44 protein-coding genes and 1 pseudogene are annotated in these 46216 nt (G+C 70.6%); 15 read left to right on the top strand and 30 right to left on the bottom strand.

Annotated elements, in window-relative coordinates:
• Positions 1–63: 63 nt before the first annotated feature.
• Positions 64–588 carry a DUF4245 domain-containing protein gene (locus tag ACFWBB_RS33915; protein ID WP_385280293.1) on the bottom strand — a complete coding sequence of 175 codons (525 nt, stop codon included), beginning with the start codon at positions 586–588 and terminating at the stop codon, positions 64–66.
• 130 nt (positions 589–718) lie between these two features.
• Between ACFWBB_RS33915 and glpX the strand changes: the two genes are divergently transcribed.
• Complete coding sequence (gene glpX / locus ACFWBB_RS33910; RefSeq protein ID WP_385280290.1) at positions 719–1753, top strand: class II fructose-bisphosphatase; 1035 nt, start codon at positions 719–721, stop codon at positions 1751–1753.
• Between the two features lie 167 nt (positions 1754–1920).
• Here the strand turns inward: glpX and ACFWBB_RS33905 are convergent, their stop codons facing one another.
• Positions 1921–2298: a WhiB family transcriptional regulator gene (locus ACFWBB_RS33905; RefSeq protein WP_359162628.1), complete on the bottom strand. Its 378-nt coding sequence runs from the start codon at positions 2296–2298 to the stop codon at positions 1921–1923.
• 160 nt (positions 2299–2458) lie between these two features.
• Positions 2459–3145, bottom strand: coding sequence for a DUF1707 domain-containing protein (locus ACFWBB_RS33900; RefSeq protein WP_385280286.1), 687 nt, complete (start codon positions 3143–3145; stop codon positions 2459–2461).
• 166 nt (positions 3146–3311) lie between these two features.
• On the opposite strand from ACFWBB_RS33900, the gene ACFWBB_RS33895 reads away from it, so the two are divergent.
• Positions 3312–4979: a fumarate hydratase gene (locus ACFWBB_RS33895; protein ID WP_385280283.1), complete on the top strand. Its 1668-nt coding sequence runs from the start codon at positions 3312–3314 to the stop codon at positions 4977–4979.
• Between the two features lie 74 nt (positions 4980–5053).
• Here ACFWBB_RS33895 and ACFWBB_RS33890 read toward each other — a convergent pair whose 3' ends face one another.
• A complete protein-coding gene (locus ACFWBB_RS33890; RefSeq protein ID WP_385280280.1) occupies positions 5054–5494 on the bottom strand; it encodes a hypothetical protein in 441 nt (146 codons plus the stop codon).
• A 53-nt stretch (positions 5495–5547) separates the two neighbouring features.
• Entirely contained in the window at positions 5548–6069 is a 522-nt protein-coding gene (locus ACFWBB_RS33885; RefSeq protein ID WP_385280277.1) for a SigE family RNA polymerase sigma factor, read from the bottom strand.
• A 147-nt stretch (positions 6070–6216) separates the two neighbouring features.
• Between ACFWBB_RS33885 and ACFWBB_RS33880 the strand changes: the two genes are divergently transcribed.
• From ACFWBB_RS33880 to ACFWBB_RS33870, 3 genes are all read left to right on the top strand, one after another.
• Entirely contained in the window at positions 6217–7602 is a 1386-nt protein-coding gene (locus ACFWBB_RS33880; RefSeq protein ID WP_385280274.1) for a class II fumarate hydratase, read from the top strand.
• Between the two features lie 84 nt (positions 7603–7686).
• Positions 7687–8379, top strand: coding sequence for a DUF402 domain-containing protein (locus ACFWBB_RS33875; RefSeq protein ID WP_385280271.1), 693 nt, complete (start codon positions 7687–7689; stop codon positions 8377–8379).
• 316 nt (positions 8380–8695) lie between these two features.
• Positions 8696–10846, top strand: coding sequence for a SpoIIE family protein phosphatase (locus ACFWBB_RS33870; RefSeq protein ID WP_385280268.1), 2151 nt, complete (start codon positions 8696–8698; stop codon positions 10844–10846).
• Between the two features lie 78 nt (positions 10847–10924).
• Here the strand turns inward: ACFWBB_RS33870 and ACFWBB_RS33865 are convergent, their stop codons facing one another.
• Positions 10925–13372 (bottom strand): transglycosylase domain-containing protein, encoded by a 2448-nt coding sequence (locus ACFWBB_RS33865; RefSeq protein WP_385280265.1) that lies wholly within the window; start codon positions 13370–13372, stop codon positions 10925–10927.
• Between the two features lie 277 nt (positions 13373–13649).
• Here ACFWBB_RS33865 and ACFWBB_RS33860 point away from each other — a divergent pair, with 277 nt between their 5' ends.
• The 5 genes from ACFWBB_RS33860 (at position 13650) to ACFWBB_RS33840 (ending at position 18616) form a co-directional block, all read left to right on the top strand.
• Entirely contained in the window at positions 13650–14621 is a 972-nt protein-coding gene (locus ACFWBB_RS33860) for an SPFH domain-containing protein (RefSeq protein ID WP_385280262.1), read from the top strand.
• Positions 14618–14875 (top strand): hypothetical protein, encoded by a 258-nt coding sequence (locus ACFWBB_RS33855; protein ID WP_385280259.1) that lies wholly within the window; start codon positions 14618–14620, stop codon positions 14873–14875. The genes ACFWBB_RS33860 and ACFWBB_RS33855 overlap by 4 nt, the downstream gene beginning before the upstream one ends.
• A 194-nt stretch (positions 14876–15069) precedes the next feature.
• A complete protein-coding gene (locus tag ACFWBB_RS33850) occupies positions 15070–15594 on the top strand; it encodes a PadR family transcriptional regulator (RefSeq protein ID WP_385280256.1) in 525 nt (174 codons plus the stop codon).
• Positions 15591–16280 carry an ABC transporter ATP-binding protein gene (locus ACFWBB_RS33845; protein ID WP_385280253.1) on the top strand — a complete coding sequence of 230 codons (690 nt, stop codon included), beginning with the start codon at positions 15591–15593 and terminating at the stop codon, positions 16278–16280. Before ACFWBB_RS33850 ends, ACFWBB_RS33845 begins: the two co-directional genes overlap by 4 nt.
• Positions 16277–18616: an FtsX-like permease family protein gene (locus ACFWBB_RS33840; protein WP_385280250.1), complete on the top strand. Its 2340-nt coding sequence runs from the start codon at positions 16277–16279 to the stop codon at positions 18614–18616. Before ACFWBB_RS33845 ends, ACFWBB_RS33840 begins: the two co-directional genes overlap by 4 nt.
• 87 nt (positions 18617–18703) lie before the next feature.
• Here the strand turns inward: ACFWBB_RS33840 and ACFWBB_RS33835 are convergent, their stop codons facing one another.
• The 10 genes and pseudogenes from ACFWBB_RS33835 to ACFWBB_RS33790 form a co-directional block, all read right to left on the bottom strand.
• A complete protein-coding gene (locus ACFWBB_RS33835; RefSeq protein ID WP_054242616.1) occupies positions 18704–19132 on the bottom strand; it encodes a hypothetical protein in 429 nt (142 codons plus the stop codon).
• 4 nt (positions 19133–19136) lie between these two features.
• Positions 19137–19577, bottom strand: coding sequence for a roadblock/LC7 domain-containing protein (locus tag ACFWBB_RS33830; protein WP_385280247.1), 441 nt, complete (start codon positions 19575–19577; stop codon positions 19137–19139).
• Positions 19578–19752: 175 nt separating this feature from the next.
• Positions 19753–20649: a MarR family transcriptional regulator gene (locus ACFWBB_RS33825; RefSeq protein ID WP_385280244.1), complete on the bottom strand. Its 897-nt coding sequence runs from the start codon at positions 20647–20649 to the stop codon at positions 19753–19755.
• Positions 20650–20851: 202 nt separating this feature from the next.
• A complete protein-coding gene (locus tag ACFWBB_RS33820) occupies positions 20852–22249 on the bottom strand; it encodes an AI-2E family transporter (RefSeq protein ID WP_385280241.1) in 1398 nt (465 codons plus the stop codon).
• A 141-nt stretch (positions 22250–22390) separates the two neighbouring features.
• Entirely contained in the window at positions 22391–23113 is a 723-nt protein-coding gene (locus ACFWBB_RS33815; protein ID WP_385280238.1) for a transglycosylase SLT domain-containing protein, read from the bottom strand.
• 58 nt (positions 23114–23171) lie between these two features.
• Positions 23172–23846 carry a transglycosylase SLT domain-containing protein gene (locus ACFWBB_RS33810; protein WP_385280235.1) on the bottom strand — a complete coding sequence of 225 codons (675 nt, stop codon included), beginning with the start codon at positions 23844–23846 and terminating at the stop codon, positions 23172–23174.
• A gap of 421 nt (positions 23847–24267) precedes the next feature.
• Complete coding sequence (locus ACFWBB_RS33805) at positions 24268–25593, bottom strand: PhoH family protein (protein WP_385280232.1); 1326 nt, start codon at positions 25591–25593, stop codon at positions 24268–24270.
• A gap of 333 nt (positions 25594–25926) precedes the next feature.
• Positions 25927–26700: an isoprenyl transferase gene (locus ACFWBB_RS33800; RefSeq protein ID WP_385280229.1), complete on the bottom strand. Its 774-nt coding sequence runs from the start codon at positions 26698–26700 to the stop codon at positions 25927–25929.
• Between the two features lie 602 nt (positions 26701–27302).
• Positions 27303–27441, bottom strand: a pseudogene (locus ACFWBB_RS33795) (SAM-dependent methyltransferase); the annotation flags it as partial.
• Between the two features lie 106 nt (positions 27442–27547).
• Positions 27548–27925 carry a DUF192 domain-containing protein gene (locus ACFWBB_RS33790; protein ID WP_385280226.1) on the bottom strand — a complete coding sequence of 126 codons (378 nt, stop codon included), beginning with the start codon at positions 27923–27925 and terminating at the stop codon, positions 27548–27550.
• A gap of 81 nt (positions 27926–28006) precedes the next feature.
• Here ACFWBB_RS33790 and ACFWBB_RS33785 point away from each other — a divergent pair, with 81 nt between their 5' ends.
• Complete coding sequence (locus tag ACFWBB_RS33785) at positions 28007–28579, top strand: dihydrofolate reductase family protein (RefSeq protein ID WP_385280224.1); 573 nt, start codon at positions 28007–28009, stop codon at positions 28577–28579.
• Positions 28580–28586: 7 nt separating this feature from the next.
• Here the strand turns inward: ACFWBB_RS33785 and ACFWBB_RS33780 are convergent, their stop codons facing one another.
• From ACFWBB_RS33780 to ACFWBB_RS33755, 6 genes are all read right to left on the bottom strand, one after another.
• On the bottom strand, positions 28587–29201 hold the full coding sequence (locus tag ACFWBB_RS33780; RefSeq protein WP_385280221.1) for an OmpA family protein: 615 nt from the start codon (positions 29199–29201) through the stop codon (positions 28587–28589).
• Positions 29202–29209: 8 nt separating this feature from the next.
• Positions 29210–29794 (bottom strand): hypothetical protein, encoded by a 585-nt coding sequence (locus ACFWBB_RS33775; RefSeq protein ID WP_385280217.1) that lies wholly within the window; start codon positions 29792–29794, stop codon positions 29210–29212.
• 34 nt (positions 29795–29828) lie between these two features.
• A complete protein-coding gene (locus tag ACFWBB_RS33770; protein ID WP_385280298.1) occupies positions 29829–30428 on the bottom strand; it encodes a pilus assembly protein TadG-related protein in 600 nt (199 codons plus the stop codon).
• A complete protein-coding gene (locus tag ACFWBB_RS33765) occupies positions 30425–30661 on the bottom strand; it encodes a Flp family type IVb pilin (RefSeq protein ID WP_385280214.1) in 237 nt (78 codons plus the stop codon). The genes ACFWBB_RS33770 and ACFWBB_RS33765 overlap by 4 nt, the downstream gene beginning before the upstream one ends.
• A 120-nt stretch (positions 30662–30781) precedes the next feature.
• Entirely contained in the window at positions 30782–31573 is a 792-nt protein-coding gene (locus tag ACFWBB_RS33760; RefSeq protein ID WP_385280210.1) for a response regulator, read from the bottom strand.
• Positions 31573–32772, bottom strand: a complete 1200-nt coding sequence (locus ACFWBB_RS33755) for a sensor histidine kinase (protein ID WP_385280296.1) — start codon at positions 32770–32772, stop codon at positions 31573–31575. The genes ACFWBB_RS33760 and ACFWBB_RS33755 overlap by 1 nt, the downstream gene beginning before the upstream one ends.
• An 88-nt stretch (positions 32773–32860) precedes the next feature.
• On the opposite strand from ACFWBB_RS33755, the gene ACFWBB_RS33750 reads away from it, so the two are divergent.
• On the top strand, positions 32861–33259 hold the full coding sequence (locus ACFWBB_RS33750) for a hypothetical protein (RefSeq protein ID WP_385280207.1): 399 nt from the start codon (positions 32861–32863) through the stop codon (positions 33257–33259).
• Here the strand turns inward: ACFWBB_RS33750 and ACFWBB_RS33745 are convergent.
• The 8 genes from ACFWBB_RS33745 to ACFWBB_RS33710 all read right to left on the bottom strand — a co-directional run bounded on the left by ACFWBB_RS33745 (position 33256) and on the right by ACFWBB_RS33710 (position 40285).
• Positions 33256–34143 carry a DUF5936 domain-containing protein gene (locus ACFWBB_RS33745; protein ID WP_385280204.1) on the bottom strand — a complete coding sequence of 296 codons (888 nt, stop codon included), beginning with the start codon at positions 34141–34143 and terminating at the stop codon, positions 33256–33258. The two genes, ACFWBB_RS33750 and ACFWBB_RS33745, sit on opposite strands and share 4 nt — an antisense overlap.
• Positions 34144–34160: 17 nt before the next feature.
• A complete protein-coding gene (locus tag ACFWBB_RS33740) occupies positions 34161–35105 on the bottom strand; it encodes a type II secretion system F family protein (protein ID WP_385280201.1) in 945 nt (314 codons plus the stop codon).
• A 5-nt stretch (positions 35106–35110) separates the two neighbouring features.
• A complete protein-coding gene (locus tag ACFWBB_RS33735; RefSeq protein ID WP_385280198.1) occupies positions 35111–36448 on the bottom strand; it encodes a CpaF family protein in 1338 nt (445 codons plus the stop codon).
• 16 nt (positions 36449–36464) lie between these two features.
• Positions 36465–36779 carry a TadE/TadG family type IV pilus assembly protein gene (locus tag ACFWBB_RS33730; RefSeq protein WP_385280195.1) on the bottom strand — a complete coding sequence of 105 codons (315 nt, stop codon included), beginning with the start codon at positions 36777–36779 and terminating at the stop codon, positions 36465–36467.
• Positions 36780–36918: 139 nt separating this feature from the next.
• The gene (locus ACFWBB_RS33725; protein ID WP_385280193.1) at positions 36919–37299 is read right to left on the bottom strand and encodes a TadE/TadG family type IV pilus assembly protein; all 381 of its coding nucleotides are present in this window, start codon (positions 37297–37299) and stop codon (positions 36919–36921) included.
• A gap of 5 nt (positions 37300–37304) precedes the next feature.
• Positions 37305–38564, bottom strand: a complete 1260-nt coding sequence (locus ACFWBB_RS33720; RefSeq protein WP_385280190.1) for a CpaE family protein — start codon at positions 38562–38564, stop codon at positions 37305–37307.
• A gap of 13 nt (positions 38565–38577) precedes the next feature.
• Complete coding sequence (gene cpaB / locus ACFWBB_RS33715) at positions 38578–39285, bottom strand: Flp pilus assembly protein CpaB (protein WP_385280187.1); 708 nt, start codon at positions 39283–39285, stop codon at positions 38578–38580.
• 64 nt (positions 39286–39349) lie between these two features.
• Positions 39350–40285: a hypothetical protein gene (locus tag ACFWBB_RS33710; RefSeq protein ID WP_385280184.1), complete on the bottom strand. Its 936-nt coding sequence runs from the start codon at positions 40283–40285 to the stop codon at positions 39350–39352.
• 184 nt (positions 40286–40469) lie between these two features.
• On the opposite strand from ACFWBB_RS33710, the gene ACFWBB_RS33705 reads away from it, so the two are divergent.
• From ACFWBB_RS33705 to ACFWBB_RS33695, 3 genes are all read left to right on the top strand, one after another.
• Positions 40470–42167 carry a chitinase gene (locus ACFWBB_RS33705; RefSeq protein WP_385280181.1) on the top strand — a complete coding sequence of 566 codons (1698 nt, stop codon included), beginning with the start codon at positions 40470–40472 and terminating at the stop codon, positions 42165–42167.
• 360 nt (positions 42168–42527) lie between these two features.
• The gene (locus ACFWBB_RS33700) at positions 42528–42944 is read left to right on the top strand and encodes a hypothetical protein (RefSeq protein WP_385280178.1); all 417 of its coding nucleotides are present in this window, start codon (positions 42528–42530) and stop codon (positions 42942–42944) included.
• Positions 42945–43219: 275 nt separating this feature from the next.
• On the top strand, positions 43220–46216 hold a 2997-nt coding region (locus ACFWBB_RS33695; protein WP_385280175.1), incomplete at its 3' end, for a tetratricopeptide repeat protein.

Below are 46216 nucleotides of genomic sequence, written 5' to 3'. Positions count from 1 at the left end.
CCCCGGCACACACGCCGGGGCCTCCTCGCGCGTCAGGGGGTTCGAGTCGTCCCCAGGGGGCGCTCACGCCAGCTTCAGCGCCCCGGCCATCGTCGAGAGCTGTGCGAAAGTGCCCGTGCCCGCCACCACGGTGGTGGAGCCCGCCGCGCCCTGGAGAACGAGCGCGTCGTAGCGGCCGCCGGTGTAGCGGGTCCAGGTGCGGCCTGCGATCTGCTCGGTGACCTTGGTCGCGGTCGAGCCCTGGCTGGCTTCCTCGACGAACTTCGAGCGCTGCTGAGTGGACTGCTCGATGGTCACGTACTCCCCGTCGGGAGCGTGGAAACCGAGGTGCCAGGCGTCGAAGTCGTCACCCTGGAAGCGCACCGAGGTCGCCTTCCAGGTGCCCGGCAGACCCTCGGGCGCGGCCACCGGGTACGACGCCGCGCGACGCGCCGTGAGGAGCTCCACGCGGTAGTCGACCTGCTGGACGTCGCGGGGGCGATCGTCGTGCGGGACGAAGAGGTATATGACCCAGGCGGCGAGCATGATCACCCCGAGCGAGAGGATCATGTCGCGGGCCGTCTTCTGCTTGCCGTTCGAACCTGCCACGCCCCCTATCGTCGCAGGTGCCCGGTGCGCTCATCCGTGGGGTCCCCTGCTCATTTTGTCGGACTGACGATAGAGTCGGGTTCGAACCCTCATCCGGCCGTCGTCGTATCAGTCAGAAAGGTGCGCTCCGATGACCGAGCATCATCACTTGCCGTCCGAACTCGATGTGCCCTCCGAGGCCCCCGACCGCAACCTCGCCCTGGAACTCGTCCGGGTGACCGAAGCCGCCGCCATGGCCGCGGGCCGCTGGGTGGGCCGCGGCGACAAGAACGGCGCCGACGGTGCCGCGGTGCGCGCCATGCGGACCCTCGTCTCCACCGTGTCGATGAACGGCGTGGTCGTCATCGGCGAGGGCGAGAAGGACGAGGCCCCGATGCTCTTCAACGGGGAGCGCGTGGGTGACGGGACCGGGCCCGAGGTCGACATCGCGGTCGACCCGATCGACGGCACCACGCTGACGGCCAAGGGCATGCCGAACGCGATCGCCGTCCTCGCGGCCACCGAGCGGGGCGCGATGTTCGACCCGTCCGCCGTGTTCTACATGGACAAGCTGGTCACCGGACCCGAGGCCGCCGACTTCGTCGACATCGACGCGCCCGTGGCCGTGAACATCCGGCGGGTCGCCAAGGCCAAGCGGGCCAAGCCCGAGGACGTCACCGTCGTCATCCTGGACCGCCCGCGGCACGAGGGCATCATCGAGGAGATCCGGGAGACCGGGGCGCGCATCAAGCTGATCTCCGACGGCGACGTGGCCGGCTCGATCCTGGCCCTGCGCGAGGGCACCGGCGTCGACCTGCTGCTCGGTATCGGCGGCACCCCCGAGGGCATCATCTCGGCCTGCGCCGTGAAGTGCCTGGGCGGTGTCATCCAGGGCAAGTTGTGGCCCAAGGACGCCGAGGAGCGACAGCGTGCACTCGACGCCGGGCACGACCTCGACCGCGTCCTGACCACCGAGGACCTGGTGACCGGCGAGAACGTGTTCTTCGTCGCCACCGGCATCACCGACGGTGAACTGCTGCGGGGGGTCAGGTACCGGTCGGAGACCGCGACCACGGACTCGATCGTGATGCGGTCGAAGTCGGGGACGGTCCGGCGGATCGACTCCGAGCACCGCCTGAGCAAGCTGCGGGCCTACAGCGCCGTGGACTTCGACCGGGCCAAGTAACCGCCCGCGGGGCGGGGTGGTCGGGACCGCGGGCGACCGCGGGCGACCGCGGACAGCCGCGGGTCCGTTGCGGACGGTCACGCGGTTCCCCACGCCCCTACCCCCTACGGACAAAGAGCAGGGCGCCCCCGGTGCGGAGGGGGCGCCCCTCGCTTCTCCCGGGGCCGCTAGCCCGCCTGCGCTATGCGGCCCGCCGTCTGGGCCGCCTTCTTCAGTTCCACGTCGCGGCGGCGGCGGCGGGCGAGGGCCACCCGGCGTTCGGCGGCGGTGAGGCCGCCCCAGACGCCGTAGGGCTCGGGTTGCAGGAGCGCGTGTTCGCGGCACTCCACCATGACGGGACAGCGGGCGCAGACCCGCTTCGCGGCTTCCTCCCGGGACAGCCGGGCGGCCGTGGGCTCCTTGGAGGGGGCGAAGAACAGGCCTGCCTCGTCGCGCCGGCACACCGCCTCGGTATGCCAGGGGGCGTCTTGGTCCCTGTCGCGCGCTGGCACCCGCTGGGCCGGAACAGCGGCGACCTGCAGGGACGAATGCGGCGGTTGCAGCACGGGTCTACTCCTGACGACGGCTTCGCGAGCGAGAGACGATGCAGCAGGCCTACCCGCTGTGCGCGTGCCTATGCACTGAGTTCCCGACCGCCGCGACCACGGTGAACTCCGGCTCCCTCGCGACGACTTCGCCACGGCTGCGCGGCGGACTTCACGACCGTCAACGATCCAGGTGTTTGCGCAAGCTCCTGTCGACCTTGTCCTGAACCCGATCGAGAATGTCCGCGACGAGCTTGCCCCGCTTCGGCCGGCCCTCGATGTTGCCCAGCACCGCCCAGCCGTCGACGTAGACGACCGGGGCGTCGGACTGGGGGGAATCGAGCGCGTCCACCTCGAAGTTGCCGAGCACCGCGCCACCGGTGCCGCGCAGCGAGACGTTCTCCGGGACGCGGACCTCGACGTTGCCGAAGACCGAGATCGCCTTGATCACGACCTGCTGGTACTCGAACAGCGCCTCGGTGAGGTCGATCTCGACGGTGCCGAACACCGCGTACGCGTGGATACGGCGGCCCGCGCGCCAACGGCCTCTGCGGACGGCGCTGCTGAAGACCGCGACCACGTTGTCGTCGGGGTCGGCGGGGATCGCGCCGGCGGTGGGCCGGCTGGGGGCGGAGGCCGGGGCGGCGCGGCGCTCGTGCGCGGCGGGCAGGTCCCGGACGAACACCTCCAGCTCGCCGACCGTCTTGGCGGCCAGTACGCCCTCGACGCGCTCGGCATGCTCGTCGGCGGTCAGCCGGCCCTCTGCGAGGGCCTCGCGGAGCATGTCGGCGATACGGTCACGGTCGGCGTCCGAGGCGCGCAGCCCGGAGGGCGGTGTGGGTGCGGCAGTCTGCTTCTGAAGGTCCACGGGAACAGCGTACCCAAACACGATAGATCGCGATAGTCCCCACTGCGGAACGGGTGCACGCCAAGTGAGCCTTACCTCACAGGCTCGCCGTCAGCGGCAGGTTCTACGCTGGTGAGCGCCCGCCGATGGAGGCGGGCCGATGTCCGTCGAGTGAGGAATGGGCGAGATGCCTGAGTTCGCATACACCGATCTGCTTCCCATGGGAGAGGACACCACCCCCTACCGGCTGGTGACCGCCGAGGGTGTCTCCACCTTCGAGGCCGACGGGCGGACGTTCCTCAAGGTGGAACCGGAGGCGCTGCGCAAGCTCGCCGCGGAGGCCATCCACGACATCCAGCACTACCTGCGCCCGGCCCACCTCGCCCAGCTGCGCCGCATCATCGACGATCCTGAGGCCTCCGGCAACGACAAGTTCGTCGCGCTGGACCTGCTGAAGAACGCGAACATCGCGGCCGCCGGCGTGCTCCCCATGTGCCAGGACACCGGCACGGCGATCGTCATGGGCAAGCGCGGGCAGAACGTGCTCACCGAGGGCGGCGACGAGGCGGCCCTGAGCCGCGGCATCTACGACGCGTACCTGAACCTCAACCTGCGCTACTCCCAGATGGCCCCGCTGACCATGTGGGACGAGAAGAACACCGGCTCCAACCTCCCGGCCCAGATCGAGCTGTACGCGGCCGACGGCGGCGCGTACAAGTTCCTGTTCATGGCCAAGGGCGGCGGCTCCGCCAACAAGAGCTTCCTCTACCAGGAGACGAAGGCCGTCCTGAACGAGGCCTCCATGATGAAGTTCCTGGAGGAGAAGATCCGCTCGCTCGGCACGGCCGCCTGCCCGCCGTACCACCTGGCGATCGTCGTCGGCGGCACGTCGGCCGAGTACGCGCTGAAGACCGCCAAGTACGCCTCCGCGCACTACCTGGACGAGATCCCGGCCGAGGGCTCCGAGCTGGGCCACGGCTTCCGGGACAAGGAGCTCGAGGAGAAGGTCTTCGAGCTGACGCAGAGGATCGGGATCGGGGCGCAGTTCGGCGGCAAGTACTTCTGCCACGACGTACGGGTCGTCCGCCTCCCCCGGCACGGCGCCTCGTGCCCCGTCGCCATCGCCGTCTCCTGCTCCGCCGACCGCCAGGCCGTCGCGAAGATCACCGCCGAGGGCGTCTTCCTGGAGCAGCTCGAGACCGACCCGGCGCGCTTCCTGCCGGAGACCACGGACGAGCACCTCGACGAGGCCTCCGACGTCGTCCGGATCGACCTGAACCAGCCGATGGACGAGATCCTCGCCGAGCTGACGAAGTACCCGGTCAAGACCCGCCTCTCACTGACCGGCCCGCTGGTCGTGGCCCGCGACATCGCGCACGCCAAGATCAAGGAACGTCTCGACGCGGGCGAGGACATGCCGCAGTACCTGAAGGACCACCCGGTGTACTACGCGGGTCCGGCCAAGACGCCCGAGGGCTACGCGTCCGGCTCCTTCGGCCCGACGACGGCCGGCCGCATGGACTCCTACGTCGAGCAGTTCCAGGCGGCCGGCGGCTCCAGGGTCATGCTCGCCAAGGGCAACCGCAGCAAGCAGGTCACGGACGCGTGCGGCACGCACGGCGGCTTCTACCTCGGCTCCATCGGCGGCCCGGCCGCGCGGCTGGCCCAGGACTGCATCAAGAAGGTCGAGGTCGTCGAGTACGAGGAGCTCGGCATGGAGGCCGTCTGGAAGATCGAGGTCGAGGACTTCCCGGCGTTCGTCGTCGTCGACGACAAGGGCAACGACTTCTTCCAGGACCCGGCCCCGGCCCCGACATTCACGTCGATTCCGGTGCGGGGGCCGGGTCTGGTGTGACGCGTGTGATCCTGTGACGGACGCCCGCCCCTGATTGACGCAGGGGCGGGCGTCGTTGTCAGGTCAGGGGCGGGTCAGCCGGCGCAGATGGTGAAGTTGACGGTGTCGCCCGGCTTGATGGTCTTCGGGGCGTGCGGGGTCACCTCGAGCACCGAGGTCGGCTTGCAGCCCTTGACGGCCTTCTTGGTGACGGTGCCGAGCTTCGTCTGCGTCTTTTCGAGCAGCGGCTTGGCCATGTCCAGGCTGAGGCCCGCGAGGGGGAGCCGCGTGGTCGTACCGTCCTCGAAGAGGTAGAGCAGGGTGGTGGCGTCGTCGCTCGTGGTGGCGGTGCTGGTCGCCGACTTCCCCCCGCCCGCCACCGAGGTGGCCAGGGCCGTGCCCCCGCCGCCCAGGATGAGCGCGGCGGCGACGGCGGCGATGCCGACGGAGCGCCTGCGCCGGGTGCGGCGCACGATCTGCGGGGCGTCGAAGGCGGGGGTCTCGGCGGAGTCCGCGAAACGGTTCATGGCGTTCATCAGTTCCTCTTCGAAAGGTGTGCGGCCGAAAGGCCGTGCATCGCCGTACGAGGTCATCGGATTCCTTCCGGGTGCCGCAGCGGTGAAGGGCCGGAGAGTGCGGGGAACTGACTCCTGAGCTTCTCGATGCCCCGGGCCAGCTGAGAGCGGACCGTGCTCGGCGTGATGCCGAGGTCGGCCGCGATCTCGGCGTCCGAGAGATCGTCGAAGTATCGCAGGACCACCACCGTCCGCATCCGCATGGGCAGTTGCTGCAACGCGCGCACCAACTGGTCCCTGCTGTCCACCTGTCCGTACTCGTCGCCCGGGGCGGCCGTGTCGCCGCCTTCCGGGTGGGCAGTGGTGGTCAGGCGGCGGAATCGACGCAGGCGGTCGTTGGCCAGGTTCACCATGATCCGCCGGACGTAGGCGTCCGGAGCGTCCTTGGCCGCGATGACGCGCCACTTGCGGCAGGCCTTCTCCAGGGTCTCCTGGACCAGGTCCTCCGCCGCCTCACGGTTTCCCGTGAGGACGAGGGCGCCCCGGAACAACGCGGTCGACCGGGCGGCCACGAATTCCTGGAAGTCCGTCTCCACACGCTCCTCCCTTCCTGTCACCCCTCCACGACGTGAGCGCGCCCCCGTCTGCTGCACGACCCCGAGGAGACCTGGGTCACATGCCGGACGCCATCCGGACGGCTCAGCGCCCGGAACATCCCGGCCTCCCCGATCGCTGTACCGGACATGAGCGAATACCGGATCGAGCACGACTCCATGGGCGAGGTACGCGTACCGGCGGATGCCAAGTGGCGGGCCCAGACACAGCGGGCCGTCGAGAACTTCCCCGTCTCGGGGCAGCGCATCGAGCGGGCGCACATCGAGGCGCTGGCGCGGATCAAGGGGGCCGCGGCGAAGGTGAACGCGCGGCTCGGGGTCGTCGACAAGGACATCGCCGACGCCATCCAGGAAGCGGCCGCCGAGGTCGCCGAGGGCCGGTGGGACGAGCACTTCCCGGTCGACGTGTTCCAGACGGGTTCCGGGACCTCGTCCAACATGAACACCAACGAGGTCGTCGCCACCCTCGCGTCCGAGCGCCTGGGCCGGGCCGTGCATCCCAACGACCACGTGAACGCGTCGCAGTCCTCCAACGACGTCTTCCCCTCCTCCCTCCACATCGCGGCCACCGCCGCCGTCACGCGCGACCTGATCCCCGCCCTGGAGCACCTGGCGGCGTCCCTGGAGCGCAAGTCCGCGGAGTTCGCCGACGTGGTGAAGGCCGGGCGAACGCATCTGATGGACGCCACGCCCGTGACGCTCGGCCAGGAGTTCGGCGGGTACGCCGCTCAGGTGCGGTACGGCGTGGAGCGGCTGAACGCCTCGCTCCCCCGGCTCGCCGAGCTGCCGCTGGGCGGTACGGCGGTCGGTACCGGCATCAACACGCCCCCCGGCTTCTCCGCCGCCGTCATCGACGAGGTCGCCCGCGCCACCGGGCTGCCGCTGACGGAGGCGCGCGACCACTTCGAGGCGCAGGGCGCGCGGGACGGCGTCGTCGAGACCAGCGGGCAGCTGCGGACCATCGCCGTGGGTCTCACGAAGATCGCCAACGATCTGCGGTGGATGGCCTCGGGGCCCCGCACGGGCCTCGCCGAGATCAGCCTCCCCGACCTCCAGCCCGGCTCCTCGATCATGCCGGGCAAGGTCAACCCGGTGATCCCGGAGGCCGTGCTGATGGTCGCCGCGCAGGTCGTCGGGAACGACGCGACCGTGGCCACGGCGGGCGCGGCGGGCAACTTCGAGCTGAACGTCATGCTGCCGGTGATCGCCAAGAACGTGCTGGAGTCGATCCGGCTGCTGGCCAACGTGTCGCGGCTGCTCGCCGACCGGACCGTCGACGGGATCGTCGCGCACCGCGAGCGCGCCCGTGAGTACGCCGAGTCCTCGCCGTCCGTCGTCACCCCGCTGAACAAGTACATCGGGTACGAGGAGGCCGCGAAGGTCGCCAAGAAGGCTCTGGCGGAGCGGAGCACCATCCGCCGGGTGGTGCTGGAGGGCGGGTACGTGGAGCGGGGGGATCTGACGGTCGAACAGCTCGACGAGGCGCTGGATGTCCTGCGGATGACGCACCCGTAAACCCTCGTGTGCTTTTGCGCCCCCGGCGCGAGAACCGTGACGCGCGCCGCAGCGTCGTATGCCCATGGCACCTAATATCTGTGCATGGCAGACGGTGGAGTGGTGAGACGCGTGGGAACGGGTGGTGCGGCGGCCTTCTGGGAGCCCGGAAGCAGGATCCTGTGGCGCTACCGGGAGAACGGCGGAGCGCGCTTTCACATCGCCCGGCCGGTCACCGTCGTGCGGGACGACGAGGAACTGCTCGCCGTGTGGCTGGCCCCGGGCACGGAGTGCGTCAAACCGGTGCTCGCGGACGGCACACCGCTGCACCAGGAGCCGCTGCACACCCGGTACACCAAGCCGCGTACCGTTCAGCGCGGCCACTGGCTCGGCACCGGTGTGCTGAAGGTGGTCCGGCCCGGCGAGCCGTGGTCGGTGTGGCTGTTCTGGGACCCGGGCTGGCAGTTCAAGAACTGGTACGTCAACCTGGAGGAGCCGCTGGTCCGTTGGGACGGCGGAGTGGACTCCGAGGATCATTTCCTGGACATCTGCGTCTACCCGGACCGTAGTTGGGAGCTGCGCGACGAGGACGAGTTCGCGCAGGCCCAGCAGGACGGGCTGATGGACGCGGCGGTCGCCGACCAGGTGCGGGAGGCGGGCCGAAGAGCTGTGGAGGTGATCCGCGCATGGGGGCCGCCGTTCGACGAGGGCTGGCAGCACTGGCGCCCGGATCCGTCCTGGGCCGTACCGTTGCTGCCGGAGGACTGGGACCGTACGCCCGCGCACATGTCCACATGAGACCCTTGATGCGCCCCCGGGCAACAAACGTAGGATCGTCCTCCGCAAGGCACGCTGGCAGTAACTCCCGGAGCAGACGCCGGGTCTGACCGAACGTCACCGAGGGGCGGCAGGACGTGAGCGAGGGGTACGAGGGCACGACCGGCGGGACGTTCGACATCGGCCCCCAGGGCCGCGTGCGGCCCACCGGTGACACAGGAACAACGCCTGACCACGCGGGAATTCCGTTCCGGGGGCACGTATTCCGGGTATCGGGTTTCCTGCGGGACCAACTGCGCGCGCGGCGCGCAGCCCCGGACGGACGGATTCGACACGCGTGACGGAGCAGCCCACCTCCTACGAACGCCCCCAGGGCGTCGACCCCACGGACCCTCGTGGGGCACTGCTGCATACCCAGGCGCCGGCGCCGGGCCCCTCGGCCTTACCGCCCGATGCCTCGGGTACGACGACGCCGCGCGGCAAGGGCGGAAAGGGTGGCATGGGCGGCCAGGGAGTCACGGGAATGGACGCTGCCGGTTCGGAGGCCGGTCCCGGCACCGAGCACTCCCAGCCGTCGGCGTCCGACGAGGCGATGGGGACACCCCCCGCGCGGGCGAAGCCGAACGTCGGGGATCACCGGCCGCGTCCCGCGGCCGAGTCCATCCCGGCCCAGCCGGGCACCGACGCGCGCCCGGAACGGGGTCCCGATGGGCTGGACCGGCGCGCCGGAGGGGCGGTGACGCCCGGCCGGCCCACGCCGATGCGACGGGACGGCGACCGGCTGCGCTTCGTGGGCGCGGCGACCCGGCGGATCGCGCGCGGCCTGGACCTCGACGAGATCGTGATGGGGCTGTGCCGGGCCACCGTGCCGACCTTCTCCGACGCGATCCTCGTCTATCTGCGCGATCCCCTGCCGGTGGGCGATGAGCGGCCCGCGGCGGACCGCATCATGCTGCGGCTGCGGCGCACCGACCGCATCCCGGAGGAGCGGGACACCGAGACCGGCTTCGCGGCTCTGGCCCTGCCGCCCCCGGAACCGGCGGAACTGACCGCCGAGCTGTCGGCCTCGGTCGGGGACATGTGCGAGGTGCGGCCCGGCGGGGCGCTCGCGGAGGTGCTGCGCGGGGTGCGTCCGGTGTTCGCCGACCATCCGGCCGCACGCGCCGCGCTGCCCGAACTGCTGGGCGGGGACAGCACGTTGGCCGTCCCTGGCGGTCAGCGGGCCATCCTGGCCCCGTTGCGCGGCCGACGCCGGGTGATCGGCGCCGCGGTGTTCCTGCGCCGCCCGGAGCGCATCCCGTTCGAGAACGACGACCTGCTGGTGGCGGCCCAGCTCGCCACCCACAGCGCCCTGGGCATCGACAAGGCGGTGCTGTACGACCGTGAGGCGTACATCGCCGACGAGCTGCAGCGCACGATGCTTCCTGAGACCCTGCCGCGGCCCACGGGCGTGCGGCTCGCTTCCCGGTACCTGCCCGCGGCCGAGACCGCGCGGGTCGGCGGCGACTGGTACGACGCCATCCCGCTGCCGGGCAGCCGGGTGGCGCTGGTGGTGGGTGACGTCATGGGGCACTCCATGACCTCGGCGGCCATCATGGGGCAGCTGCGGACGACGGCCCAGACCCTCGCCGGTCTCGACCTGCCCCCGCAGGAGGTCCTGCACCATCTCGACGAGCAGGCCCAGCGGCTGGGCACCGACCGCATGGCGACCTGCCTCTACGCCGTCTACGACCCGGTGGCGCACCGCATCACCATCGCCAACGCGGGGCATCCCCCGCCCATCCTGCTGCATCTGGGCGGCCGGGCCGAGGTGCTGCGGGTGCCGCCGGGCGCGCCGATCGGCGTCGGCGGGGTCGACTTCGAGGCGGTGGAGCTCGACGCCCCGGCCGGAGCGACGCTGCTGCTGTACACCGACGGTCTTGTCGAGTCCCGGCTGCGGGACGTGGCGACCGGGATAGAGCAGTTGCGGGAGAAGCTCGCCGCGACGGCCCAGCTGACCGGTCCCGATCATCCGCCGCCGCTCGAAGCGCTCTGCGACGAGGTGCTCGACATGCTCGGTCCCGGCGACCGGGACGACGACATCGCGCTGCTCGCCGCCCGGTTCGACGGGATCGCGCCGAGCGACGTGGCCTACTGGCTCCTGGAGCCGGAGGACGCGGCGCCCGGCCGGGCCCGTCGGCTGGCCAGGCGGGCGCTGTCCCGCTGGGGGATGGAGGACATGACCGACTCCGTCGAGCTGCTGGTCAGCGAGGTCGTCACGAACGCGGTGCGGTACGCCTCACGGCCGGTGAGTCTGCGGTTGCTGCGGACCGACGTGCTGCGCTGCGAGGTCGGCGACGACGTGCCGCAGCTGCCTCGGCTGCGGCAGGCCAGGGCGACCGACGAGGGCGGCCGTGGACTGTATCTCGTCAACCGGCTGGCCCGGCGCTGGGGGGCCACCCGGCTGAGCACCGGCAAGGTGGTCTGGTTCGAGTTGAACCGGAGCTGAGACAAGCGCGGGAAGCGCGAAGAGGGGGCGCCCGAAGATCTCCGGGCGCCCCCTCTTCTGTTCCCCTGCCGGGATTCGCTACTGGCCGCCGAAGAGCGGATCCCCGGGATCCTCTGTTCCGGTCGACGGGTCGTCCGTGCTCGGTTCCGACGACGTCTCACCCGTCGGCGTGCTGGACGGGGACGAGCTCGGCTTCGACGACGTGGACGGAGACGAACTCGCCGACGGAGAGGAGGACGGGGACGAACTCGCCGACGGGGACGAGGACGGGGACGAACTCCTCGACGGGGACGAGGACGGGGACGGTGACGCGGTCTGGACCGCCGCGCCCTGGTCGGTCTCCAGGTCGAACTTGGTGACCTTGGTGGAGACGCCGAAGGTGTACGTCGCCCAGATCTGCGCCGGGAAGCCACCACCGTTGATCCGGCCCGCGTCCGAGGTCAGGCCCGTCGTCGCGCCGGTCAGCGGGACCTGGGGGTGGGGGGCCTTCGCGGACTCGCCGAAGAGGCCGACCGAGGTGACCAGGTCGGGGGTGTAGCCGGTGAACCAGGCCGACTTGTTGTTGTCGGAGGTGCCCGTCTTGCCCGCGACCTTCTGGCCCTTGCGCAGCGGGTTGTCCCGCACGGACTTCTGCGCCGTACCGTCGTCGACCACACCGGTGAGCACCGAGGTGACCGAGTCGGCGGCCTCCCGGCTGATGACCTGCTTGCCGATGGGCGCGGTGGGCTTGAACGACGGGTGGGCGCTGTTCTCCGCCGACTTGATGAGCGCCGGGGTGACCTGCTTGCCGTGGTTGTCGAGGGTGGCGTAGACGCCGGCCATCTGCAGGGGGCTCGCGCCCATCGTGCCGAGGGTCTGCGCGGGCACGGCCTTCAGGTCCGCGGTGTCCATGCCGAGGTTGGCCGCGACCTTCAGCACCTCGGGCATGCCGACGTCGACGCCCATCTGGGCGAAGACGGAGTTGATGGACTTGTTGAGCGCCGTCTGGACGGTGACGGGGCCGTAGTCCTGGTCGTCCTCGTTCTCCGGGGCGAAGCCGATGTCGCTGCCGACGACCGGGCGTTTGCTGGTGCCGTCGTAGATCGTGTTGGCGGTGATCTTGTCGCCGCCCTGCGTCTTGGCGGCCTCGTCGAAGGCCGCGGCGAGGATGACCGGCTTGAAGGTCGAGGCGGGCTGGTAGTCGGTGCGGGTGGCGTTGTTGAGGTAGTGGTCGGTGTAACTCGTACCGCCGTACATCGCCTCGACGGCGCCCGTCTTGGGGTTCACCGACACCGCGCCGGCCTGGACGTCACCGTCGACCGGGCGCTTCTTCTTGTTCAGCTTGCTGGTCAGCTGGTCCTTGACGGCTGCTTCCAGCGCCTTCTGCTTCTTCTTGTCGATGTTGAGCTGGATGTTCCAGCCGCCGCGCCTGACCAGGGCCATGCCCGACTCGTAGTCGTCGGCGACGCCCTGGGCCACCAGTTGCCTGGCCAGTTCGGTGTTGGCCGCGTCGACGAGGTAGCCGACCTGGCCCTCCTTGCCGGGTGCGGCCTTGGGCTCCTTGGGCACCGGGAACGTCATGGCGTCGCGCTTGCTCTTGTCCAGCCAGTCCTGCCCGACCATGTTGTCGAGGACGTAGTTCCAGCGGGCGGTGACCAGCTTCTTGCCGGTGTCGGAGGCTGCGGCCCAGTCGTACTGGCTGGGGGCCTGGAGCAACGCGGCGAGGTAGGCGCCCTGGGGGACGGTGAGCTTGTCGGCGTCGACGCGGTAGTAGGCCTGGGCGGCCGCCTGGATGCCGTAGGCGCCGCGGCCGTAGTAGCTGGTGTTGATGTAACCGGCCAGGATGTAGTCCTTGTCCTTCTCCCGGTCCAGCTTCAGGGAGATGACCAGTTCCTTCAGCTTGCGCGTGACGGTCTGTTCCTGGGTCAGGTAGTAGTTCTTGACGTACTGCTGGGTGATCGTCGAACCGCCCTGCGCGCCCTTGCCCATGAGGGTGTTGAGGATGCCGCGGGTGGTTCCCTTGAAGTCGACGCCGGAGTCGGTGTAGAAGCTCTTGTTCTCGGCGGCGACGAAGGTGTGCTGGACCTCTTTGGGGACCTTCGAGAGTTCGACGTTCTCCCGGTTGACCTCACCGTCGCGGGCGAGGATCGCGCCGTTGCCGTACTCGTAGACGTTGCTCTGGAGGGCGGCGTCGGGGTTGCCCTTGGGGATCGGCGTGCTCATGTACAGCCAGAGGAAGGCGCCGATGACGGCCACGACCAGGCCGAGGAAGGTGCCGAGGATCTTCTTCCAGGTGAAGAGCCGGCGTATGAAGCTCTTGTCCTTCTTGCCGGCCTTGCCCTTGGCGCCCTTGCCGGTGTTCTTCGCGCCCTTGCGGGCGGCCGCGCGCCCCCCGGTGGCGGGCGCGGGCGCAGTCGCGGTCGCGGTCGCGCCGGGTGCCGCGGACTCCGCCCTCGATGTGGCCGACTCCGTCTCCGTCGAACGGCCCCGGGGCGCGGCGCGGCGCCCACCGCGCTGTCGAGCTCGTCTCTCGTCCGCTCGTCCCATGAGTCCGCTCGCTCCGCTTCCTACTCGGCAGTCACACCAGTGCCCGGGGGCAGGGGCAGGTCAGCTCAGAAAGCTAACACCGCTGTCTATGACGAAGGGGTCTCGGTCCGGCCTTCGCGGGGGGTGAGAATCAGCACCCCACACGACGGAACCGCCTGAACGCCTCATCGAATCCGACGTACGAGGGTGGCACAGGGTTGCCATGCCGCGCTAAAGTGATATCACTTAGCTAGAAGGCTGATACTGGAACAGCCGGAACGAGAAACGGGGATCCACCATGTCCGCACCCGACCCCTCGGCCACCGCCGAAGCCACCACCGGCACCACCGCCGCCGACACCGCCGACACACCCGACATGCCCGCCCCGCGGGTGAATGAGTTCCCCGCGCGGAGCGTGGCCGGCGGGCTCGCGCTGCTGCTCGGCCTGGCCGGGCTGCTGGCCGGCGCCGGGATGATCGCCGTCGCCACCGCGGTGTCCGCGGCCGGCCTCAAGGCCGCGCTGATCACCGTCGGCATCCTGGTCGCCCTCGCCGCGTTCCTCGCGATGTGCGGGCTGAACACGGTGTCGCCGGGCGAGGCCCGCGTGGTGCAGCTCTTCGGCCGCTACCGGGGCACCATCCGTGAGGACGGCCTGCGCTGGGTGAACCCCTTCACCTCCCGCGAGAAGATCTCCACCCGGGTGCGCAACCACGAGACGGCCGTACTGAAGGTCAACGACGCCTACGGCAACCCGATCGAACTCGCCGCGGTCGTGGTGTGGAACGTGCGGGACACCGCGCAGGCCAGCTTCGAGGTGGACGACTTCCTGGAGTTCGTCGCCACCCAGACCGAGGCGGCCGTCCGGCACATCGCCATCGAGTACCCCTACGACTCGCACGACGAGGACGGTCTCTCGCTGCGCGGCAACGCCGAGGAGATCACCGAGAAGCTCGCCGTGGAACTGCACGCGCGCGTGGAGGCGGCCGGCGTCCGGATCATCGAGTCCCGCTTCACGCACCTCGCGTACGCTCCCGAGATCGCCTCGGCGATGCTTCAGCGGCAGCAGGCGGGCGCCGTGGTCGCGGCCCGCAGGGAGATCGTGGACGGGGCCGTGGGGATGGTCGAGGCGGCGCTCCAGCGCATCGCCGAGCAGGGCATCGTGGAACTGGACGAGGAGCGGAAGGCGGCGATGGTGTCCAACCTGATGGTGGTGCTGTGCGGGGACCGGGCGCCCCAGCCGGTACTGAACACCGGAACCCTCTACCAGTGAGTGATCCCGCCGGGGGTCCGTCCCCCCAGCGCCGGCCGCAGCAGCGCAAGCAGGTGCTGCTGCGGCTGGATCCGCTGGTGCACGACGCGTTGGCCCGCTGGGCCTCGGACGAACTGCGTTCGGCGAACGCGCAGATCGAGTTCCTGCTGCGCAAGGCACTGAAGGAGGCGGGGCGGCTGCCGGGCGAGGCGGGACCCCTGCCCCGCCGCGGGCGGCCCCCGGGGGATCCCACCCCCGGACCCCCCTCGGCCTGAGCGGCCTCCGCCTCGATTCCCCGGCGGCGGCACCCCCGGACGGGCGGCTTCTCGCGGTCAGGTCCCGAGGTGGACGTCAGGGCCTGTAGCAGAACGGTGACAACCCACTCCCACCTGCGCACTCGCACCCCCTGCCGTCACCCGCGCACGGCGCGTATACACACCGGGTATACACCGCATGTACAGTCCTTTCCATGTCCATCGGTCACACCCTCCTGGGACTCCTGGAGTCCGGGCCCCGCCACGGCTACGACCTCAAGCGGGCCTTCGACGAGAAGTTCGGTCACGACCGGCCGCTGCACTACGGCCAGGTCTACTCGACGATGTCGCGTCTGCTGAAGCACGGGCTCGTCGAGGTCGACGGCGTCGAGGCCGGCGGCGGTCCCGAGCGCAAGCGTTACGCGATCACCGACGCCGGGATCACCGACGTCGAGCAGTGGCTCGCGACGCCCGAGAAGCCCGAGCCGTACCTTCAGTCGACGCTGTACACCAAAGTCGTCCTCGCGCTGCTGACCCAACGCGACGCGGCCGACATCCTCGACACCCAGCGGTCCGAGCACCTGCGCAGCATGCGCATCCTCACCGACCGCAAGCGGGGCGGCGACTTCGCCGACCAGCTGATCTGTGACCACGCCCTGTTCCACCTCGAGGCCGACCTGCGCTGGCTGGAGCTCGCCGCCGCGCGCCTCGACAAACTGAAGGACGCGGTGATCGCGTGAACGCTCCCGGGGGATCCCTGCTCGTCGCCGAGAACCTGCACAAGGCGTACGGGCCGACCATGGCGCTGGCCGGCGCCGACTTCTCCATCCACCCCGGTGAGGTCGTCGCCGTGATGGGCCCGTCCGGGTCCGGCAAGTCGACGCTGCTGCACTGCCTCGCGGGGATCGTGACGCCCGACTCGGGTTCGATCATGTACGACGGTCGTGAGCTCGCGACGATGAGCGACGCCCAGCGCAGTCAGCTGCGGCGCTCCGAGTTCGGGTTCGTGTTCCAGTTCGGGCAGCTCGTGCCGGAACTGACCTGCGTGGAGAACGTGGCCCTGCCGCTGCGGCTGAACGGCACCCCGCGCAAGCAGGCCGAGCGCACCGCCCTGGGGTGGATGGAGCGGCTGGAGGTCGACGACCTCGGCGGCAAGCGGCCCGGCGAGGTGTCCGGCGGGCAGGGACAGCGGGTGGCCGTGGCGCGCTCGCTCGTCACCAGCCCGCGCGTGGTGTTCGCCGACGAGCCGACCGGCGCGCTGGACTCGCTCAACGGCGAACGCGTGATGGAGCTGCTCACCGAGGCGGCCCGGTCGGCCAACACGGCCGTCGTCCTCGTCACGCACGAGGCACGGGTGGCCGCCTACTCCGACCGCGAGATCGTCGTACGGGACGGGAAGTCGCGGGACATGGAGCGGGTCATATGAGCCTGCGTCAGTGGGGGAGAGACCTGGGTCTCGGGGTCCGGTTCGCCTTCAGCGGCGGACGGGAGGGGTGGATCCGGGCCGTCCTGACGGCCATGGGCGTCGGGCTCGGCGTGGCCGTGCTGCTGCTGACGGCGGCGGCTCCGAACGCGCTCGAGGTACGCCACGACCGTGAACAGGCCCGGCTGGACTGGCCGTTCGGCGAGCCGCCGACGAAGGGCGACGACACCCTGCTGATCGCCCAGTCCGACACCACGTTCCGCGACAAGGACATCCGCGGCCGGATGCTGGAGCCGGAAGGGGCGGGCGCCCCGCTGCCGCCCGGGGTGAGCCGGTTCCCGGCCAGGGGCGACATGGTGGTCTCGCCCGCGTTGAAGAAGCTGCTCGGCGCCGACGGTTCGGCGCTGCTGCGGGAACGGCTGCCGTACCGCGTCGTCGGGACCATCGGGGAGAGCGGGCTGGTCGGCTCCCAGGAACTCGCCTACTACTCGGGCGCCACCGGTCTGGACCCGCACGTCAACGGCGCGGGCCCGGTGACCCGGCTGAAGGAGTTCGGGGACCCGAACCCGACCAAGGAGAACACCGATCCGGTACTGATCCTGCTGATCCTCGTGGTCATCGTGGTGCTGCTGATGCCCGTGGCGGTGTTCATCGCCGCGGCCGTGCGGTTCGGCGGCGAGCGGCGCGACCGCAGGCTCGCCGCCCTCCGGCTGATCGGTTCCGACGGCCGGATGACCCGGCGCATCGCGGCGGGCGAGGCGATGGCCGGCTCACTGCTGGGCCTGGTCCTCGGCACGGTGTTCTTCCTGGTCGGCCGCCAGGTGGCGGGCACGGTCGAGGTGGTGGGCGTGAGCGTGTGGCCCAGCTACCTCGACCCGTCCCCCATGCTGGCCGCGCTGGTCGCCCTCGCGGTGCCGACGGCCGCCGTGCTGGTCACCCTCTTCGCGCTGCGCGGCGTGGTGATCGAACCGCTCGGCGTGGTGCGCTCGGCCAAGCCCGCACGACGACGCCTGTGGTGGCGGCTGCTGCTGCCCCTGGGCGGCGTCGGGATGCTCTACCCGATGATCGGGCAGGGTCACACCAACGGCGACTTCAACCAGTACCTGGTGAGCGGCGGCGTCGTCCTGATCCTCATCGGCATCACCGCGCTGCTCCCGTGGCTCGTGGAGAGTGTCGTCAGCCGGCTCGGCTCCGGTGGCGTGGCCTGGCAACTTGCCGTACGGCGGCTGCAGTTGAGCAGCGGTACCGCGGCCCGGATGGTCAACGGCATCGCGGTTGCGGTGGCCGGGGCGATCGCGCTCCAGATGCTGTTCGCGGGCGTGGACAGCCAGTACACCAAGGCCACCGGCCAGGACGTCAGCCGGGCGCAGATGCAGGTCGGGGTGCCGGACGGCGCCCCACTGGCCCAGACCGCCCAGAGGTTCGCCGGCACCAAGGCCGTCCGCCAGGTCACCGCCCTGTGGGAGGGCTATCTCGGCGACACCTCCTGGAAGACCGAGGACGGCCCGACCCTGCTCAGCGAGCTGGCTGTGGGCGACTGCCCGGCCCTGCGCGAGCTGGCGAAGCTGCCCTCCTGCAAGGACGGCGACATGTTCGTTCTCGACGGCACCGAATACTCCACCGACGCCCCGAAGCTGAACAAGCCCGGAAAGAAGCTGTACTTCGAGCAGTCCACCGAAGACAGCAGCGCGGAGGCCGTCTGGACCGTCCCCGCGGACGTCAAGAAGGCCCGTTCGGTGAAGGGCCTGACCGACTGGGAACGCAGCGGCTTCCTGATGACGCCGAGCGCGCTGCCCAAGGCGGCCGAGAAGAGGGTCAGCGGTGAGATCTACCTCTCGATCGACGAGTCCGTGCCCGACGCCTACGAGTACGCCCGCAACACGGCGTACCAGGTGGACCCGCTGTCCCAGCCGATGAACTGGACGTCCACCCGGCAGGACACGAAGTTCACGTCCATCCGCACCGGGCTGCTGGCCGGCGCGGCCGCCGTGCTGGCGCTGATCGGGGCGAGCCTGCTGGTCTCCCAGCTGGAGCAGCTGCGCGAGCGCCGCAAGCTGCTGTCGTCCCTGGTCGCCTTCGGCACCCGGCGCCGCACGCTCGGGCTGTCGGTGCTGTGGCAGACGGCGATCCCGATCGTGCTGGGGCTGCTGCTGGCCTCGGCGGTGGGCATCACGCTGGGCGCGGTGCTGCTGCGGATGACGGACACGCCGGTGGGCGTGGACTGGGCGAGCGTGCTGGCGATGACCGGGGTCGGCGCGGTGGTCGTCCTGGTGGTGACGCTGCTGAGCCTGCCGCCGCTGCTCCGGCTGCTGCGGCCGGACGGGCTGCGCACGGAGTGATCGCGCCATGAGCCCGCAGACGAGCACCTGCCTCAGCACGGAATGAGCGAAACGGTCCCTCCCCGCTCGAGAGGGACCGTTTCGCGTTCACAGCTGGTACTCCCGCACCACCCTTCGCACCTGCGCGAACAGCATTCCGACGTTGACGGACTTGCGGCAGACGACCACCGCGACCACGTCCTGCTGCTCGGTCATCCGCACGAACAGGTGAGTGAGGTTCTCACTGTTGACGAGGATCTCCTGGAAGAAGTGGTTGTCGCTCTGGACCCCGCGCCGCTCCTTGAAGACGTCCTCGATCATCACGACCGTACGGCCCTGGAACAGGTCGAGCGTCGCGCCCGCCAGCAGGTCCAGGACCTCGGGCGGATGGTTGTCGACGGTCTCGTAGGAGAGCAGCATGCCGGTGGACATGTCGACGACGCCGGAGGCGACGCAGTCGGGGGCATCCGTACGCAGTGACTTGACCAGGCCCATCACCTGATCGGAGAAACCGGGGGTCATACGCTTCGTCGCCATCCCTTCAGACTCCTTCGGCGGTCTTCACAGTCGTCTCGGTCCAGTCGGCCCTGTCGGCCCGCTGGGGCCGGTCGGTCCTGCCGGTGAGGATCAGGTCGATGCGGCGCAGGGCGGGCTGGGTCGCCCGGTGCAGGTGCTCCACGTCCATGCCCTCGTCGCCGAGCACGACCATCAGCGCGGTGTCGCCGACCGCGTAGAACGCGGCGCAGCCATGACTGCCGTAGGCCACCGTGCGGTGCAGGGCGCCGCGGGCGGTCGCCTCGGCGGTACGGCGGGCGAGCCCGAGGCCGGCCGCGGCGAGGGCTGCGAGGCCCTCCGGGTCGATGGAGTCGGCTGTGTCGGCGGCTATGAGCAGTCCGTCCGCCGCCGCCAGCGCCGTGTCGGTGATACCGGTCACCTGCTCCCGCAGGCCGCGCATCTCCCGCGCGAGGGCTGAGTGATCCATAAATGCAACTCCCCTAATTCTGATCGCATGTGACCGTCTTTTTTCTGTGGGGGTTCACGTGGGGTTTCCCGCTGAGCTTGATTGCTGCCGGGTCTGATTCCTGCCGGGTTGAGTCCTGCCGGGTCTGATTCCAGCCGGGCTTGGTTTCTGTCGAGCGTGACTCCTGCGTGGGCTGTCATTTCGCCGTCGGATTCCGCAGGCGGAAGAACTCCTTCCAGCCGGTGCCGGTGCCGGTGCCGTCCTGTTCCGGGGTGAGGGCTTCGTTGATGCCGCTGGCGCCGGGACGGCGGCGGGGCAGGGCCGTCGCCTCCGGCACCGGCGGCTGCCGGGGCGGGGCCGGCTCGCGGGGGCGTACGCCGTGTCCGTCGGGCGGCAGCCGGACCGGGATCGGCTGGGGCGCGTCCCCGCACTCCAGGAGCCCCTCACCCAGCATCCGGGCCACCTCGACGGTGACGGTGTAGACCCCGCGCCCGGTACGGAAGGCGAGGTCACGGGCGGTGCGCCGGCCGTCGGCGTGGGCGAGCAGCTCACGTTGCAGCACGCCGAGCCGGGCCGCCGCACAGGACAGGGGGGCGGGCACGGGCCGTTCCCGGTCGGGGCGCACCGGGTACGGCAGCTCCAGAAGCGCGCGGAGCTTGCGCGACGCCGCCTGGAGCAGCCGGGTGGGCGGTTCGCCCACGGCGACCGCGGCGGGCGGCGGCCCGGCCGCCGGACCGCGTTCGCAGCCGTCGACGCTGCCCGCGACGACCGCGAACGCGGCGTCCTGGAGAGCCATCGCGCAGACCACCCGGAGCTGGGCGGCCCCCGCGTAGCCGTGGGCGATCAGCCCGGCGGCCGGCCAGTGCGCGCCGCCCGACTCACGCACCAGCCCGGCCCACTCCTCGCCGCCGATCCGGCCGGAGCGCAGCAGCAGCGCCTCGGGCGCGGGCGCGCCCGGCGACTCGACCGCGACGACCAGCCCGCCGTGCAGATGGAAGACGCCGCCGGGCGAACCGAGGACGCGCACTTCCCCGGTGAAGCCGTCCCGGCCGCACGCGGCAAGGTCGCGTGCCAGCAGCTCGTAGCCCGACATCACTCCCCTTGGGCCTCTCGCACATACGCCTGACGCGTAGCGCTGAGGAGGGAATGTGTATCAGTCCGGGCACATATTCCCGGGAGGGATTTCCGACCTGCCCTCAGCTGACGGAAGTTGCTCCGCCGCTGGGCCCAATTCGCTTTGTTCGGAGCTCATTTGACCGATTGAAAGACGCACGACGGAAAGACGCCGGTCGTTCTCAGGGAGTCCTGTCCCCGGGCGCCGCGGCGGCCGGCGGAGTGGGCGCGGAGGAGTCCTTCGGGGAGGGCGCGGGAGCGGGAGCGGGGGCCGCCACCGGCGCCAGGTCCGCCGCTGTCGCGCCCCGCGGCCGTGGTGCGTGCCGCAGTGCCTGTTCGCGGGAGTAGGTGTGCAGATAGCCCACCACCGTGTTCGTCACGGCCACCAGGGGCACCGCCACGATCGCGCCGCCGATGCCCGCCACCATGCCGCCCGCGGCGACCGTCAGGACCACCGCGAGCGGGTGGACCCGCACCGCGCGGCCGAGGATGAACGGCTGGAGGATGTGGCCCTCGATCTGCTGGACGGCGAGCACCACCGCCAGGGTCATCACCGCGGTGAACGGGCCCTGCGTGACCAGCGCGACCACGACCGCCAGCGCGCCGGAGGCGACCGCGCCGACGAGCGGGATGAAGGAGAACAGGAAGATGAAGACGGCGAGCGGGACGGCCATCGGCACGTCGAGGAAGTAGATGCCGAGGCCGATGAAGATCGCGTCGATCAACGCGACGAGCACCGTGCCGCGCACATACGCGGTGAGCGTCGCCCAGGCCCGCGGGCCCGCTCCCGCCACACCGGGCCGCGCCGCGGCCGGGACCAGCTTGAGCGTCCACTGCCAGATCCGCTTGCCGTCGTAGAGCAGGAAGATGGTCGAGAAGAACGCCAGGAGGATGCCGGTCAGCCCCTCGACCACGACGGTGACACCCTCCAGGCCGGCCGAGGTGATCGAGTCCGTGTTGTTGCTGATGGCGTCGCGCAGGTTCTCGGCGATGCCGTTGATCTGCTTGTCGGTGACGTGGAAGGGGCTGTTGAGCAGCCAGCGGCGCAGGTCGTCGATGCCGCCCTGGACCTGGTCGGAGAGGTTGTCGATGTTCGCCATGACCTGCCAGGTCACGAACCAGCCCATCAGGCCGATGACGACGAACCCGAGGATCGCCGTCAGCGCGGTGGCCGCGCCCCCGGGAACACCGGCCCGCTTCAGCCGGGCCACGGTGGGCTCGAGGAGCGCGGTGAGGAGCAGGGCGACCACGAAGGCCATGACGACCAGTTGGACGGCGCTGATGACCTTCATCAGGACCCAGACGGTCCCGGCGAGCACCAGCAGCCGCCAGCCCGCCTCGGCGGCGACCCGGACCCCCCACGGCACGGCCTGCGCGGGATCGGGACGCTGCGCGAAGGGCGGGGGCTCCTCCGGGTGCGCCTCGGCGGACGGTACGGCGGCGTCGGGCGCCGTCGGTTCCGGCTCGGCGGCGCCCTCACGCCTCTCCCGCTCGACCTCGGCACGCCGTTCGTCGAGCCGCTCACCCATCTCGCTCAGACCGGCACCGAGCCGGCCGAGCCACCCTGGCACTCGCGACATGATCCGACCTCTTCCCCCGTCTTCCCCCACCACTCCCCCTGGAGTCGTCGGTCCCCGGCCGTACCGACCGTACAGGGCGAAAGCCCCTCCCCTAGGACGGGGAGGGGCTGCGCAAGGTTGAGCGGCCGCGGCGGCTCCGGCTCAGTATGAGCCGTTGGCCAGCCAGAAGTTCCAGGCGTCGCAGGGACTGCCGTAGCGGTCGTTCATGTAGTTCAGGCCCCACTTGATCTGGGTGGCCGGGTTGGTCCGCCAGTCGGCGCCCGCGGACGACATCTTCGAGCCGGGATAGGCCTGGACGAGACCGTAGGCGCCGGACGAGGCGTTCACCGCCTGGTAGTTCCAGGTGGACTCGTGGTCCACGATGTTGCTGAAGCACTGGAACTGGCCGCTGGGCACCATCCCGCGTGCGATCGCCTGGACCTCGGCGACGGTGTACGACGCCTGCTGCGGGAAGTCCCCGGCCGCCGACGTCGATTCGACCTCGGTGGCCGCCTTGGTCTCCGCGGCCGCTTTGTCCTTGGCGGCCTTGGCGGCCTTGGCGGCTTCCGCCTTGGCGACGGCGGCCTTCTGCTTGGCCACCGCGTCCTTGGCCGCCTGCTTGCGGGCGGATTCCTCCGCCGTCTTCCTTGCGGTGGTGTCCGCGGCGATGGCCTGGACGTCGGCCTGGTGCGTCAGCGAGGCCGTCTGTACCTCGGCCTGCTGCCCTACGGGTAAGTCGGCGAGGAGGGTCGATTCGCCCGCCGTCGCCTCGGCGTCGTCGTTGGGCTGGGCCACGCTGCCCTGGGCGACTCCCATGACAGCGCCCACAGTGGTGACCGCGGTGGCAGAGGCCACGGCGAATCCCCGGGCCGATATCCGGCTCACGCGGTTTCCTTCTGTTGTGCCGTCGGGTGGAAGGCTGAACGACCAGGGCCGCGCGGGCTCAGTACCAGTGGTTGGCCTGCCAGAACGACCACGCCTCACAGGGACTGCCGTACCGGCTGTCCATGTAGTTCAGGCCCCACTTGATCTGGGTGGCCGGGTTGGTCTGCCAGTCGGAACCGGCGGACGCGTACTTACCGGCGGGCAGCGCCTGGAAGAGTCCGTAGGCACCGGAGGAGGCGTTCACGGCGTGGTAGTTCCAGCTGGACTCGTGGTCCACGATGTTGCTGAAGCACTGGAACTGGCCGCTGGGCACCATCTGCGTCGCCATGGCCTGGATCTGCGCGATGGAGTAGGAGCTCCGGATCGGGAAGTCGCCCGCGCTGCGGCTGGCCTTGGCCTTGGCCTCCGCGCGGTCCTTGGCAGCCTTCTCGGCGGCCTCCTTCTTCGCGATCGCCGACTTGGCGGCGGCCTTGCGGGCCGTCTCCTCGGCATCCTTCTTCGCGCCCTCGTCCGCGGCGATGGCCTGTACGTTGGCCTGCTGCGTGAGGGACGCCGTCTGCACCTGGGCCTGCTGGCCCGCAGGTATGTCGGCGAGGAGCGTCGCGTCGCTTGCCGTCGCTTCTGCGTCGTTGGCCTGCGCGACACTGCCCGAGGCAACGCCGACGACGCTTCCGACAGCGGTGACCGCCGTGGCCGAGGCCACTGCGAATCCCCGGACCGAGATCCGGCTCACACGGTTTTCCTTCCAGCATCGCCCGCTTCGGTGACCCTGGCGGACGCAATCGTGCCCTTGACGCTGGTCTCCGAACTACGGGGTCACAGGAGACACGGGCCCGGTGGGCAACTCCCGGTGAGGAAGCGCCACATGGTGCACGGGCGGCATGCGACGGTCAGTATGGAGTTGAAGGTGATGCTCAAGCGGTGCCGTATTGCTGGGGGCACAGATGTGTCGCATGCGGGGCCTGACAGGACTGAGACTTTGCCGTAACCAGACCGCGCAGGGCAATTCCGAGTTGCGTGTGAAAGCTCACACCTGTTTGGACCCATGGGATTTCGCGAAACCCTCACACATGGCGACGCCGCCCGGCTAGGCTCACTGCCTTTGCCGGACGGCGCCAACTACCGCTTAGCCCCCATCAATCGGGGCGGGTCATTCAGATCTGCCCATCCTCCAGCATTTCGGTCACAAGCGCCGCGATCTGGGACCTCTCGGACCGGTTCAGCGTGACGTGCGCGAAGAGCGGATGCCCCTTCAGTTTCTCGACGACGGCGACCACACCGTCGTAACGCCCGACCCGCAGATTGTCCCTCTGCGCGACATCGTGGGTCAGAACGACCCGGGAATTCGCGCCGATCCGGGACAGCACGGTGAGAAGCACATTCCGCTCCAGGGACTGTGCCTCGTCGACGATCACGAAGGCGTCGTGCAGGGAGCGGCCCCGGATGTGGGTCAGGGGCAGGACCTCCAGCATCCCGCGCGCGGTGACCTCCTCGATGACCTCGCGGCTGGTGACCGCGGACAGCGTGTCGAAGACGGCCTGCGCCCAGGGGCCCATCTTGTCGGCCTCGGAACCGGGCAGATAGCCCAGCTCCTGCCCGCCCACCGCGTACAGCGGCCGGAAGACCATCACCTTCTGGTGCTGGCGGCGCTCCAAAACCGCCTCCAGACCGGCGCAGAGCGCGAGCGCGGACTTGCCGGTGCCGGCCCGGCCGCCCATCGACAGGATCCCGACGTCCGGGTCGAGCAGCAGATCGAGCGCGATGCGCTGCTCCGCGCTGCGGCCCTTGATGCCGAAGGCCTCACGGTCGCCGCGCACGAGCCGGACGTCGCCCTCGGCGGTGACCCGGCCCAGGGCCTTGCCCCGCTCCGACTGGATGGTCAGACCGGTGTGCACGGGAAGGTCGGCGGCCTCGGGCACATGGATGTGCCCTTCCTCGAAGAGGATGTCCACCTGCTCACCGGACAGGGTCAGTTCGGACATTCCGGTCCAGCCGGAGGAGCCCGTGATGGCGAGTTCGGCGCGGTACTCCTCCGCGAGGAGGCCGACCGAGGACGCCTTGATCCTGAGCGGGAGGTCCTTCGACACGACCGTGACGTCGAAACCCTCGGCCTGGAGATTGCGGGCGACCGCGAGGATGCGGGAGTCGTTGTCACCCAGGCGGTAGCCGGAAGGCAGCACGCTGGGGTCCGAGTGGTTGAGCTCGACACGGACGGTGCCGCCGAGTTCCCCGATCGGGATGGGGGCGTCGAGGCGACCGAACTTCACCCGGTAGTCGTCCAGCAGGCGCAGTGCCTGCCGGGCGAAGTAGCCGAGTTCCGGATGCTGCCGCTTGGCCTCCAGTTCCGTGACCACGACGATGGGGAGCACTACCTCGTGCTCGTCGAAGCGGGTCAGGGCGTTCGGGTCGGCCAGCAGGACGCTGGTGTCGAGAACATAGGTGCGCCGGTCTGGCATACGGCGCTTTGTGCTGGTCACCACGGAAGGACGTACCCCCTCGGATGAGGTCGGGGAGCGACGGAGTGGAGCTGGACCGGTCGTCGGCCGCTTCGCACGGGCCGAGAACCGGCCCCCCGCTGCTTCTTCCGTGCCGTGACCGCACGGTCGGGCTGGTGCAAAGGGCCTCCCGGGCGGACGGCCCCGTGCCGTCCACTGAGATCCGACACCCGTGGTTCGGGTGTCGACCTGCTTGGTTTATGCCCTCGAACACGCGCCGCCATGCCACGGCATATGACGGCGCACCGGTGAACTCCTCGTTACTTCCGCCCCTGAGGGGGTAAACGGGACGCCCTCGAGCGTCCGTCGGCTTGTGTCTCAGCCGCCGTAACGGCGATGCCGAAGGGCGTAGTCGCGCAGGGCGCGCAGGAAGTCCACCTTGCGGAAGGCCGGCCAGAAGACCTCGCAGAAGTAGTACTCCGCATGGGCCGTCTGCCACAGCATGAATCCGGACAACCGCTGCTCGCCGCTGGTGCGGATCACCAGGTCGGGGTCCGGCTGGGCGCCGGTGTACAGGTGGCGACCGATCAGGTCGACGCTGACGGAGTCGGCGAGGTCCTCCATCGAGGTGCCCTTGTCCGCCGCGTCCACGATCATCGAGCGCACGGCGTCGGCGATCTCCTGGCGGCCGCCGTAGCCGATGGCGACGTTGACCAGTATCCCGTCGACGTGCGAGGTGGACTCCTCGGCGACCTTCAACGCGGTCTGCACGTGGGAGGGGAGGATGTCGGGGGTGCCGACGTGGTGCACGCGCCAGCGGCCGTCGGCGGCGAGGGTGCGGACGACGTCCTCGATGATGCCGAGGAGCGGGACGAGTTCGTCGTCGGGGCGGTCGAGGTTGTCCGTCGACAGCAGCCAGAGGGTGACGACCTCGACGTCCGTCTCGGTGCACCAGCCGAGGAACTCCTCGATCTTCTCCGCACCGGCGCGGTGGCCGTGCTCGGTGGTGGAACCCGCGGCCTTCGCCCAGCGGCGGTTGCCGTCCATGATGACGCCGATGTGCTTCGGCACCTGAGCGTGGTCCAGGTGACCTTCCACCCGGCGTGCGTACAGCCTGACCAGAAGGCCGCGCAGCTTGTCGCGCAGGTTCACGTGATTGTCAGCCCCTCCGTACGGTGCGGTCCCCGCGAGGCGCAGCCTACCCCTGTGGGGCCTGTGCCGTTGACGGGGGTGAAGGGGCCGCCGGACCCGGGGGCGGCAGCGGCGCCCGCACCGGAGACAAAAAAACGGGCCGGTCCGTGGGGGGGAGACGGACCGGCCCGAGGGGGGGTTTCCACCATAACCCTTCGTAAGTGATGCTGCGCGCATCGGCGCGCCACAACTACTCTCCGGAGTCGCCCGACAACGCCATGGTGGCCGCGGAAGGCATGGTTCTGAGTGGTTCATGGCCGGAACGCAGCCGATTCCTAGGAGAATGGACCCGATTGCCGGGGGAAGTAGAGGTTTTGGAGAGGCTTGAGCCCTGGTCGGCCACTTGTCCGCGCATCCCCCCGACGGGCTACCCGGACACGAACGTCTGCTTGACGCGGGTAGCACCGCGCGGCCCCTCGATGCCTGGACTCCGGGAGGCGGCGGCCGAGCGCGGGAGGCAGAGGGCGGTTCCTGGCCAAATTCACGGAAGGGCGGTCGACGGCGGTCCCGGGGGCCGCCGTCGCGACGCGCTCGGCGCGCACGCGTTGCCGCCGCATTGCGCGTTACGGGCGGCGGGCCTCGAAGAGGTGGCGGGTGCTGTGCGACGAAGGGCCCGTCGGCCTAGATCTGCTCGTGCAGGGCGCGGAGTTGGGGCCGGTAGGCCTCCACCGTGAAGCCCGGGACCATCCACACCGCCTTGCGCGGGAGTGGAGGGAATCGTCGCAGAGGGAGCAGGTGGACGCCGGTGCTTTCCCGCAGCCGGACGGTCACCGAGCGGGTCGAACGACGTCGACCGTGACCCGCACGGTCACCGAGCGGGTCGTACGACGTCGACCGTGACCCGCGCCCCCGCCTGCACACCCCACCCCGCCATGACCCCCGCCTCCGCCTCCAGGACGTGCCGGGCGCGCAGGCGCGGCCGGCCCAGGCGGCCGGGGGGCATCGTGCGGACGGCGAGGACGGTGAGGTCGCGGGTCAGGTAGGCGACGTCGATGGGGATGCGCATGCGGAAGGTGTGGACACCGGAAGCGGGCGACAGCAACAGCGCGCCTTCGACGGAGTCCCGGCCCAGGAGGCCCTTGGTGCGGGCCCGGAAGGAGGCGGCCACCTCCAGCGGGACGGTCGCGATCGCCCCGGCCTCCCCGTGCACCGTCAACCGGCCCCGCCCGTCACGCCAACGCCTCATGTCCCACCTTTCGCGTCCTGTACGGCCTACCCTTCCCAGCGTCCGGTGAGTCCGCCGCATGCCGAACCAGCGAGGTGCGTGATGCGCAAGATCGTCCTGATGATGTCGGCGTCTCTCGACGGGTACATCGAGGGCCCCGGTCGCGACATCTCCTGGCATCGCGTCGACGAGGAACTCCACCAGTACTTCAACGACACCGTCCGTGGGCTGGGCGGGCTGCTCAGCGGCCGGGTCACCCACGAACTGATGGCCGGGTTCTGGCCCACGGCCGACGCCGACCCGGACGTTCCGGCGTCCATGGCCGAGTTCGCCGGCATCTGGCGGGACATCCCGAAGTACGTGTACTCCCGGACCCTGCGGCACGCCGACTGGAACACGACGATCGTCCGGGAGGTCGACCCCCAGGAGGTCGACACGCTCAAGCGACAGCCGGGCGGTGACCTGGGCCTCGGCGGCGCCGATCTCGCCGCGACCTTCCTCCGCCACGACCTCGTCGACGAGATCCACCTCTGCGTCCACCCGGTCCTCATCGGCCGCGGCACACCCCTGTTCCCCCACGCCGACACCCTCACCTCCCTCGACCTCGTCAGGTCCCACACCTTCGGCAACGGGGTCGTACTGCTGCACTACCGGCGAGAAGCCGCGTCCCGGTAGGCGCGGGTCAGCCCGTCGTGCGGGGGAACGTGACCTCCACCCGGCGGTTCTTCTTGCGGCCGGCCTCGGTGGAGTTGTCGGAGATGGGGTACTGCTCGCCGTAGCCGCGCACCTCGAAGGTGATGTTCGGGTCGTTCAGGTCGCCCGCGAGTTCCGCCTGGACGGCGTCCGCCCGCTGCTTCGACAGGACGTCGCCGTGCGCGGAGGAACCCAGGTTGTCCGTGAAGCCGAAGACCCGGACCACGGTGGTGTTCTGCTTCTTGATCTCCTCGGCGATGGTGTTGATCCGGGCCTTCGCCGCCGCGCCGAGTTTCGCGCTGTCCTTGCCGAAGAGCACCTCGGCCTGGAGCGCGAAGGTCACGTCCGCGTTGGTGTCCTCCCGGCGTTCGTCACCCGCCTCGTCCTCGACGACCTGCTTGATGTCGAGCACCTTGGGCTCCGCGAGGGTGCCGCCCTCGGGGAGCTTGAGGTCGGGGTCGTTGGGGTCGACCTTCACGGGCGCGGTGGCGGTGGGTTCGGTGCCGGGCGGGACGCTGGGCGTGGTGTCGGCTTCGGCGGCGGGGGCCACGCCGCTGATCACGAGGGTGGCCACGGCCACCACCAGAGTGAGACGTGGGGTCATGGTCGGCCTCACCCGGAGATCTTGATGACCCCGCTGGGAAACAGCGGGAGTTGGAAGGAGACGTCGGTCGAGCTCGCGGGGGGCGCGGGGAACTGGAGGAAGACGTCGATGGAGTCGCCGGCTTTGAGGGAGGAGAAGCCTGTCGTTGTGAGGGGCCGGCCTTCGGTGTCGCGCAGGACGTAGTAGCGCTTCTTGCTCTTCGAGTCGACGAGGGTGGCGCCGCCGAGAGATCGTCCGTTGTTGATGATTTCGGTCTCGTTGCCGCTCAGGGCTGAGGGGATGACGACCGACGACCCGCTGTCGTTCTTCAGGGCTCCGTTGACGGTGACGAAACCGCCGGAGTCCCGTACGGCGCCGGTGATCTGCAGCAGGAGCCCGCTCGGGCCCTTCAGTTCGGCCATGGGCTCGTCGGACTGCCCTTCCTGAGTGTTCTGCTGCGATTCACCTGCTTCGGAGGCGGACGAGGAGCTCTGCGGCTTCTTGTCGTCGTCGCCCCCGCCGCCACCACAGGCGGTGGCGCCGAGAGCCAACCCGGACACGACGGCCAACGCGGCCATCCCCCTGCAGGCTTTCGCCGTGAACCGCATGCTCATCACTCCGCTTCCTTCACCACTTGTCGTTCGCGCGTCAGTCGTTGGCCAGGTGGACGTCGAAGAGGTCCTTGGGACTGGGCAGCACCTCAAGGTCCGTGGGATCCAGGTCCCATTCCTTCCCGTCCTTGCAGGTGAGCTTCGGCAGCACGTCGTCCGGGGCATTCTGGTCAAGGGGTACGAATGTGCACAGCGACTCGATTACGGCAGTGGCTGAAGCGTGCGCCCGTTTGGTGCTCGTAGCGGGGATCACGGAGGTCCCTGCGGTCTTGTTCGTCTGCACCGCGACCGTGGAACGAAGGCGCTCCGAATCACAATCATCCACGCTGGCGTCGTTCTGCCCGGCGAGCTCATAGGCACGCCAGCACGTATCGTCAGCCGCTCCGATGCCGGCGAAAATCTCCTGCCACTTCGTCGGATCGCGAACGGCATCGACCCACAAGCCCGCCAACTGATCTCTCGTCTCCTGCGCCGCCGCCAGCGCCGCCGCGTCCGCCGCGGTCTGGGCACCGTTGCGGTTCACCGCCGCCTGGCCCACCGCGAAGTACGCGAACGCCAGAAAGAGCAGGCCCGCCACCACCGTGATGTAGATGGGGAAGACCTGCCCTGAGTCGCCGCGCGCGCGAAGTCGTGTCAGGGAGCCACCTTGTCGATCTGCTGCGTGAGTTTGTCGACGATCGTCTGCCCAAGGTTCGTGTTGGCGATGAGTACCACGATCGCCACCACCACCGCGATGATGCCGAGGTACTCGACGGCGGTCTGACCCCTGTCGTTGTCGGCGCGGCGGCGTACGGCCTGCGCCGTCGTGTTCTTCCAGCCGCTCACCCGGACCTTGGCCGCGACGGCGGTCTTCAGCAGCAGGTCGCTCATGGCGTTCCTCTCCGTTGGTGGCGTGACAGGCAACGTATGACCGTGCGTCCGCCTCGGAGAAGGGCCCCTGGGCCCAATTCCGGGCCCAGTCGGTGGTCCGGCGGCGTGTCCGTCGGAGTCTCATGAGGTCACCGCCGTGCCCAGCCACTTGGCCGCGGCCTCGGAGCGGCTGCTGCTGTGCAGCTTGGCGAAGATGCGGTTGATGTGGTTCTTGACCGTCTTCTCGCTGATGAAGCAGGCGGCGGCGATCTGCTGGTTGTTCATGCCCGACACGATGAGGTCCATGATCTCCGCCTCCCTCGCGCTGAGTCGGAACCTCGCCCTTGATACCGAGGACGACTGTCTCACGATTGGTTGCAACTGCGAAAGCGCTTCCGTGGAAGTCAGGGAAAATAGGGGAGATGGGTCCGGTTCGGCGTGTGCAGTCGCATCGCTCCGTAGGTGCGCCAGTACCGCCGTCGCCGCCGTCGGGGTGAAGTGGGCCCGGCCCCGGGTGACGTCCCGCACCGCCGACACCAGTTCCTCCACGGTGAACTCCCCGTGGACCAGGTAGCCCCCGGCCCCTCCACGCAGAGCCGCCTGGACGATCTCGGGCTCGTGGCTGTACGTCAGCATCACGACCCGGGCGATCCCCGTCAGGTGGGGCAGGGCCGAGAGGCCGTCCACGTTGGGCATGCGGACGTCCAGGAGGACGACGTCGGGGCGGTGGCGGAGGGCCGCCTCGCAGGCCTCGCGGCCGTCCGACGCCTCCGCGACGACGGTGATGTCCTCCCGGCCGGACAGCAGGGCGGTCAGGCCCGCGCGGACCACCGGGTTGTCGTCGGCCACGACCACGCGCACGGGGGCGGGCCGGGGTGGCGGCGGGAAGAGCGGCTGCTCGGCGCCGGGGCGGTGGGGCGGTCGGTCGGGCATCAGACGACCTCCTCTCCGGTGAGGGCGGCCAGTGGCAGTTCCAGGCGCACCTCGGTGCCCCGGGAGTCGTGGCCGTGGCCGATGCGGATGCGGGCGCCGACGGAGGCGGCCCGCTCGACCATGCCGACCAGGCCGAAGTGACCGGTGCGGCGCAGCTGTTCGAGGGTGGCGCCGGGCGGGAGGCCACGGCCGTCGTCACGGACGCTCAGGGTGAGGAGCCCGCCGTTCACGGCCACTCGTACCTCCACGTGGGTCGGGGCCGCGTGCCGGTGGGCGTTCTCCATGGCCTCCGAGGTGATCGTGAGGAGCTGACGGGCCACCGCGGGCGGGACGGGGAGCGTCGCACGGTCACCGGAGGCCTGGTAGGTGACCGGCAGACCGGTGCGGTCCCCGAACATGTCGGTGTGCGTGGCCAGTTCGGGCAGGAGGTCGACGGCCTGCGCCGGGTCGGACTCGCGGCGGAGGTCGGTGAGGAGTTCGCGGGACTCGGCGGCGGCGCGGCGCGCGGCGCGGGCGACCAGTTCGGCGTGTTGCCGCACGATGACGGGGTCCATGCCCGGCGAGCCCGCCGAACGGGCCAGGGCGTCCGCCGCGAGGGCCACTCCGTGCAGCGTCTTGGCCACCGAGTCGTGCATCTCGCGGGCCAGCCGGGCGCGTTCGGCGGCGACCGCCTCGGTGCCGGCCAGGCGGGCCTTGACGGAGGTCAGTGCCTGGGTGGCCGCGCCGAAGCGGAGCATGAGGTGGCGCAGCGACGAGCCCATCGCACCGGTGATGACGCACAGGCCCGGCAGCAGCAGTCTCTCGGCGAGACTCACGCCGGACTCCCGCACCAGGGTCGCGTGGACCAGCAGCAGGATCAGCGACTGGAGGGAGGCGAAACAGGCGGCGCCCCGCCACCCGTAGACGACGCCGGCCAGCAGCGGGGTGCAGACGCTGACGTAGGCGAGCGTGGTGTCCGGTCCCGCCGAGATCAGCAGCAGGGTGCCGAACAGGGTGTCCACGGCCAGCAGGGAGGGGTGGCGCAGGAGCAGGGGGCCGAAGCGTTCCCAGTCGCGGAAGAGGACGTACGAGCCCATGAAGGTGACGACCACGGCCGCGCCGACCAGGCGGGTGCCCAGGCCCGGGACGGCGTTGAGGAGCGCCGCTGGGGCGGCGACCGCGATCATCGCCAGGCGGAACCCGAAGACCTGGCGGCACATCGCCTGCAGGGCGTTGACCTGGAGAGAGAAGTCCTCCTGTATCGGCACCCCTGCGACAGCGTCACCCGGCTGGGAACCGGCCGAGCCGGTGCCCGCCGCCCCGGAGGCCGCCGGGCCGCTGCTCGCCGTGCCGAAGCCTCCCGATCCGGTGCCCGCCGCCCCGGAGCCCGCCGCCCCGGTGCCCGCCGGGCCGCTGCTCGCCGTGCCGAAGCCTCCCGATCCGGTGGGCGCCGCCCCGGAGCCCGCCGGGCCACTGCCCGCCGAGCCGGAGTCCGCCGGCTCGGAGTCCGCCGGGCCGCTGCTCGCCGGTGTCCTGACGTGCGGCGGCTTCGGGTGGCGGCGCCTCAGCACTCCGGCGCGCGTCTTCGGCGTCGCCGTCGGAGCCGTCGGGGCCGTCGGGGCCGTCGGGGCCGTCGGGGCCGTCGGGGCCGTCGGCACCGGCGCGCCCGTCGTCGCCGTGGTCATGGCTGTCATGTCGTCCGCCTAGTCGCCCGTGATCGAGCTGAAGTCCGTACCGGAGCCGAGCAGCATTCCCGCGCCGAGGAGGAGCATCGTCGCCGGGACCATGAACGTCGTGATCATCAGCGTGGCCTTGGGGACCGCTCGGGCCGCCTTGCGGCGGGCGTTCTGCGCGTCCGTCCGGCGCATGTCCTTGGCGATCGAGACGAGCGTGTCGACGATCGGCGCGCCGAGCTCCTCGCCCTGCTGGAGCGCCGTGACGAACATGGCGACCTGCTCGGAGTCGTTGCGACGGCGCAGTTCCTGGAAGGCCTCGCGGCGGCTCACGCCGAGGTCCATCTGACGCAGCGTGATGCGGATCTCGTCCGCCCAGGGGCCTTCGTACCTGGACGCCACCCGGTCGAGGGCCTGCCGGAAGCCGAGGCCCGCGCTCACGACCACGGCCAGCACGTCGAGGAAGTCCGGCAGGGTCCGTTCGATGGCGTCCTTGCGGACCCGGATCGCGGACCAGATGCCGACCTCGGACCAGAACACGCCGAAGGCGAGCATGAGCAGCGCGACGAAGAAGCTGCCCTGGAGCAGCGCGGCGAACGCGCCGAGGGCGCCGATCCCCCCGTAGACCGCGCGCCGGGCCGCGTAGCGGTCGATCGTCAGGCCGCCCGGGTTGCCCGCGAGGTCGATCCTGCGCCGGTACCGGGTGACCTGTTTGGGGCCCATCAGCCGCAGGACGGCGGGGGCGTACCGCATGCCCATGCGGTCGACGAGCGAGCCCACGGCGCCGGTCCGGGTCGAGCCGACCTCCAGGGCGAGCGCGAGGTCGGTCGGCAGTTTCACGTCGGCCCGGTACATGCGGATGCCGGCGAACATGCCCCAGACGCTGAGACCCACGGCGAGTGCGAGCAGAAGTTCCATCCCCTGTGCCCTCCTGCTCAGACGTCGATACGGGACATACGGCGGATGAGGACGAAGCCGACCGCGTACAGGCCGAAGGCGATGATCACGCAGGCCTGGCCGACGGGCGATCCCGTCATCCGGTCCAGCGTGCCGTCCTCGACGCTGTTCATGAGGAACAACGCCCCGACCCCCAGGGCCGGCACCGCGTAGGACGTCATGTTCACCTGTGACAGCTGGGTCCGTACCTCGCGCCGGGTCTCCTTGCGTTCCTCCAGGGTCTCCGTCAGGTTGCGCAGGGCTCCGACGACCTGGCCGCCCGCGCGGTTGGAGAGGACCAGGGTGGTGACGAGGACGACCAGCTCGCGGGAGGGGAGACGGTCGGCGAGTTCGCCCAGGGCGTCGTCCATGGAGTGGCCGACGGCCAACTGGTTGGCGACCTTCGCCAGTTCCTCACCCGCCGGGGCCTCCAGCTCCTCCGCCGCCATGCCGATCGCGGTGCGCAGCGCCAGGCCCGCGTGGGTGGCGTTGGCCAGGATGCGGGCCAGTTCGGGGAGTTGGTTGATGAACCTCTCGATGCGTTTCTGACGTTGCCAGTTGAGGAACTGCCAGGCCGCCCAGAGACCCAGGAGACCGGCGATCGGGCCGAAGAAGGGGGCCAGGGTGGCCTGGCCGATCAGCCACAGGCCGGCCACCGCCGCCAGCATGTGGACGAAGAACTCGCCGGGCGTCACGTCCAGGCCGGTCGCCGCCAGTTTCAGTTCCAGCTTGCGGCCCGTCGTCGTGCGGCGCAGTCGTCGGTCCAGGGTGCGGAAGCGGCGTCGGCGGCCGGTGCCGGGGAGTTGGCCGGTGTAGGAGAGGCGTTCGACCAGCTCCGCCCGCCGGGCCCGGCCCTGCCCGTACGCGTGCAGGCCCGCGACGGCCAGGGCGCAGGTCAGGACGGTCACGCCGGTGGTGAGGGTGATCAGGGTCTCGAGGTCCATCGGCGTTACCGGGCTTCCCTTGTCGTGAGTTCGTGTGCCTCGCGCGCCACCCCGAACGCCTGCGGGATCGGCTGGCTCGCCATGTACAGGCGGTCGGCGGTGCGGCGCGGGAGGGGGAAGTACTCGAAGGCGCCGTGGACGCGGCCGTCGGCGGCCATCGGCCGGGCGTTGAAGCGGGCGATCGTCGCCAGCCGGTAGGGCTCTCCGCCGTGGCTGTCGAGCAGGGCTATCTCGGTGATGCGGCGGGCGCCGTCGGCGAAACGGGTGAGCTGGACGACGACGTCCACGGCGCTGTTGATCTGGTCGTGCAGCGCGACGAAGGGGATCTCGACGTCCGACATCGAGGCGAGGGTCTGCAGGCGCATCAGGGCGTCCTCCGCGCTGTTGGCATGGACCGTGGCCAGCGAGCCGTCGTGGCCGGTCGACATCGCCTGGAGCATGTCGAGCGACTCGCCGCCGCGGACCTCGCCGACCACGATCCGGTCCGGGCGCATCCGCAGCGAGTTGCGGACCAGGTCGCGGATGGTGATGCGGCCGCTTCCCTCGACATTCGGGGGGCGTGACTCCAGGCGGATGACGTGCGACTGCTGGAGCTGGAGTTCCGCCGAGTCCTCGATGGTGATGATGCGTTCGCCGTCCGGGATCAGGCCGGAGAGCGCGTTCAGCAAGGTCGTCTTGCCGGTGCCCGTCGCGCCCGAGACGATCACGTTGAACTTGGCCTGCACCAGGCCCGCCAGCAGGTACAGCATCTGCTCGTCCAGCGAGCCGAAGCCGATCAGTTCATGGAGGGTGAAGGAGCGCGGGAAGCGGCGGATGGTGAGGGTGGGGCCGGTCAGCGACAGGGGCGGGATGATGACGTTGACCCGTTCACCCGACGGCAGCCGCGCGTCGACCATCGGGTTGGTCTCGTCGACACGGCGGTTGACCGTGGAGACGATGCGTTCGATCGTCTGCATCAGCTGGTCGTTCGACGCGAAGCGGATGGGGAGTTGTTCCACCCTGCCGCCCCGTTCGACGAAGATCGTGTCGGGGCCGTTCACCATGATCTCGGTGATCGAGGCGTCCTCGAGGAGGGGCTCCAGGATGCCCAGGCCCAGGGCCTCGTCGACGACCCGGCGGATCAGCTGTGAACGTTCCGTCGTCGACAGGACGGGGCCCTCGCGGCTGATGATGTGCCCCAGCACCCGCTCCAGCCGCGCCCGGCGCTCGGCGGCCGCCAGCGAACTCATCTCGGCGAGGTCGATCTCCTCCAGCAGCTTGGCGCGGTAGGAGGAGACGAGGTGGCCGTCCTCGGCCCGGCCGCCGTTCTCCTCGGGCGAGGTGATGCGTGCCCGCAGGCTCATGTCGGATGCCCTTCCCTCAGTGGTCGACCGGCATCGTGGCCGCCCTGTGCGCCTCGAAGTCCCCGACGCCGGGGATCACGGACGGGATGGTGACGGTGGAGGTGACCCGCACCTCGTCGCCGAGGAACGCGGGGTCGCAGCTCGCGTTCAGCCAACTGCTGGCCGCCTGTTGGCAGTCGCCCTGGACGTCCCCGTCGAGGGACGCGCTGCGTGCCCCGGTACGGGCCGCCGTGCCCGCCTGCTGGGCGCCGTAGGCGATCAGGCCGAGCTGTACGGCGCCCAGCGCGACCAGCAGCAGCAGGGGCAGGAACCCGAGGTACTCCAGGGCCACCTGACCTCGGTCGTCGCCGCTCCTGCGGTTGCGGCCGAACCTCGCACCGGGCCTCGCGCCGGACCTCTTCCCCAGCCTCTTCCCGGATCTCGTCCCAGGCATCTCAGTGGTCCTCTTCCTCGACCTCGTCCCAGGCATCTCAGTCGTCCTCTTCCTCGACGGCGCCCGCGTGACCGTGCACCGTAAACGGGAAGTCGATGGTCCCGGGGAAGAGAACGGGGACCTCGAGGGCGACGTCCGCCGTCACATATCCAGAGGACGAGCAGCTCACCGTGGCCCCGGAGCGCCACGCGTCCGACAGCTTGTCCAGCCCCGCCTGTTCGCACACTGCCTGCCGCTCCCCTCGGTGCGCCGCCGTACCCGCCCGCACCGCCTCGTCGGCAGCATTCCCCGCGAGCGTGAACGTGTACCCCACGAGGACGAACTGCCACACCACCACCAGGGTCACGACGATCAGTGGTGTCATGCCGAGGAACTCGATGGTGACCTGGCCCCGGTCGCGCGCCCGAACTCTCCGCATCCCGCTCACTCCCTCCGCCGCCGGAACCCGGCCGCGCCCCGGTCCCCGCCGCGGAGGACCCGGCCGCCGGGCCTGCGTACGAGGGCGGTCTCCGGCGCCCTGACCAGCCCGAGCTCCCCCGCGAGCGCCCACAGGGCCTGGCGGACGGAGCCCTTGGCATCGAGGGCGTGCACCCGGCCGGCGTCGACCGCGGCCTGGAGTTCCCGGAAGTTGGCGGGGACCGTGGTCGCGGCCATCGCCGTGCCGGTGATCTTCTGGATGAGCGGGGGCTGGATCTCCGTACTCCGGGTGTGGCGGTTGACGACGACGGTCGTCTCCTCGGCCTTGCGGATCTGGAGCCGGTCCCACATGCGCACGGTGCGTTTGGCGCCGCGCACGGCGACCACGTCGGGGGTGGTCACGAGCAGGGCCCGCTCCGCCAGTTCGACGGCGGCCGCGCCCGCACCGCTCAGCTGGGCGCCGCAGTCCACGACGACGACCTCGTAGCGGGCGCGCAGGGCGCCGATGATCTGGCGGGCGGCCCGGTCGGTGACCTCCTCGCCGCGTTCGCCCTCGCCGGGGGCGAGGAGGAGGGCCACTCCGGTCTCGTGGCGGAAGACGGCCTCTGCGAGGATGCGGGGCGAGATGTCGGTGATGGCGGCCAGGTCGACGACCGAGCGGCGGAACTGGACGTCCAGGTAGGAGGCGATGTCGCCGGACTGGAGGTCGAGGTCGACGAGGGCGGTGGGGCGGCCGGACGCCTGGGCGGCCAGCGCGAGTTGGACGGCCGTCAGGGTGGCGCCCACGCCCCCCTTCGCGCCGCTGACCGTGACGACGGTGCCGCCGACGCCGGTGAACACGTCGCCGCCGTGGCCGAGATGACGTCGTACGCCGACCGACCACTGGGCGACGGCCTGCACGCGGTTCGCGAGATCCTCGTAGCTCAGCGGGAGGGTGACCAGGCCCCGGGCGCCGGCGTCCATGGCGGCGGCGAACAGGCCGGGCCCCACGTCGGTGGTGACGAGGATGACGCCGACCGCGGGGAAGCGCAGGGCGACCTCCCGGACGAGCTCCAGCGCCGGTACGGGGCCGATGCGTTCGTGGACGACGACGACCTCGGGCAGTTCGTCGACCGACTCGGCGGCGAGCCGGGCGAGGGTGTCCACGAGCTGGGTGGAGTCGGACACCGGGGCGACCGGTTCGGCGTCCGGGAGCTGGCTGAGCAGGGTGGTGAGGGAACGGACCGCGTCCGCGTCGCCGACGGCCGGAAGGATCCTCGTGGGCATGGGCGGCGGCCTCTCACTTGTCCGTGACGAGTTCGTAGGTACGGTCCTGGTCGGGGACCGTGGTGGCGCCGCCGGGTGCGACGAGGGCGAGGCGGACGCGCTTGGCGAAGGACTCGGCGTACGTGATGCGCTGGGCGTCGAGGGTGGACAGCGCGAACGTGATGGGGACCGCGTCGGTGGGCGACTGGCTGCGTTTGTCCTCGTCCGGTTCGAGGGCCTTGATCTCGCCGACGTCGAGGACCCGGGCGTTGGTGACGATGATCTTCGACTGGTCGGGGTCGCTCTCCCGGGCGCCCTCGAAGGTGGCGTAGACGTTGACCGACGACCCCGGGGTGATCTTGCCGGCCACGCCGGTGGCCGCGTCGACCATGATGGCGACCTCCTGCTGGCCCGGCTGAAGGGCGGGCTGCTCGACGATCATGTCGCTCTGGAGCAGGGAGCCCTTCTTCAGCGTCGTCACGGCGATCTTGCCTCGGATGGCGGCGAGGTCGGTGACGGCGTTCTCCGACAGCCAGCGCTCCGGCATCTCGATCTTCTTGAACTGGCTCGCGCTCAGGGTGGTGTAGGGCGCCACGTCGGAGCGCAGCTCGTACGCGGTGACCTCGGGGCCGACCTTGGACTTCACGTCGTTGATGACGGAGAGGACGCCGGCGAACGCGCCGAGGGCGCACAGGACCGACAGGAGCAGGAGAATCACGCCGCGGCGCTGACGGGAGTTCATGAGCCGTGCAACCTCGTTGGGGGTCGGGTCGAGCGGACGGGAACCGGCGTACGGATCGAGCTGATCAGCCGCCCGCGGTGAGCGCGCGGGCGGGACGGGCGGTGAGTTCGGAGGCGGGCGGCGCGGTCGCGGAGCAGAAGACGCAGCGGTCACCGATGACGTCGATGCCGCACCAGTGGCACACGCTCTGCCGGACCGACGTGACCAGCTGGTACAGGACGGACAGGTCGGGCAGGTAGGCGCAGAACTCGATCGCCTTGCCGGTGCCCCACCAGTCGGCGGACTCGGCGGGCAGGTGCGTCTCGCGCAGCCCCTGGACCTTCCAGGCGGGGGCGAGGACCTCGGTGACCCAGTCGGACTGCACCTGCCCGCGGGCCACCAGCAGCCAGGTGCCGAACTCGGGTCCTGGCAGGGTCGTCTCGGGGCCGGCCTTCACCAGTTCCGGCTGCGGATGGGCGAGCACACCGAACTGACTACCCGGAACCCACGACCTGGCATGCGACTTGAGGCCGACCACGGGCACCCGGTCCAGGCGGGCGACCGAGCCGAGCAGCGCGCCCGCGTGGAGGTAGTGGGTGAGCAGCCGGCCCGCGGAGGCGAGCACGCCGGGGCCGAGGTCGCAGGTGGCCAGCTGACGCAGCTGGCGGGCGAGGACTGCCACCGCGAGCGGGGGAAGGTCGGGGCGGAACAGCGCGATGCGGTCGCTCTCCAGGAGGGAGCGGACGGTGTGCAGTCGCTGCTCCACGGCGGCGGGCACGGCCCGCGAGTACACGACGATCACGTGTCCGTACTGATCGACGAGGGCCTGGACGGCGGCGAGGGCGTCGTCCAGCGGCTGCTGGTCGAGGCCGGCGAGAACGGCGGCGGGCACGGTGCGTTCGTCCTGCGGCGGCAGCGCCAGGTCGGCTCCGGTCACTGCAATGGCTGTTGGCACGCGCAGCTCCCCGATTCCCGCGGTCCGGCCCACCGGCGTTACTCCGGTGCACCGGGGTGACTTCATTGCGTGACTACCTCAGCACTGTATCCACGCCCCTGTGGCCGGAGAACAGCTTTCCGTGACTGGCAAGCAACTCTTCTTCGCGCAAGTCACAGCAAACCGGGGCAGGTTGCGCACGTCCGGCCTGCACCGGCCCTCCACGACCGGACCCCTTGACAACAGAATTGGTCTGGACCAACTTACTGTCATGTCCCCACTAAAACGAAAGACACGACTCCGGTCGGGAGCCGCGGGCGTCATGGCCGCCGCACTCGCCCTGTCCGTGACGGGCGCGGCTCAGGCGTCCGCCGCGGACCTGAACAACGCCAAGAACGCGGGCTTCGAGTCCGGCCTGGCCGGCTGGACCTGTTCGGCGGGCAGCGGTACCACCGTCTCGTCACCGGCGCACGGCGGCGCGGCCGCGCTGAAGGCGACACCGGCCGAACAGGACAACGCCCGATGCGCCCAGACCGTGGCCGTGAAGCCCAACTCGACGTACACGCTGAGCGCGTGGGTGCGGGGCGGCTACTCCTACCTGGGCGTGACCGGCACGGGCACCACGGACGTCTCGACCTGGACGCCGGACTCGTCGGCCTGGAAACAGCTGTCGACGACCTTCACCGCGGGCGCTTCGACCACCTCGGTGACGGTGTACACGCACGGCTGGTACGGCCAGGCCGCGTACTACGCGGACGACGTGTCGGTGTACGGCCCCGACGGCGGCGGGGGCGGCGACCCCGCCCCGACGGTCCCGGCCGCGCCGGGCGGCCTGGCCGTCTCCGGTACGACCTCGTCGTCCGTCTCCCTCTCGTGGAACGCGGTGTCCGGCGCGACGGGCTACTCCGTCTACCGCACCGGCACCAAGGTCGCGGCGGTGACGGGGACTTCGGCGACCGTGACCGGCCTGGCCGCCTCGACGTCGTACGGCTTCCAGGTCACGGCGACGAACGCGGCGGGCGAGTCGGTGAAGTCGGCGGCGGTCACCGCGACGACGACCACCGGCGGCACCGGGGGCGGCACGCTGCCCAAGCACGCCGTGACGGGCTACTGGCAGAACTTCGACAACGGCGCGACCGTCCAGCGGATCTCCGGCGTCTCCTCCCAGTACGACATCATCGCCGTGGCCTTCGCGGACGCGACGGCGACACCGGGCGCCGTGACCTTCAACCTGGACTCGGCCGGCCTGGGCGGCTACACGGTGGACCAGTTCAAGGCGGACATCAAGGCGAAGCAGGCGGCCGGCAAGAAGGTCATCGTCTCGGTGGGCGGCCAGAACGGCACCGTGTCCGTGAGCGACCCGACGTCCGCGGCGAACTTCGCGAACTCGGTGTACACCGCGATGCGGACGTACGGCTTCGACGGCGTCGACATCGACCTGGAGAACGGTCTGAACCCGACGTACATGTCGCAGGCGCTGCGGTCACTGGCGTCGAAGGCCGGGTCGGGGCTGGTCCTGACGATGGCCCCGCAGACGATCGACATGCAGTCCACGTCGAACGGGTACTTCCAGACGGCGCTGAACGTGAAGGACATCCTCACGGTCGTCAACATGCAGTACTACAACAGCGGTTCGATGCTGGGCTGCGACGGCAAGGTCTACTCGCAGGGCTCGGTGGACTTCCTGACGGCGCTCGCCTGCATCCAGCTGGAGGGCGGCCTGTCCCCCTCCCAGGTGGGCCTCGGCCTGCCGGCCTCCACGAGCGGCGCGGGCAGCGGATACGTCTCCCCCTCCGTGGTCGACAACGCTCTGGACTGCCTGGCCAGGGGCACGAACTGCGGCTCCTTCAAACCCTCGAAGACCTACCCCGACCTGCGGGGCGCGATGACCTGGTCGACGAACTGGGACGCGACGGCGGGGAACGCGTGGTCGGCGTCCGTGGGCCCGCACGTGCACGGGCTGCCGTAGGGCAGGTGGCCTGCGGGCCGGTGTTCTGTGGGCCGGTGTTCTGCGGGCCGGTGTTCTGCGGGGCCGCGGCCTGTGGCCTGTGACCTGTGAAGGCTGTTCGGGCTCTGCCGTGATGCCGCGTCGCCCATTGCTCTCGACGGCGGCATCACGGCAGCAAGGCATACGGCCGCCTTCTCGGAGAACGTGTACCAGTGCGTCTCCGGCACGCGGGAGGCGTTCGAGAGGGACCCGGTGCGGATGCCGGACTGCCGGCGCCGAGTGCGGTCGGCCGGTTCCGGGGTCTCGCAGAAGCGAGGGGCGCGTGGTTAAGCTTTGAGGCTTTCCTGACAATGTGTTAGCTGTGTGGTGACGGGGGTTGTCATGTCCGAGGTAGAGGTGATCGTCGGCCAGGTCGTGCCGGTGATCAGCACGGCGGTGGTCGCGTACGGGACGGCGGTGCTCACCCGGGCGCAGGAGGCGGCGGTGGACGCCACGGCAACCCTGGGCCCGCGATTACTGGACAGGATCCTGCGGCGCGCCCCGCAGCCCGGACAACTGGAATCGGCCGTGACCGACCTCGCCGCCGCAGGCGGGGAGGACCCGGACGCGGTGGCGGCCTTGCGCCTGCAGGTCCGCAAGATCCTGGAGCGGAACCCGGAGCTCGTCACCGAGCTGGCCGGAATGCTGCCGCCCGCCGCGCAGGCCGGCGCGACCGGTACCAGGTCGGTCGCCATCGCCGGGAACAACAACGCGCCGATCTCCACCGGCGACAATTCCCCGATCCGGAATGCGCGATGAGCGCGGCCGGCCCGCCCTCCGACACGGATTTCGGATCGTCCTCTGCCCCTTCCTCTGCCCCTTCCTCTGACCCGGGCTCGGAGACGGGCACCGACCCGGGCTCCAACTCGGGCTCCGACCCGAACCCGGACCCGGGCTCCAACTCGGGCTCCGACCCGGCAGCCCCCGCGCCCCGGGAGCCGGACGCGGGTCCGGGTGAGCGGTCGGTAACCGTCGGCGGTGACAACAACGCGCCGATCACCACGGGGGACAATTCGCCGGTCCATCAGACCACCGTGGCCCCGAGGCCACTGACTCCGGCCGCCGAGCTGCCGGCGACCGCCATGCCCGTGGGACTCCCCGCCCGCGTCTGGGGGTTCGTGGGACGCGGCGAGGAACTGGCCGGCCTGGAGCGTGCGCTGGCAAGCAGCGGGCCCGGGGTGGTGGTGCAGGCGGTGCACGGCCTGGGGGGCATCGGCAAGAGCGCACTGGCGGCCGAGTACGTGCGGCTGCACGCGCGGCGGTACACACAGGTGGTGTGGATCAACGCCGAGACCGGGGCCGAGGTCGAGGCGGGCCTGCAAAAGTTCGCTGAGAAGCTCGACCCCCAACCCGAGTTCGCCGTCCTGCCCTCCGAGGTGCTGGCCGAGCGTGCGAAGGAGTGGCTGGCCACCCACGACGGATGGCTGCTGGTATTGGACAACGTCAACGCCCGGGGCGACATCAGCGCACTGCTGGACGATCTCGACACCGGGACGGGCCGGTTCCTGATCACGAGCCGCAGGGCGATCAACTGGAACCTCATCGGCGCTACGGTCGTACGCCTGGGCGTGCTCAAGCCGGACGAGGCCCTCGCCCTGCTGGCCGCCACCATCGGCACCACGCCCGGCACCCTGGACGGGGGCGCCGAGCTCTGCGGGGAACTGGGTTACCTGCCGCTGGCCATCGCCCAGGCCGGGGCATACATCGCACAGAACCAGCCCCAGGACCCACCCAGCGCCCGCGACTATCTGCGGGAGCTGGCCGACCACCCGGCCGCCCTGTACAAGAGCGGAGACGAGGACACCAAGTCCAAGCGCACGATCGCCCGGATCTGGCACATCACCCTGGACCGGCTGACCGAGAACACCCCGCTCGCCGGGGAGATCCTGCGGGTGCTGGCGTGGTACGCCCCCGACGCGATCCCCACCGGCCTGCTCGACCCGATGGCCCCTCAGCCGGGCCTGGGCGAGGCGATCGGGAAGCTGGCCGCCTACAACATGCTCACCCGCACCCCGGCCGACCGCACCGACCCACAGACCTTCGACCGGCTGGCAGTCCACCGCCTGGTACAGGCCGTCACCCGCACCCCCGACCCCGACGACCCGCACCGCCTCCCCGCCGCGATCGCCCATGCCCGCGACCAGGCCGCCGCGCTGCTGAGAACCGCCCTCCCCGGGGATCCGGAGGACCCGGGGACCTGGACAGCGTGGCGACGGTTGATCCCGCACATCGACGCCCTGGCCGACCGCACCATCCCCGACACCGCCGATACCATCCTCGTCTTGAACCACGCCGGCCTCTTCCACCTCAACCAGGGCGGCGTGGCCCGTGCGATCACCGACCTGCAACGCGCACACGACGGTTGCCACCAGGAGCTGGGCGAGGACCACCCCGCCACCCTGGCCTGCCGAAGCAGCCTCGCCGCCGCGTACCGGGCCGCGGGGGATCTGGGCCGGGCCGTCCCCCTGCTGGAACAGGTCCTCACCGACCGGGTGCGGGTGCTCGGCGAAGAGCACCCCGACACCCTCGGCTCCCGCCACAACCTCGCTGTCGCCTACATGTCGCTGGGGGATCTGGGCCGGGCCATCCCCCTGCTGGAACAGGCCCTCACCGACCGGGTGCGGGTGCTCGGCGAAGACCACCCCGACACCCTCGCCTCCCGCCACGACCTCGCCATCTCGTACCGGGCCGCGGGGGATCTGGGCCGGGCCGTCCCCCTGCTGGAACAGGCCCTCACCGACCGGGTGCGGGTGCTCGGCGAGAACCACCCCAACACCCTCGCCGCCCGCAGCAACCTCGCCGCCGCGTACCAGGCCGCGGGGGATCTGGGCCGGGCCGTCCCCCTGCTGGAACAGGCCCTCACCGACCGGGTGCGGGTGCTCGGCGAAGACCACCCCGACACCCTCACCTCCCGCCACAACCTCGCCATCGCCTACATGTCGGCGGGGGATCTGAGCCGGGCCGTCCCCCTGCTGGAGCAGAACCTCACCGACCTGGTACGGGTGCTGGGCGAGGACCACCCCGACACCCTCACCGCCCGCCACAACCTCGCCGCCGCCTACAAGTCGGTGGGGGATTTAGGACGGGCCATCGCCCTGTACGAACAGAACCTCACCGACCAGGTGCGCACGCTCGGCGAGAACCACCCCAACACCCTCACCTCACGCAACAACCTCGCCATCGCCTACGCGTCGGCGGGGGATCTGGGCCGGGCCGTCCCCCTGCTGGACCAGAACCTCACCGACCGGGTGCGGGTGCTCGGCGAGAACCACCCCAACACCCTCGCCGCCCGCAGCAACCTCGCCGCCGCGTACCGGGCCGCGGGGGATCTGGGCCGGGCCGTCCCCCTGCTGGAACAGGCCCTCACCGACCGGGTGCGGGTGCTCGGCGAAGACCACCCCGACACCCTCGCCTCCCGCCACGACCTCGCCGCCGCCTACAAGTCGGCGGGGGATCTGGGCCGGGCCGTCACCCTGCTGGAGCAGAACGTCACCGACCTGGTGCGGGTGCTCGGCGAAGACCACCCCTCCACCTTGACCTCCCGCAGCAACCTTGCGGCCGCCTACGCGTCTGCGGGGGACCCGGGCCGGGCCGTCACCCTGCTGGAGCAGAACGTCACCGACCTGGTGCGGGTGCTCGGCGAAGACCACCCCGACACCCTCACCTCCCGCGACAACCTCGCCACCGCCTACCAGACGGCGGGGGACCCGGGCCGGGCCGTCACCCTGCTGGAGCAGAACCTCACCGACACCGAGCGGGCGCTGGGTACCAACCACCCCAACACCCTCACCTCCCGCCACAACCTCGCCGCCGCCTACGCGTCGGCGGGGGACCCGGGCCGGGCCGTCCCCCTGCTGGAGCAGAACCTCACCGACCGGTTACGCGTGTTGAGCAAAGACCACCCCGACACCCTCGCCGCCCACAGCGACCTCGCCGCCGCCTACGCGTCGGCGGGGGATCTGGGCCGGGCCGTCCCCCTGCTGGAACAGGCCCTCACCGACCGGGTGCGGGTGCTCGGCGAAGACCACCCC

The organism is Streptomyces sp. NPDC060000 (assembly GCF_042737375.1).
Taxonomy (GTDB): domain Bacteria; phylum Actinomycetota; class Actinomycetes; order Streptomycetales; family Streptomycetaceae; genus Streptomyces.
Note: the sequence above shows the minus strand (reverse complement) of the source record. Positions and strands in the feature narration are given on the sequence as shown.

What these genes read in the sequence shown, in the direction of transcription:
- glpX (WP_385280290.1), top strand. Translation starts at nt 719, where the DNA reads ATGACCGAGCATCATCACTTGCCGTCCGAACTCGATGTGCCCTCCGAG.
- ACFWBB_RS33895 (WP_385280283.1), top strand. Translation starts at nt 3,312, where the DNA reads ATGCCTGAGTTCGCATACACCGATCTGCTTCCCATGGGAGAGGACACC.
- ACFWBB_RS33890 (WP_385280280.1), bottom strand. Translation starts at nt 5,494, where the DNA reads ATGAACGCCATGAACCGTTTCGCGGACTCCGCCGAGACCCCCGCCTTC.
- ACFWBB_RS33880 (WP_385280274.1), top strand. Translation starts at nt 6,217, where the DNA reads ATGAGCGAATACCGGATCGAGCACGACTCCATGGGCGAGGTACGCGTA.
- ACFWBB_RS33875 (WP_385280271.1), top strand. Translation starts at nt 7,687, where the DNA reads ATGGCAGACGGTGGAGTGGTGAGACGCGTGGGAACGGGTGGTGCGGCG.
- ACFWBB_RS33865 (WP_385280265.1), bottom strand. Translation starts at nt 13,372, where the DNA reads ATGGGACGAGCGGACGAGAGACGAGCTCGACAGCGCGGTGGGCGCCGC.
- ACFWBB_RS33860 (WP_385280262.1), top strand. Translation starts at nt 13,650, where the DNA reads ATGTCCGCACCCGACCCCTCGGCCACCGCCGAAGCCACCACCGGCACC.
- ACFWBB_RS33850 (WP_385280256.1), top strand. Translation starts at nt 15,070, where the DNA reads ATGTCCATCGGTCACACCCTCCTGGGACTCCTGGAGTCCGGGCCCCGC.
- ACFWBB_RS33840 (WP_385280250.1), top strand. Translation starts at nt 16,277, where the DNA reads ATGAGCCTGCGTCAGTGGGGGAGAGACCTGGGTCTCGGGGTCCGGTTC.
- ACFWBB_RS33835 (WP_054242616.1), bottom strand. Translation starts at nt 19,132, where the DNA reads ATGGCGACGAAGCGTATGACCCCCGGTTTCTCCGATCAGGTGATGGGC.
- ACFWBB_RS33830 (WP_385280247.1), bottom strand. Translation starts at nt 19,577, where the DNA reads ATGGATCACTCAGCCCTCGCGCGGGAGATGCGCGGCCTGCGGGAGCAG.
- ACFWBB_RS33825 (WP_385280244.1), bottom strand. Translation starts at nt 20,649, where the DNA reads ATGTCGGGCTACGAGCTGCTGGCACGCGACCTTGCCGCGTGCGGCCGG.
- ACFWBB_RS33820 (WP_385280241.1), bottom strand. Translation starts at nt 22,249, where the DNA reads ATGTCGCGAGTGCCAGGGTGGCTCGGCCGGCTCGGTGCCGGTCTGAGC.
- ACFWBB_RS33790 (WP_385280226.1), bottom strand. Translation starts at nt 27,925, where the DNA reads ATGAGGCGTTGGCGTGACGGGCGGGGCCGGTTGACGGTGCACGGGGAG.
- ACFWBB_RS33785 (WP_385280224.1), top strand. Translation starts at nt 28,007, where the DNA reads ATGCGCAAGATCGTCCTGATGATGTCGGCGTCTCTCGACGGGTACATC.
- ACFWBB_RS33780 (WP_385280221.1), bottom strand. Translation starts at nt 29,201, where the DNA reads ATGACCCCACGTCTCACTCTGGTGGTGGCCGTGGCCACCCTCGTGATC.
- ACFWBB_RS33775 (WP_385280217.1), bottom strand. Translation starts at nt 29,794, where the DNA reads ATGAGCATGCGGTTCACGGCGAAAGCCTGCAGGGGGATGGCCGCGTTG.
- ACFWBB_RS33765 (WP_385280214.1), bottom strand. Translation starts at nt 30,661, where the DNA reads ATGAGCGACCTGCTGCTGAAGACCGCCGTCGCGGCCAAGGTCCGGGTG.
- ACFWBB_RS33760 (WP_385280210.1), bottom strand. Translation starts at nt 31,573, where the DNA reads ATGCCCGACCGACCGCCCCACCGCCCCGGCGCCGAGCAGCCGCTCTTC.
- ACFWBB_RS33755 (WP_385280296.1), bottom strand. Translation starts at nt 32,772, where the DNA reads ATGTGCCGCCAGGTCTTCGGGTTCCGCCTGGCGATGATCGCGGTCGCC.
- ACFWBB_RS33745 (WP_385280204.1), bottom strand. Translation starts at nt 34,143, where the DNA reads ATGGAACTTCTGCTCGCACTCGCCGTGGGTCTCAGCGTCTGGGGCATG.
- ACFWBB_RS33740 (WP_385280201.1), bottom strand. Translation starts at nt 35,105, where the DNA reads ATGGACCTCGAGACCCTGATCACCCTCACCACCGGCGTGACCGTCCTG.
- ACFWBB_RS33735 (WP_385280198.1), bottom strand. Translation starts at nt 36,448, where the DNA reads ATGAGCCTGCGGGCACGCATCACCTCGCCCGAGGAGAACGGCGGCCGG.
- ACFWBB_RS33725 (WP_385280193.1), bottom strand. Translation starts at nt 37,299, where the DNA reads ATGCGGAGAGTTCGGGCGCGCGACCGGGGCCAGGTCACCATCGAGTTC.
- ACFWBB_RS33720 (WP_385280190.1), bottom strand. Translation starts at nt 38,564, where the DNA reads ATGCCCACGAGGATCCTTCCGGCCGTCGGCGACGCGGACGCGGTCCGT.
- cpaB (WP_385280187.1), bottom strand. Translation starts at nt 39,285, where the DNA reads ATGAACTCCCGTCAGCGCCGCGGCGTGATTCTCCTGCTCCTGTCGGTC.
- ACFWBB_RS33710 (WP_385280184.1), bottom strand. Translation starts at nt 40,285, where the DNA reads ATGAAGTCACCCCGGTGCACCGGAGTAACGCCGGTGGGCCGGACCGCG.
- ACFWBB_RS33705 (WP_385280181.1), top strand. Translation starts at nt 40,470, where the DNA reads ATGTCCCCACTAAAACGAAAGACACGACTCCGGTCGGGAGCCGCGGGC.
- ACFWBB_RS33700 (WP_385280178.1), top strand. Translation starts at nt 42,528, where the DNA reads ATGTCCGAGGTAGAGGTGATCGTCGGCCAGGTCGTGCCGGTGATCAGC.